The following is a 53,113-nucleotide window of genomic DNA, read 5'->3' as shown; positions in this document are numbered from 1 at the left end:
CCCGCGGCGGCGACGGCCGCTTCGGCGCACCCGAGGTGGCCGGACTGGCCCACGCCTGGGACACCGGGCCGGGCCACCCGGGCCCCCGCACTCCTTCCGCCACGGACACCCCGACCACACGGCCTACGGAGCAGCCATGAGCCTTCCCTTCATCGAGTCCCTGCTGTCGGCGCCGCAGCCCCTGGTGATGGAGGTCAAGCGGCGCGACGCGTTCGGCTTCGACCTCATCTCCGGCCACACCCCCGCAGAGATCGTCACCGCCTACGAGAAGGCCGGGGCGCCCTGCATCTCGGTCGTCACGGGACGCTGGTTCGGCGGCACCCGCGAACTGCTCCGTGATGTCGCCCGGCTGACGGAACTCCCCTTGCTCCAGAAAGACTTCATCACCCGCAAGGACCAGCTGGAGACCGCCCGGGAGCTCGGCGCCTCGGCCGTCCTGCTCACCGCGGGACTGCTGTCCGCGTCCGCGCTGCGCGGCCTCACCGTCGCGGCGCTCAGCGCGGGACTGACCCCGTTCGTGGAGACCACCACCGAGGCCGAGATCGAGTCCGTGCCGCACGCCGACGAGTGCGTCATCGCCGTCAACAACAAGGACATCAAGACCCAGGAGCGCGACCGGGGCGACCTGGCCCGCAGCTTCGAGCTGCTGCCCGCCCTGCGCGCGAGCGGCACCCCCTGCCCGGTGAGCGCCAGCGCCATCGACAGCCCGCTGACGGCGGCCCGGCTGCTCGACGCCGGCTACAAGGGCCTCCTCGTCGGCACCGCCCTGCTGCGCAGCGGTGACCCCGGCGAGTGGCTGCGTACGCTGGAGAGCAGCCGGCGGACCGGACAGCCGGCCCTCCATCCGTCGTGAGTGTCCACACCGCGCGAAGGGGGCTCCGCCACCACGGAGCCCCCTTCGCCGTGTCCGCCCTCAGGACACGACGCGGTTGACCAGCTGGTCGCGCACCCGCGCCGGGATGTCGGGGGCGAACCGGCGCAGATAGTGGTCGATGTGCCGGTCCGCGCCGACCAGGAACGGCAGGTCGAAGACCAGCAGCCGGCGCACCGCGAGCAGCGGCACCGGCGAGCGCAGCGGCGCGAAGTCCTCGTTCCACAGCCCCGGCTCGGCGCACAGCGGATGGAACTGGCCGATCATCAGCCCCTGGGCCACGAAGTCGTCCTTCGCGTCCGCCTGCAACAGGTCCAGGTCGGCCGGGTCCGCGTGGTCCAGGTCCGGAAGCACCATCAGTACGGTGAGGAGTTCCCGCTCGTCCTCCGCGAGCTCCGACGCCAGCCGTTCGTACCAGGTGCGCAGCGCCTCGACGGCGCCGGGCAGCTCGGCCGGGGTGCTCCGCGCGGGCACGGCGAGCAGAAACCGGCCGGCCCGCAGCGAGGGCTGGGTGTACGGGCACACCGGGCCGCTGCGGCCCAGCTCGGGATGGCTGGACACCAGGAAGGTCCGGCTCCACTCCAGCACCTCGCGCAGCGGCCCGAGCTGCCGGGCCGGCACGAGGCCCCGGTCCACCTGACCCGGCGTGTAGATCTGCAGACGGCCGTCGCCCCTCATCGCGGCTCCCGCCACAGCGGCCGGAGGCGTGGCCCGCCGTCCGGCAGCACGATGTCCTCGCCCAGCCGTACGAAGCCCTGGCCCCGCGCCGACGCCTCGCCGCCGGGCGAGCTCGCCTCCGCATAGGCCCCGCAGCCCGCCGCGTCGGCCTCCCGCAGCACCTCGGCGACGAGGACGCCGAGCAGCCCCCGGCCGCGCGCGCCGCCGCGCACCGCGCCGAACGACGCGTAGTAGTGCGGCCGGACGGGGTGCCGGGACGCCTGGAGCTCGGCGATCAGCGCCAGTGACGCCGCCTCGCGGACACCGAGGACGTCCTCGAAGCGTTCGGCGAACTCCTCGCTTCGCGCCTCCAGTTCGGCCTGGGCGCCCGGCGGCGTCCACAGCAGCACGGCATCCAGGTCCGGGGTGCACGTCACCGCGTCGTACGCGAAGGACATGTCGAGGAACACCTCGAACAGGGAGGGCAGCACCCGCGCCCTGCGCTCCGGGTCCGGGGTGATCCAGCGGGTGAGCGGGTCGTCGTGGAACGCGTCCGCCAGCAGCGCCGCGAGGGGGCCGGCTTCGTCACGTCGGGCGCGCCGCAGGGCCGGCCGGGGTGCCGTCGGCGAGGGCGGCGGGAACGTGGACAGGTCGGTCACGAAGTTCTCCTCCCGTTCGATGAGGGGTGGGCCGGGCGCGGTGGTCGGACGCGTCCGGTGGCAGCGAGCTCTTCCACCCGGGCGTGCAGCTGGTCCAGGTGGAGTTCGGCTTCCGGTTTGATCAGGACGCTGCGCATCACCCGGGCCGTGGCGGCGTCGGCCGCCACATCGGGTCTGCGCCGCGCGAAGTCCGCCGCGTCGGTTCGCAGCACGCTGAGGAACACGGGGTCCCGTTCCGCGTGCATGCCGTCCGTGAGCAGCCGGCCGGACGCGGCGTCGACGGCGGACAGCGTCAGCGGCCGTGTCGCGGGGAAGTAGCTGACGATGTCCAGCTGGGGTGCCTGGTACGTCTCCAGCTCCTCGGACGCCTCGATGCGCTCCGCCCATCCGACGGCTGCCCGACGGCTGCCGGCCAGGATCTCGCCGAAGCCGTCCCGGGTCAGCGGCAGCAGTTGCAGCGTGAGCCAGAGCGCGGCGGCCGCCGCCCCGGCACGCGAGCACTCCAGGCTGATCTCGCCCAGGTGCAGTGCGGCCTCGGTGAAGTAGGTGTACGGCGAGTCGTGCGCGAGATGGCTCCGGGCGGCGTCGTCGTTGAACAGCACCGCCCCGCACCCGTAGGGCTGGAGCCCGTGCTTGTGCGGGTCCACGACGACGGAGTCGCAGTCCGCGACGGCCCGCCACGGGCGTACGTCGATGCCCTCGGGCCGGTCCGAGCGCCCGAGGAGCGCGTAGAACCCGCCGTACGCGGCGTCCACGTGCACCCGTACGCCGTAACGCCTGGCCAGCGGCACCACCTCGTGGACCGGGTCGACCGCCCCCAGTCCCGTCGTCCCCGTGGTCACCACCACCGTGCCGACCCGGCCGGCCGCGAGCAGCCGTTCCAGGGCGTCCAGGTCGATGCGGCCGAGGCCGTCGGCGGGCACCCGGTGGCCCTCGACGCCGAGCACCCCGCACATGCGGGCGTGCGTGTAGTGGCACTCGGCGCTGTACGCGATGCCGCGTCCGGGGTGCGTCTGGCGCGCCACGTACAGCGCCTCCAGGTTGGCCATGGTCCCGCTCGTCGTCAGATGGCCCAGGTGGGTGCCCCGGAAGCCGAACATCCCGGCGAGCAGGTCCACGCACTCGCGTTCCATCTCGGTGGTGGCCGGACCGCCCTCGGCGGCGTGGTTGTTCGGGTTGAACAGCATCGCGGTGACGTAACCGACGACCGCCGCGGGATGGGGCGGCTTGACCATCTGCCCCGCGTAGCTCGGATGGAAGAACGGATAGTTGTCGTCCAGCCGCTTCGAGAACGCGGCGAACGCGGCACCGAACTCCTCGTCCCCGACCAGGTGCGACGGGTGCTCCAGGAACGGGCCGAAGCGCTCTCCCCATTGTTCGGCCACGTCTACGGCACGCGGCAGCCAGTTACGAAGATCCACGGTCGGCCTTCCGGTGGGGGCAGGTGGGCAGGGGCGTGGGGCATCGGACGGCTCAGGTATACGGAGCGGAGCGCAAGCCGACCGCAAGCGGATCTATGGCGGGTCCGGCTCCGGTCTGGACGCGTTCTCAAGCGCGAAATCGGGACATTCGTCGCGCACGGGCCCTCCGGGCGCCCGCCCTAGCAGCCCCCGAGACACCTGCGAGCCGTCCTTGCTGCACTCGGGCGCGTCCGCCGAATCGAGCAGCAGGAGTTCCGTGATGGTGACCAGACGCACTCTGATGACCGCCCTGAGCGTCACCGGCGCCGGGCTGTTCACCGGCGCGGCCTTCACGCCGCTCATGACGGCGGGCGCCGCCCCGCGCCCGGGCGCCGCCGCGACCGCCGGGGCCGTGCCCGTCGGACCCGCCGTCCAGCCGTTCCAGGTGCCGCTGCCCCTGCTGCCCGTGCTGACCCCCGCCGCGACGCGCGGCGGCGCCGACGTCTACGACATGACGATGCGCCGCACCCGGGCCGAGATCCTGCCGGGCCTGAGCACCGACCTCCTCACCTACGACGGGCACTTCCCCGGCGGCATCGTCCGGGCCCGCTCCGGGCGCCCCGTGGTGATGCGCCAGCACAACCAGCTGGGCGTGGACACCTCGGTGCACCTGCACGGCGCCTCGGTTCCCGTCGACAGCGACGGCGACCCGATGAGCACCTTCGCCTCCGGGACCAGCCGCACCTACACGTATCCCAACCAGCAGCCGCACGCCTCGCTCTGGTACCACGACCACGCCCACCACTCGGAGTCCGAGAACTGCTACCGGGGCCTGTCGGGCAGCTATCTGCTCACCGACGACGTGGAGGAGGCGCTGCCGCTGCCGGCCGGGCGCTACGACATCACCGTGGCGCTGCGCGACGCCCACTTCGACGACGACGGGCAGTTGCTGTACATCCTGGACGACGCGGCGGGCCGCTCCACGATCCTCGCGAACGGCAAGCCGTACCCGTATCTCCAGGTCGCCGCCCGCAAGTACCGCTTCCGGCTGCTGAACTCGTCCAACCTGCGGTTCTTCGCGCTGCGCCTGGCCGACGGCTCGTCCTTCACGCAGATCGGCTCCGACGGCGGCCTGCTCCCGCGCCCCTTCACCACCGACTCGCTGCTCCTGTCACCGGCCGAGCGCGCGGACGTCGTCATCGACTTCTCCCGCTACCCGGTCGGCACCCGGCTCGTCCTGGAGAACACCCTCGGCCCCGGCGATCCGGACCGGACGGGCCGGGTCATGCGCTTCGACGTGGTGCGCAACGCCTCCGACCCGAGCCAGGTGCCGTCCGTACTGCGTACACTGCCGCCGCTGCCCCCGGTGACCGGGCGGCGCTCCTTCGACCTGAACGTCGCCGTCGTCGGCGGCGAACCGCAGGGCACCATCAACGGCCGCGTCTACGACCCGGCGCGCATCGACACCGAGATCCCGTACGGCGCCAGCGAGGTCTGGACCGTCACCAACACCAACACCGACGTGCCGCACAACTTCCACATGCACCTGGTGCAGTTCCGCGTCCTGGAACGCAACGGCAAGTCGCCCACCGGGGCCGAGTCGGGGCTGAAGGACACCGTGTGCCTGCTGCCCGGCGAGACCGTCAGACTCCAGGCCACCTTCGACTCCTACCGGGGCTCCTACGTCTACCACTGCCACCTGCTCGACCACTCCGCGATGGGCATGATGGCCCGGATGCGCATCAGCTGACCCGTCCCACCCCGGCACGCCCGTTCGAGTTTCGCTCGACGTCCGCTGGAGGAACGCTCGTGATCCTGTCCAGGGCGGCCTCCGCGCCCGCGGCGGGAGCAAAAGCACCTCTATCCTCGTCAACAGCGCGCCTCGGCACCCTACTTACGAACCGGACAAGAGCGAGGACGTACCCGATGACACCCAATCCGTACCCGCAGCAGCAGGGCCCCACCGGCGCGCAGGCGCCGTACCAGCAGCCGTGGGGCCAGCCCGCAGCGCCCGTGCCGCCGCGGGAGGACCGCCCGAACAAGGCCGCGGGCTGGCTGCACATGATCTCGGTGATCACGCTCGGGCTCATGGCCGGCCTGTTCTTCGCCTACGACGTCTCGGTCATGCCCGGCCTCGCCAAGACCGACGACCGCACCTACGTGACCGCGATGCAGCAGTTCAACGCGGAGATCGACGGCAACGGCCTGTTCGCGCTCATCTTCATGGGGGCCATCGTCGCCGCGGGCCTCGCCGCGTTCCTGGAGTTCCGCCGTGGACGCAGGACCATCGCGCTGTGGGCCGGTCTCGCCGCCGTCCTCTACCTCGTCGTCCTGATGCTGACGATGGGCGTCGAGATCCCGCTCAACAACCAGCTCGCCGACCTCGGCAACCCGGCCAAGATCCACGACTTCTCCCTGGTCGACAAGTTCAAGGGAACCTGGGAGACCGTCAACATCTTCCGGACGCTCCTCAACACGGCGGCCCTGGGCTGCGCGGCGTACGCCGCCAAGCTGCACGGCCGCGCGGAGGCGCTGCTGTCCGTCGGCCGCTGAGCCGACGGCTCGGGGAGGGCGGGTACGGGCACGGGCCCCGTACCCGCCCTCCCGCGCGTTCAGCTGCCGCCGTTGAGGACGAGGGCCCAGCACAGCAGCCCGGTGGCGGCGGTGCACAGCAGCGTCCGCAGCACGTTCCCCCGCGCCCAGGCCCCTTCGAACGCCGCCCGCACCGCCTCGGGCCGCGCGATCCCGTCCACCGGGCCCGCCGCCTCCAGCGCGTTGTTCAGCGGGATGTTCAGCCGGCTGGTGACCCCCATCGACGCGATGTAGCAGACGAGCGCCGCGACGGTCGGCACCAGCGCGTCCCGGTCCCCGCCGCCGAACTGGAGCCCGACCGCGAGCCCGGTGAACACGAGGGCCCCGATGTAGCCGAGCACGAACCACCCGTTGAGGATGGCCACGTTGACCCGCTGCATCACATCGATGAACGTACGGTCCCCCGCACCGCGCAGCGCCGGCATCACGGAGATGGCGAAGCCGTAGAACAGCCCGCTGACCAGCCCCGTCGTCACGGTGGCCGCGATGAGCGCGAGCGTGAGTGCGATCTCCATTGCCTGACCCTTCAGCTTCTGCCGGTACGGCGGTGCTTGCGCAAGTCAACTCTCCTCTGCGCAAAGGGAATGCAACAGGAAGGTCAAGGACCAGAGTACGGGGGGCCCGCGAGGACGGGGTGCCATTTGTGACACCCTGCGCGGGTGGATGATCTCGTCGGCACACAGACCCCGGCCCGCCGCCTCACCGACCCCGCCGAGGCGGTCGCGGAACTCGAACGCGTGCTGCCCGCGCTCACGGCGCACCGCCTGCCGTCCCCGCCGGGCGTCGACTGGTCCCGCCTTGAAGCCGCCCTGGGGGCGGCCCTGCCCGCCGACTACAAGCTCCTGCGCGACCGCTACCCGACGTTCGTGCTGAGCGACTTCCTGCACGTGGGCGGCCCCGCCCCGGGCGGCGAAACGGCCTGGGCCGAGGACACCGACGACCTGGAGACCCTGGCCGAGTGGTGCGAGGACGCCGACCTGGACGTCCCCCTGCACCCGTATCCCGCCCCCGGCGGCCTGCTGCCCTGGGCGTCCTCCTACCAGGGCGACTACTTCCTGTGGACCACGGACCCGGCCGGCCCCTCGGCCTGGACGGTGACCGTCGCCTCACGCAACGGGGGCTGGTGGCACTACACCGGGGGAGCGGTGCAGTTCCTGGCCGATCTGGCGGGCGGCAACCTGGAGTTCTGGGGGCTGCCGAGGGTCCGGCCGGAGATCACCTGGATCCAGACCCAGGACCTCGCGGCCGGAAGCGGGGCCGGCTGAACGGGACGCGGCGTCCGGGCCGCCGCTCGGGTACCGCGTGCCGGAGTGCCCGTTCTTCGAGCAGGGCTTCGTCACCCTCCTGAGGGGCCCCGAGGCCCGGCGCCGGGGCGTGGGGCGCCGGCTGCTCGACGCCGCGGCGGCTTCGTGCACCACCCCGAAGCCGTTCACCTCGGCCAACCTCCAGCCAGCCGATGCCACGCCTGCTCCGACGCGCCGGCCGGACCCCGGCGGCCCTCCTCCACAGCCCGGACGAGGGTGACCGTGACCCCTACTCCACCTTCGCCGGCTCGCGTTCGTCCCGGGTGACCGCCGTCCTCCCCGCCCCCCGCAGCCGGGTGAGCGACAGCAGACCGGCCCCGGCCATGACAGCTGCCGCGCCGAAGGCCGCGACGTTCATCCCGTGCGTGAAGGCGTCGCGCGCGGCCGTCAGCACCGCGTCGGCCGACGCGCGCGGCAGCTGCGCCGCCACGGCCATGGCCCCGCCCAGCGTCTCGCGTACGGCATCGGCCTGCGGCACGCCGGTGGGCAGCGCGTCCGCCATGTCACCGGTGTAGGCCGCCGCCCCGACCGACCCCAGGATCGCCATGCCCAGGGATCCGCCCAGCTCCTGGCCCGACTCCAGCACCGCCGCCGCCGAGTCGGCGCGCTCCGGCGGGGCCGCCCCCAGGGCGAGTTCGTTGGCCAGCGTCATCGCGGCCACCAGGCCGCCCGCGTACAGGGAGGCACCGGTGAGGGTGAACCACAGCGCCGAGTCCGTCCGGACCTGCGACAGCCAGAGGAACCCGCACGCGGATACGAGGAATCCGCCGCCCATCACATACGCCCGGTCGACCCGTTGCGCGAGGACCGCCCCGGCCGGAGCGGCGACCGACACCCCGGCGGCCGGCACCAGGCTCCACAGCGCGGCGCGGAACGGGCTCAGACCGAGGACCGACTGCAGGTACTGGGTGAGGAAGACGGCCATCCCGACCGTGGCGAACATCGCGAGGAGGTTGGCGAGCACCGGCCCGCCGAAGGCCCGCCGGCCGAGCAGGCCGAGGTCCACCATCGGGTGCGGGATACGGCTCTGCCTGCGCACGAACACGGCACCGAGCACCAGCCCCGCGGCGACGGCGAGCGCGGGCAGCGGTTCGTAGCCGTGCCGGGTCCACTCCTTGATGCCGTGGATGACCAGGAGCACCGCCCCGAGGGACAGCGCCGCGCTCAGCACGTCGAAGCGCGCGCTCCTCGTCGGCCGGGACTCCGGCACCAGGAACGGCACCAGGACGAGCAGCAGCGCCATCGCGGGCACGTTGATCAGGAAGACCGAGCCCCACCAGAAGTGCTCCAGCAGCAGACCGCTGACGACGGGGCCGAGCGAGATGCCCGTCGTCATGACGGCGGTCCACAGGCCCACCGCCCGGCCGCGCTGCCGGTCGTCGTGGAAGAGGTTGCGGATCACGCCGAGGGTCGACGGCATCAGCGCGGCACCGCCGACACCGAGCAACGCCCGCACGGCGATGAGCAGTTCGGCGGTGTGCGCGTACGCGGCGGCGGCCGAGGCGAGAGCGAAGACGGCCGCTCCCACGAGCACCAGCCTGCGCCGTCCGAGCCGGTCACCGAGCGCGCCCATCGGGACGAGCAGCCCGGCGAGCACGAAACCGTACATGTCGAGGACCCACAACTGCTGCGTCGCGCTGGGCTCCAGATCCTGACTGATGTAGGGGATCGCGAAGTACAGGACCGAGACGTCCATCGAAACGAGGGCCAGGGGGAGCATCAGGACGGCGAGGGCGGTCCACTCCTTGCGCCCGGCACGGGGCGTGTTGTTCTCCATGCAGCGCAGAAAAGCGAGACCGGCGCGTACACCGCAAGCGGCTGCCTAGTGCACCCCCTCTCCTGCCTAGGTGCGGCGGCCTGTTCGGTGCACTACCGCACTAGTACAGTGCCGTGGTGCCCAAGGAACCGCCCTATCTCCGCATCGCCGCGGACATCCGACGCCGCATCACCTCCGGCGAGCTCGCGCCCGGAGACCTCGTCCCCTCCACCCGGCGCATCACCCAGGAGTGGGGGGTCGCCATGGCGACGGCGACGAAGGCGCTCACCGCCCTGAACCAGGAGGGCCTGGTGCGCGCGGTCCCCGGCGTCGGCACCGTGGTCGCCGAGACCGGACGCACCCGGACCGCGACCCCGGCGCACGGCCTCACCCGCGACGGCATCGTGCGCGCCGCGATCACCCTCGCCGACGTCGAAGGGCTCCCCGCCCTCTCCATGCGCCGGATCGCCACCGACTTCGGGGTGTCCACCATGGCGCTCTACCGCCACGTCCCGAGCAAGGGCGAACTCGTACGCCTGATGTCGGAGACGGTGATCGAGGGCGAACCACCGGGTCCGCGCCCGTCCGGCTGGAGGGCACGACTGGAGCAGGAGATGCGGTGGCTGTGGAGCCTGTACGTGCGCCACCCGTGGATGGCGCACGTCCTGTCCTCCCTGACCCGCCCGACGGCCTCGCCGCACGCGATGCGCTACACCGAACGGATCCTCAGCGCCCTGAAGGGCCTGGGCCTGACGCCGACCCAGACGATCCACGTCCACCTGGCTCTCCTCGGTTACGCCCAGGGCATCGCGGCGGCCGTTGAGCAGGAGTCCCGGGCGTTGCAGGAAACCGGGATGACACCCGAGGAGTGGCTGGCCACCCACGAGACCCGCATGGAGACGATCCAGATCACCGGCTCCTACCCGACCCTGTCCACGCTCTTCGGCGACGAGGGGTTCGACCTCGAACTCGACACGCTCTTCTCCTTCGGCCTCGAACGGCTGCTGGACGGGGTCGCGGCGCTCGTCGAAAAGCGGTCCCGGGATGCCTGAGCAGGGCCTACGCTCCTCCCCATGCCGAATTCCCTTCCGCTGACCGCCCCCCTGCTCACCGCCATGGGCGGCATCCCCGCACAGGCCGAGCCCCTGGACAGCAGCCCTCGGTCGCGGGTGTGGCGGGTGCGGGCGGCTGACGGGCGGCCCGTGATCGTCAAGCAGATCACCGACGACGGGGACACCACCGCCGACGCGGACGCGCGCTTCGCCCGGGAGACCGCCGGGCTGCGCCTCGCGGGACGGGGCACCGTGGCCCCCGCGCTGCTCGCCGCGGACCCGGCCGCCCGGGTCATGCTCCTGGAGTACGTGGACGACCTCGGCCGGACCGAGGACTGGATGCCGGGCTACGCCGAGGCGCTGGCCCGGCTGCACGCGCTGACCGGGCCCGCCGACGCGGGCGCGCTTCCCGCCTGGTCGGGCCCCACGGCCGCCGACGCGGAGTCCTTCCTGGCCCTCGCCCGGGCGCTCGACGTGCCCGTACCGGCCGCGGTCCCGGACGAACTCGCCGGGCTCCTGGCACGGCTCGACCCCACCGGGCACCACGCCCTGCTCCACGGCGACCCCTGCCCGGGCAACGACCTGCGCACCGCCGAAGGCGTCCGCTTCGTGGACTTCGAGGGGGCCGCCCTCGGCAACGGCCTCGTGGAGCTCGCGTACTTCCGCATCGGCTTCCCTACCTGCTGGTGCGCCCTGTCGGTCACGGCAGCCCCGCTCACCGAGGTGGAGGCCGTCTACCGGTCCACCTGGCGCGACCTCACGGGCCGGGACGTGCCGGGCGACCTCGCCGACGCGTGCGCGGGCTGGCTGATCCGGGGCGACGCGCTGGTCGAACGGGCGCGGCGGGGGACGGCCGACCAGCTCGCCCGGGTGCCCGCCGAGGACTTCGAGTGGGGGTACGTCTCCGCCCGCGAACGCCTCGTGCACCGCCTGGGCGTGGTCGCCGACCTGACCCGCGACCACGACCACCTGCACGCCCTGGGCCGCCTCGCCTCCGCCCTGGCCACCCGTCTGCTGGAACGCTGGCCGGCCCTGCGCCCGCTGCCCGCTCCGGACGCGCGGCCCTGGTACTGAACGGCCTGTCACCCGTACGGGTCGATTCCGCTCGCGCGGGGTCCGGGTAAGGAGGGCCCGTCCGTCCCCGACAGCCTCCCGGAGGCACCCGTGCCCGAAATGAACGACCCCTACCGGCCCGGCACCCCGTGCTGGATCGACCTGATGGTCCCCGACCAGCAGGCGGCCATCGACTTCTACTGCGACCTCTTCGGCTGGCAGGGCGAGGTGGGCCCGCCGGAGCAGGGCGGCTACTCCGTCTGCACCCTTAAGGGCAAGCCGGTCGCCGGGATCATGAAGGCGATGAACCCGGACGGCACGGTGCCGGACCCGATGCCGCCGACGGCGTGGACGACGTATCTGTCGATCGACGCCGTCGACGCCGCGATCACGTCCGTCACCGACGCGGGCGGCACGGTCGTCGTCCCTCCGATGGACGTCATGGACCTCGGCCGCATGGCCGTCGTCGCCGACCCGGCGGGCGCGGTCTTCGGCCTGTGGCAGCCCGGCACCTTTGGCGGCGCGGGCATCGTCAACGAACACGGCGCGCTGGTCTGGAGCGAGCTGACCACCCCCGACCCGGACGCGGCGTCCGCGTTCTACTCCGCCGCCCTGCCGGTGACGGCGACCCCCTCCGAGATGGAGGGCGCCGACGGCTACTTCGAGTTCCAGGTCGACGGGCGTTCGGTGGGCGGCATGATGGACATGAGCAAGGTGCCGCCGGGCGTGTCCCCGCACTGGCAGCCGTACTTCGCCGTGGACAGCGTGGACGACATCCAGGCGGCCGCGGTCCGCGCCGGCGGCGCGGTCCTGGCCCCCGCCTTCGACATGGTCGCCGGCCGCATGGCGGTCCTGGCCGATCCGCAGGGCGGGGCGTTCTCGGTCATCGCGCCGAAGATGCCGTAGCAGTCGGCCCGGCGGGGCGCGGGGAGACGATCCCCCGCGCCCGGTCAGCCCGTTCCGACCCCTCGCGTCCGATGGGGATCGAGGGCCGGCCGGGGCGCCCGCCCCCGCCGGGGGAGCAGGAACGGGGTGCCCAGGATGAGCACCCCGGCGACCCCGAGGGCCGTGCGCGGCCCGGTGACGTCGGCGAGCAGCCCGGCGAGCGCGGTGAGCACGGCGATGGTCGCCTGCTGCCCGATCGACCAGGCGGTGAGCGTGCGGGCGACGAGGTGCTTGGGCGTGTGCTCCAGCCGGTACGTGGAGAGCACCGGCCCGTACAGGCTCATGTTGACGATGATGGCCAGCTCGACGGTCATCACCGTGACGAGCCCGACGACACCCGGCCGTACGAACACCAGCCCGATCAGCCACACCGCGCGCAGGGTGCCCACGGTGCGGAAGACCCGGTCGCGGCCGTAGCGGGCGACGACCCGGCGGGCCAGCCGCGAGCCGATGAGCCCGCCGAGACACGGAGCGGCGAAGGCGAGACCGTACTGCCAGGGCGGAAACCCGAGCCGGCGCAGCAGCAGCACGGCCAGCAGGGGTTCGGTGGCCATGATGAGACCGCCGACGAGGAGCTGGTTGACGTAGAGCGCGCGCAGCACGGGGTGGCCGAGGATGTGCCGCCACCCGGCCAGCAGCGCGCCTGCCGTGAGCGAGCTCCCCTCCTTGGGGTGTGGCGCCTCCTCCTTGCCCCGGATCGCGGTGATGCCGAGCGCGGAGAGCAGATAGCTGAGCGCGTCGGCCACCACGGTGGTGACGGGCCCGAAGACCCCGATCGCCGCGCCGCCGAGCGGCGGGCCGACCGCGATGGAGCTCCAGTTCGTGGACTCGAACCGGGCGTTGGCGACGAGCAGGTCCTCCTGGCGGACGAGCGACTTCAGATACGCGCCGCTCGCCGCGCCGAACGCGATCTTCGCCGCGGCGATCACCGCCGACACCACCAGCAGCTGGACGAACCCGAGCAGCCCGAAGGCGTACGCGACCGGGATGGACGCCATCGCCGCGAACCGGACCAGGTCCATCCCGATCATGACGGGCCGCTTGCGCCGGAACTCCACCCACGGCGCGAGCGGCACCGCGATCAGCGCCCCCACGGCCGGCCCGACCGCCGACAGCGCGGACACCTGGGCGGGCCCGGCGTCCAGCACGAGCACGGCGAGCAGCGGCAGCGCCCCGAACCCGAGCCCCGACCCGTACGCGCTCACCGCGTAGGCGGCCCACAGCAGGCCGAACGGCCGACCCAGCGCTCTTCTGCCCACTACACCTCACCCGGACAACCGAAAAGGGACGGGCGAGAGCTAACCGCGTACGAGAATCCCAGGTCAAACAACCACATGCCGGTTGGTGCACAACCAAGAGTTGTGCGCCAACCGGATGGGGCGGGCTATCGACTCAGCACCGCCTGCAGCTCCGTGACCCACTGGGAGCGGTCGTCCGGCGGGCAGGACAGCGAGACCTCACGGGGGTAGCCCACCTGCCCGCGGTCGTTGTCCTCGAGCCAGCGGACCAGCAGCTGCTCGGTGGCCAGCACGTCGTCCATCGGTCCTCGGTGCACGATGGTGGCGGCCTCGTCCGCCCCCGGCAGAAGGACGAGGGCGAACTCGTGGCCCTCGGGCACCGCGTCCCGGTCGACGGGCAGGGCGGCGTGCACCGTGATCGCGCCGCCGCCCTCGGGGGCGTCCTCGTAGTAGGCCACGCCCGGTCCGACCGGCCGCACCCCAGCGGCGTCCGTCAGCCGGCACAGCCGCTCGAAGAGCGGACCGACCACGGGCCCGATGTGCTTCGGCTCCCAGCTCCCGGCGGTCGCCGACAGCTCCGCCACCCACTGGCCGGGCAGGCTCTTGATCACCACGTCGTTCGCGGACATCCGTCCCTCACTCTCGATCGTCCGGAGTCTCGCCTCCACCTGGCCCAGGCGTGCCTGCGCGGCCGCCCTCTCCGTCTCCAGCTCCGCCCGGCGCAGCCGGAGCATGCCGCGCAGCTCATCGGCGCTCACCTGCTCGTCGACGATGATGCCGACCTGTTCCAGGGTGAAGCCGAGTTCCTTGAGCGCGACGATGCGGTTGAGACGGGCGAGCTGACCGGCACCGTAATAGCGGTAGCCGCTTGCCGGGTCGGTGCGCTGCGGGTGCAGCAGGCCGAGGGCGTCGTAATGCCGCAGCATCCGGATCGACACCTGGCCGTATTTGGCGAATTCTCCGATGGTCAACATGACGACTCCAGTGCAGGGCCTCACACGGTGTCAGGGTCAACACCCCTGATCAGGATTCCACCGGCGACGCGTCCTGCTGATCGTTTCAGCACGCCGGTACGCGGCCCACAGTCGGCCCGGGCATGGTCCGGGCAGCGCGTGCCGCAACGATCAGTAGGCTCCCTCCTCGTGGACCTCCAAGCAGTGCGCACCTTCGTCGCCGTCGCGGAAGCGGGTGGCTTCCAGAAGGCCGCGGCCGACCTCTCGGTCACCCAGCAGGCCGTCTCGAAGCGGATCGCCGCGCTGGAGCAGGCCCTCGGCGTGCGGCTGTTCACGCGCGCCCCGCGCGGCGCCGAGCTCACCATCGACGGCCGGGCGTTCCTGCCCCACGCCCGCGAACTGCTGCGCGCGGCCGAGCGCGCGAGCGCGTCCGTACGCCCCGGCAGCCGGCCGCTCCGCGTCGACGTGATCGCGTCCCGCACCGCGCAGTCGAGCCTGATGCGCGCCTTCCACCGCGCGCATCCCGGGATCGCCCTCGACGTGATGATGCTGGTCAGCATGGACACGGCCGTCGCCGCGCTCCGCTCGGGCGAACTCGACGCGACCTTCCGCGCGGTGGCCGCCCCCGGCCACCCCCTCCCCGACGACATCGCGTCCGCCCGCGTCCTGGACGAACCCCTCCAGCTCCTCACCGGCCCCGCCCACACCCTGGCCGACGCCCCCTCGGTGACCCTCGCGGACCTGGTGGGCCACCGCATCTGGATGCCGGGCGTCGCCCCCGGCACGGAGTGGGGCGCCTACTACGACGACCTGGTCGCGGAATTCGCCCTCACGATCGAGGCGACGGGCCCGAACTTCGGCTCGGACGTCCTGCTCGACACCATCGCGGACACCCCGTCCCTGGCCACGTTCATGGGCGAACACTCCCGCCTCATCTGGCCCGCGGGCCACGACTTGCGCCGCATCCCGGTCACCGACCCGACCCCGGTCTACCCCCACTCCCTCCTCTGGCACCGCGACAACCCGCACCCGGGGCTGGGGGCGCTGCGGACGTACCTGGGGGCGGCGGGGGAGTGGGGGGCGGAGGGGAGCTGGGTGCCGGGGTGGGTGGAGGGGCGGTGAACGCGGGGGTTGTGCAACCTGTATCGGCGGCGTCGAGTGGCGCACCGCACCGTCGTATCGTGGTGGGACCGAGCCCATGGAAGGCGAATCCGCGGTGTGGACCGAAGTCGTCACAGCACTACCTCGTACGGCAGTCCTCCGGCCCTCCGCGTCCGAGCCGTCGTTGGCCCACTGCGCCACGGTTCTCGGGCATCCGCTGCCCGCAGACCTCGTCGCCCTCCTACGGGAGACCGACGGCATCGAGGACGAGTACGGCGACGGCCTCGTCTGGTCGGCCGAGAACGTGGCCTCCACGAATCGGAGCCTCCGCGAGGACTCCGAGTTCTCCGCTCTCTACATGCCGTTCGCCCCGCTCCTCTTCTTCGCGGACGCGGGCAACGGCGACCTGTTCGCGCTTCTCGCCACGATCGACCGCCCCGACGTCTTCGTCTGGGACCACGAGAACGACAGCCGCACCTGGGTGGCCCCCGACCTGGCCACGTACCTCGACTGGCGGCTGACCGGACGGATCGACCTGTAGCGCCACGCCCTGGCGCTACTGCAACACCGCCGTCCACCCGCCACGCCTCAATGTCGTCTCACCCTCCGGGGTGACGGTGACCTCCGCCCCGTACACCGGCAGCTCGCCCTCCTCGATCCACCGCCACCGCACCCCGTCGAGCAGGTCGTACAGGCGGCGCGGGCCGCCCTGGTGGACGGTGGCGGTGCGGTCGCCGGGGCGGGTGGTGGCGCGGGCCCAGGAGCCGTCCGGGTGGAGCATCCACGCCATGCGGCTGCCGCCGGGGCCCGTGCCGGTGCGGTGCTCGATGCCCGGGGCGAGCAGGGTCAGCATCGACCACACCTCCCATGCCCGCATGACGTCGAGCACCGGAAACGGCGACACGCTCGTCTCGCCTTCCTCCTCGGCGCTGCTGACGAAGAGTTCGTTCAGCGGGGGCGGATACGCGGCACCTGTACGCGTGGCCATGAACGCCGCTCGGTCCCACTCGACCCGGCCGCGCGCACCGCCGTCCTCCGTCTTGTCGGCCGTGATGATCAGGCCGGTGCCCGTGATGGTCGTGACGAGGCGGCCGCCGGGCGCGAGGGCCGCCAGCCAGGACGCGGGGATGCGGGGAACGGACACCATGGAGACGATCCGGTCGAAGGCGCCGGGCAGCTCGCCGGTCCCGTCGGCCGTCACGACCACCGGGTGCCGGCCGATCCGGTCGAGCCGTTCGGCCGCCGCCCGGGTCAGGTACGGATCGACGTCCAACGTCGTCACCAGCCGGTCGTCGCCCAGCCGGTGGCAGGCCAACGCCGCGCTGTACCCGGACCCGGTGGCCAGGTCCAGCAGCCGGTGACCGGGCATCAGGCGGCCGTGCCTCAGCATCGAGACGACGAGCCCGGGCGCGGTCGAGGACGACGTGGGGTGCCCGGTCACGACCTGCTCCGGGGCGGCCCGGTCCGCGTGCGCGGCCCCCACCTGGGTGACCAGCGTGCGGTTCGCGTACGCGGCGCCCGCCCAGCCCTCCTCGTCCCCTGGGCCGTCGACGGCCTGCCACCCGCCTCCGCCGGGCTCGAACCACCGCTCGACCAGCACATGCCGGGGCGTCCCCCGCACCGGCTCCCACCAGCCGGACCCCGGGTGCGCCACGTCGGCCGCCAGAGCTGCGGCGTACGGCTTCCAGTCCATCAGGTCGCTCCTTCGAGATCGTGTGCGATGGCCTCGGCGATGGGCAGGTCGGTCGCACCCTGGATCCAGTCCCATTGGCCGCACGGGTTGACCTCAAGGAACGTCCACCCGCCACCCGGTCCAACGACGAAGTCCGCCGCCCCGTACCGCAGTCCGAGCCGGCGCATGAGGAGCCGCATTCCGACGGCCACCGGGGTCGGCACCGAGGTGCGCGAGTAGGTCAGGGAGCCGTAGTCGCTGCGCCAGTCCTCGCGGGCCGCATCGCTCTCGGCGTGGATGGCCGCCGCGAACATCCGGTCGCCGACCACGGTGAGCCGAACCTCGTGCTTCTTGTCGACCCAGCCCTGGAACAGGTGCGCCGTGGTGTCGACGCCCCGCAGGTCGTGAAGATCGGCGCGCTTCAGGTGCTTGGTGTACACCGACTTGAGCAGCCCGTCCTCGATCAGTACCGGAGAGGCGATCGGCTTGCACACCACATCACCCACCGCGTCGGCGAAGTCGAGCACGTCCTGCGGCCGGTTCGTGATCAGCGTGGGGGGAACGAGTAACCCGCAGTTACGTGCCTCCGCGAGCTGAACGGGCTTGTACTCGGCGCGTGCCATGGAGGCCGGGTGGTTCATCCACCGGCACTTCAGCGAGGAGAGAATGCCGCCGAGCCCGGCCCGTGCCTGGGACGCGGCGAACCTCTCCTCGGGGCCGGAGAGCCCGCCGGGAAAGCGGAACGCTCCGGGGGCGCGGTAGTACACCGCGCCGACCCGCGCCAGGTCCACCGCTCGGTGCTCGGTGGACAGCCCGCCCGCCCAATCCGCCTCCTGGTCGATCGTCCCGGTCAGCGAGAGCCGCTGCGGGAAGTCCGCGGTGTCCATGCGGAAGACCTCGGCGCCGCGCCGCCGTAGCTCGGTGACGACCCGGTCCGTGGGCCAGTCGTCGTCGGCGGCGACGACGAGGACAGGTGCCGCCATCAGTCCTTCGGCCCCTCGTCCAGGGGCGGCGGGTTGGTGGTCGAGCCGTCGGGGACGGTCGGCGAGTGGGTGTTGGCCACGCACGTCAGCAGACCCCCGTCGTACGACAGGTTGACCTGATGCTCGTGGTCGTAGAAATGGGCCGGGACACGGACCGCCCCGGTCGCGTCGGGCACGCGGGCGAACCGCAACGCCCACGGCCGGGTCCGGGGGCCGGAAGGCACCTCCGCGCTGTAAGGGATACGGCCTCCGGGAGGGGTGAGGGGGAACGCTTCGCTCTGTCCAGCGGTTGCCACGGTCTTCTCCATTCACTCGGACGGGATCGGGTTGAGCAGGGCGCGTACGGTCTTGCCGTTCGCGTGGTGCGGGAGGAACCAGGAGACGCTGCCGCCCAGGCGGTGGACCTCCCACAGGCCGCGCCCCCGCAGTCCGCGTACGGCTGCGCCGAAGTCGGGGAACGCGGGGTGGGAGTCGCTGACGTCGATGATCAGTTGACGCTTCTCGGTGAGTGCGAGGCGCAGGCGGATGTCCATGACGTGCCCCGCGCGGAGGCACCCGTGGACGAGCGCGTTGCGGACGAGCCGGTCCGTGATCTCCGTAGCGGCGCCGATGCTGCCGTCCCAGCCGAGCACGGTCAGACAAGTACGCGTGTGGATGCGGGCCAGGCCACCGGCGCTGCTGGTCGGCGGCAGATCGATCAGCCACTCCTGCAGTACGGGCGACTCGCGGACCGGCTCCGGCACAACAGGCTTCATGCGCGGGCCTCTTCGGTGAGGGAGAGCGCACACCAGACGACCGCCCCGCCGTCGCCGACTCCCCAGTCGTCCGCGACCGCCTCGACGAGGAAGAGGCCCCGTCCGCACTCGTCGGAGGCGGAAGCCCGGCGCACGGTGGGGACCACGGCGGTTCCGTCCGCCACCTCGATGCGGACGGCTCGCTCGGTACGGAGCACCCGCACCCCGATCGAGTCCGCGCGGCCGTACCGCAGCGCGTTCGTCACCAACTCGGTGATCAGAAGTTCGACGCTGTCCGTCAGACGCTCCAGTGCCCACAGCCGGAGGTAGGACCGGGCGATGAGACGCAGCCGACCGGGCCACCGCCGGTCGCTCTCCGTGAGCGTCGCCCGGCCCGGAGGGGTGGAACGAGCGATGCTGACTTCCATGGCGCCGATGATCGCTTCGGTCGTTTCAGGGCGCCCGGACCGGGCCGGTGCCGGTGCGCGGTGCGCTTTCGCGAGAGCCATGGGCAGTCCTCCGTGGGGGCGCGAGGGTGGAGCGGGAGGAGGGAGCCTCTCGCACAGAAAAGCGAGTTTCCGCACTTCACAGTCACTGCAAGTGCCGATGCGACTACCGTGACGCACACGAGAGTTACTGTGCAAGCGCGTTGGCCTCATCCGGGGAATTGGCACATGCCCCACCCCCAACAGGGCCTTGTTCAAAGGGGGGTACGGGGTGGGACACTCGGTACACGCCCCCTGCCGAGGTCGGGCACAGTGCGCGACGAGTACCAACAGGGAGAGGGCACCAGTGGCAGCGAAGCGCGGAGCTACGTTCCGGCGGAGAGAGCTCGGCAAGGAGCTGAGGAAGCTCCGGGAGAAGAAGGGGCTCACCCTTCAGGACGTGGCGGGCGAGCTGAAGTTCTCGCACAGCAAGCTCGCACGAGTCGAAATCGGTGAGAACGACCTGCCACGGGTGGGTGATCTGGAGGCGCTCATCGACTTCCTGGAGCCGGACCTCCCCAAGGAGGACCTGGAGACGCTGCTCCAACTGCACCGGGAGTCGCTGAGCAAGGAGCCCTGGACCCCGTACAAGGCGTTCATGCCGTCAAAGATGCCGACGTACCGGGGCCTTGAGCAGGACGCCACGGTGATGCGGGCCTTCCAGCCCAGCTTCGTCTTCGGGCTGTTCCAGACGGAGGCGTACGCGAGGGCGCTCTACCAGACGGCGAAGCCGGTCGATGAGACCACCAGCGAGTACATCGATCAGAACGTGAGGCTCCGTCTCGAACGGAAGGAGCTGATCACCCGCTCCGAAGACCCTCTGGAGCTCCGCGTCATCATGGACGAGACGGCCGTCCGGCGGATGGTCGGCAGCCAGGAAGTCATGCTCGGTCAGTACAAGGAGATCGCGGATCTCGGCGGGCTGGACAACGTGACCATCCAGATCCTGACGCACGACGTGGTCACCTACCGCTCGGAGAGCAACTTCATCCTGCTCGACTTCGCGGGGGCACTCGACCCGGTGGTGCAGGTCGACATGTGGAACACGATCAGTGTCACCGATGAGCGGTTCGATGTGCAGCGCAACATCCGCCGCTTCGATGCGATGCGCGACAGCGCCCTGCCTCCGGCGCACACAGCCGGGTTTCTGCAACAACTAGCACGAGAGTGGAAATAGCCATCAATACACACGCCCTGAACCCCGACATGTCCGCCGAGCCCGCGTGGTTCAAGTCCTCGTACAGCAATGACTCCGGCGGGGCCTGCGTCGAGGTCGCCCTGCCCGGCGCCGATGCCATGGTCCGTATCCGGGACTCCAAGGACACCGCCATTCCCGGTCTGAAGGTCTCGGAGGCGGCGTGGGCCGCCTTCACCGCTGACGTCAGCGGCTGATCCGCCTCGGCGGAGAGCGGTGGCCCTTCTCCGCCGAGGAGAGGGGCCACCGTTGCTTCAGTCCCGCCTGTGCGGGTTCAGCGGTGGGCCCCGGCGATCCGGCGGGTGGTGACGTTGATGCGGTTCCACGCGTTGGCCGAGGCGATGGCCATCACCAAGGCTGCGAGGCTTGGTTCGTCGAAGTGCTCGGCGGCCTGGTCCCAAATCTCATCGGGCACGCCGTCGGGGTTGTCGGCGATGCGCGTGACGGCTTCGGTCAGTGCGAGGGCCGCTCGTTCCTGGTCGGTGAAGAACGGGGCCTCGCGCCAGGCCGCCACCGTCCAGAGCCGCTCGTTGTTTTCGCCTGCCTGCTGGGCCCGGTGCGCGTGCAGATCCACGCAGGTTGCGCATCCGTTGATCTGACCGGCGCGCAGTCGGACGAGTTCCAGAATGTGCTGGGGGACGCAGCTGTCCCGCAGGAACTGTTCCATCGCGGCCAGCGCCTGGTAGCCGCCGGCTGCGAGCCGGTAGACGTTCTCCATCCGCGCCTGCATCTGATCCTCCATATTTAAGACAATTGATAGGCAGGATTTGAGCGTGCTTCGCTCCCCGCCTCTCGCGGGGGCGGAGGCTAGAGGTTCGCGATCCGCTGCCGGGTCATCTCCGGGGTGCGGGGCTGCTTGCTCTCTACCTGCACCTTGAGGTCCGCGAGTGTCTGAGCGGCGAGCTCCCGGCGCCAGGCGATCTCGGCCCGGCGCATGGCCTGGGAGACGATGCACGCCTTGCGATAGTCGACGGTCGCACGGCCTCCCGGCCCCTTCTTGAGGATTTCCTGGCAGCGGAAGGCTTCCTGGGCCCCCTCGATCGCGGTCACCACGTCGAGCAGCGCGATGTCGCGCGGGTCGCGCGCGAGCCGGAAGCCGCCGCGCGGCCCGGTGGCCGAGGTGAGGATGCCGGCCCGGACCAGGGCCTGGAGCTGCTTGTTCAAGTAAGCGGTGGGCAGCTCGTAGAACGCGGCGAGCTGGGTCGCCTTGACCGCCGTCCCCTCCTCGGCCCAGGCCAGGTTGAGACAGCTGTGCAGCGCCCATTCGACGCCTTCGCTCATCTGCATGTTCTGGATAATACACATCCGAAATCATTGCTGATCTTGCCGGCGGACAGGTGATCACCGTGCTGCCCCGGCTCCGGGCGTTCCTGCCCCGCGCGCGCGAACTGTCGCGTGCGGTCGAGCGTGCGAGCGCGTCCGTACGCCCCGACGGCGGCCCGCTGCGCGTGGCCCTACCCGGCGCTGGTTATTTGACCGATCGTTCCAGATACGCATATGGTTTTCGACGTGGCCAGGACCAAGGAATTCGACCCGGACGCCGCGCTGCAGTCAGCCCTTGAGTTGTTCTGGCGGCGCGGCTACGAAGCGACGTCGGTGGCGGACCTCGTCGAGCACCTCGGCATCGGCCGCGCCAGCCTCTATGCGACCTTCGGTGGCAAGCGTGAGCTGTATCTGAAGGCCATGGACAGGTACGCCGAGATGCGTGACCCGCTCCTCCTGGCCGAGCTTTCCCGGTCGGGCCCCGCGCTGCCCGCGGTGCGGGCGGTGGTGCGCCGATTCGCCGAGGAGGCCGCCTCCCCCGAAGGGCGGCTGAACGGTTGTTTCGTCACCAATACCGCGGCCGAGCTGGCCCCGCACGACCCTGCCGCGGCCCGCCGGGTCGAGAGCAGCTGGGAGTGCCTTGAGTCCCCGTTGCACTCCGCGCTCGTGCGGGCCCAAGTCCAGGGCGAGCTGCCCGAGGACCGCGATCCACGCGCACTGGCCCGCATGCTGCTCGTCCTGCTCCAGGGCGTAAGGGTCGTGGGCAAGGCGTCGAACGATCCCGCCCGGGTGCGGGACGCGGCCGAGCAGGCGCTGACTCTGCTGGACTGAATCACGCCCGCCGGAGCCATCGGGCTCTCTTTCGTGCGCCCAAATAATGGACCGATCGGTCAAATATCAGGGGGAGACATGACCGCTGCCGCCGCACCCCGCGTCGCCACCTCGCAGCACCGCTACGCCTTCGCTCTCCTCGGCAGCGTCCAGATCACGCTGATCTTCACCCTCGCCGCGATCGCCGTACCGCTGCTCGCCATTGGGCGCGAATTCGGCCTGGAACGCGCCGACCTGATCCTGCTCAGCGCCGCCTGCGGCCTGACATTCGCCGGGCTGCTGCTTTCCGGCGTCATCTCCGCTCTCTTTTCCTGGCGTTGGGCCTTCGCTGTACCTCTGGTAGAGGCGGTCGTCGCACTCGCCCTCACGCCGAGGATGCTGCTTCGCCGTCCTGCTCACGCTCGGCAGCGACGCCTGGTCCCGTACCGCAGCGGGAGCTGTTCTTGCTCTCACCGCCCTTCTGAACCACTGCATCAAGTGATCCATTACTCAGGGGAGTCACCGAAATGAACCGCTTCACCGGCAAGACCGTCCTCGTCACCGGTGCGGGCTCCGGCCTCGGCCGGGCCATTGCGCTCGCCTTCGCTGCCGAGGGCGCGTCCGTGGTCGCCGCAGGACGCACCGCGACCACCTTGGACGAGACTGTTGGCCTCATCGAGGCAACCGGCAGCACCGCCACAGCCGTCACCGTCGATGTCACCGACTCCGGCCGCCTCCAGAACCTGGTGCGCGAGAGCGTCACCCGCTTCGGCCGACTGGACATCGCCGTCAACAACGCGGGGATACTCCGTGGCGCCGGACCAGTCGGTGAGGTCAGTGAGGAGGACTGGGACGCGGTCCTTCGCACCAACGTCACCGGCGTCTGGCTGGCCATGAAGCACGAAATCGCGCACATGAAGGAGAACGGCGGCGGTGCCATCGTCAACATCTCCTCCAATCTCGGCGCGCACCGGCGGATTCCCAACGTCGCTGCCTACATCACTTCGAAGGCAGCGGTCTCCGCGCTGACCCGTGCCGCCGCTCTCGACCACATCCACCAGGGCATCCGCATCAACGCCGTCAGCCCGGGTCCCGCTGCCACGTCCATGTCGCTGTTGCCCGGTGAGACGGAGGCCGGGCGTACCGAGCGGATGAAGTCGGCGACTCCGCTCGGCCGGGTGGCAGAGGCCGAAGAGGTGGCGGCCGCGGTGCTCTACCTTGCCTCGCCCGCGGCCGGCGCGGTGGTCGGCACCGACCTGGTCATCGACAGCGGAGCGTCCGCCTGACGGTTCGTAGTGCGGGACGCCGGCCCCTTCGGGTGTGCCGGCCGAGGGCGAGTGCGGCGATCACCCCTCCGATCAGGGCGGCGGGCATCGCCCACGGCGGCAGTCCCGTGCTCGTCCCGGCGGCGGCCGGGTCCGGGTTCGCCGCTGTGCGGCGAGGAGACGGAACGCCGCGGTGGTCATGAGTGCGGTACGTACGCGCATGTCAGGCTCTCCTGCGGCGCAAAACACTCCGCGCCCCCGTTGATCACCCGGCTAAGGTGCCCGGCATGAACGCCATGGAGCTGCGCGGTGCCACCTTCCACTACGACGACGTCGGGCCTTCGACGGGGCTGCCGGTCCTGTTGATCCACGGTCACCCGTTCAACCGCACCCTGTGGGCACCGCAGGCCAAGGCGCTGGCCGAGACCGGATACCGGGCCGTTACTCCTGATCTGCGTGGGTACGGCCACAGCAGCGTCACCCGGGGCAAGGTGTTTCTCTCCGACTTCGCCGACGACCTGGCCGCGCTCCTCGACCACCTGGGTATCGAACGGGCCGTGGTCGGTGGCGTCTCGATGGGCGGTCAGATAGCCATGGAGCTCCAACGCAGTCATCCGCACCGGGTGCGGGCGCTGGTCCTGTCCGACACCTCCGCTCCCGCCGAGACCGACGAGGGCAAAGCGTTCCGCAACCGCCTGGCCGACCGGCTCCTCGCCGAGGGGATGGACGGGTACGCGAGCGAGGTGATCGACAAGATGCTCGCCGCGTACAACGTCACCGCGATGCCCGCGGTCGCCGACCGCGTCCTGGGCATGATGCGCGCCACGGACCCCCACGGCGCGGCCGCAGCCCTGCGCGGACGGGCCGAACGCCCCGACTACCGGGACACGCTGGAGGCGGTCCGCGTGCCGGTGCTGATCGTCGTCGGCGCGGACGACGTCTACACCCCCGTTGCGGACGCCGAGGCGATCCGCGCCCTCGTCCCACACGCGACGACGGCCGTCATCGACAACGCCGGCCACCTGCCGGGCGCCGAACAGCCCGAATCCTTCAACGCCGTTCTGCTGGACTTCCTCACCTCCCGGGTGGCCGGCCATGCCTGAGCCCCACCCGCTCCTGGCCCACTTCACCGACGCCGCCCACGGTCGCTTCCTGCCCTGTGACGGCGGCGTGACGGTGCTGCCGCCGCTGCCCGGCGGCCTGGAGGCATCGGTCGCCTTCACGGGGCACGCGGTGATCGCCACCGCCCTGGACCCCGCGGGCGTGCTCGCCCTGGGGCCCGACGGCTTCGGTGCCTCGCTGGCGCCCGACTTCCTGCGCCACCTCGCGGGCCCCGACGGGACGGTCGGCGTCACCGACGCCACCCTGACGACCCGCGGCACCGGCGGAACGCCGCGACTGGCCGAACTCGGGGATGAGGCACACGATCACCCGCGCGTCCGGCACGCCCGCGAACTGAGGACCGGCATCAAGGTCTACGGCGACGAGCGAGGGCTGATCACGCTGGCGGACGGCCTTGCCGGACGGCGCGAACTGAGCATCGAACTGCACGCCCCCGAGCACGGCAGCCACGGCCACGGACGCGGCCTGCTCGCGGACGCCCTCACGCTCGTCCCGGCGGGCGCACCGCTCTTCGCCGCCGTGTCCCCGGGCAACGCCCGCTCGCTCCGCGCCTTCCTGGCCTGCGGATTCACTCCGATCGGCAGCGAAGTGATCCTCCGGCCCCGGCGCTCGCGGTCCCGGGAATGAGGACGATCGGAGGTGCCCATGGCTCAGTCGGAGGACGAGTGGCCCTGGCTTGAGGACCGGCCGGTGTTCACCACCCGCGGTGAGCGGGGCGGGAACGTCACCGTGGTGCCGGCCGGTGTGGTGCTCAAGCCCCTCACGTGGCGTTTCCGGCTCTACGTGCTGGGGCTCGTCGTGAGCGTCGCGCTCGTGGCGGTGGGCGTCTGGCTGGTGGTCTCCGGTTCGCGAGGAGCGTCACCCGGTGCATCCTGGTGGTGGCTGGCTCTCGTACTACCGGCGGCGGGATTCGCGCTGCTCTGGGCCTCCGGCATCTACGTCGAGGGCATGTACCGGATCATGCGTGAGCGACCGCGCAACCTCCTGCTGCTGGCCGGTCTGCTCGGCGGGTGCGCACTGGGCCTCACGGTGCCTTCCGCGCTGGGCAGGGCGGACGGCGTCCGGCCGGTGGCTGCGCTCTCCGCGTTCTTTTGCGCTGTCACAGGGTTCTTTGCCGCGCGCGGCGTACGTCGCGCGCGGAAGGACGTCCTGCGCATCCTGCGTCTCCGCTCTGCCGGCCCAGCACACCCGGGAGTGATCGCGGCGCTCCCCGATCCCCAGGCATGGAGCGGCGGTGGCGACGTCCCGGTCCGCTACCGGGACAACAGCACCGGAGGCGAGCGCACCGTCACTGTGCGGGTGAACACGTGGGCGCACATGATCCCCGTTCCCGGGACGCGGGTGATCGTGCACACCGACGAGGACGGCGACCTGCTCGTCGAGCTCGATCCGGCCCATCCGGTCGAGTACTTCCCCGACAGCCGGCGGTACGACCAGGACACCAGTGGCGGCGGCAGCATGTGACCTCCTTTCCGGAGGGTGCGTAGGGTCGTGCCATGGGCGTCGACATCACCGCACTCATCGCCGACTGGTCCTGGCTGGCCGAGGTCCCGCCCGCCGAGCGGCTTGAGCGGCTGCGGGAGGCCTGGTACGACGAGGCGACCGGGTTGTGGGACGCCACGTCGGTGACGTACGGGTGGGAGTGGCCGCGCGGGCCGCACAGCGCGTTGTTCGGCGTGTACGAGTTCCCGGGCACCCTCGGCTCGTACAAGCCGCACTTCTGGGCGGGGCAGGCGTGGGAGAAGGCCCGCGACCACATCGACGCGGGCCTGCAGGCGGAGCTGGACGCGCTGCTCGGCGGGCTGATCTGGGACGGACCGGACTTCGACGACGAGAAGCCGGACGAAGGCCACGACTTCTTTTCCGGGGGCTCCGGTCTGTTGGTCGCGAAGTCCCCGGAGGGCGTACGGGAATCGCTCGCGACCTGGGAGCGCGTCCGGCCCCGGCTCGATGAGCTCCGCGAGCCCTTCGGGGAGCCCGAAGTGGCGTCCCAATTCAGGGACTTCGACGCCTTCGTGCGGCTCCTGACCAACTGGGGCGAGGTCCTGGCCGAGGCCGCCCGCCGGGGCTGGGGCATCGCGGGCGTGAACGGCTAGCTGTCACCGCCTGCGTGAGACGCCCAGCTCGATCAGGTAGCGCTTCGTCACCCGGCCCCCGTACCGGCCGTCGATCAGCTCCGCGATGGCGTCCAGCAGCCCGCGCCTGGCGGCCTCCGGGAGCGCCCGGTGCCCGGAGTACGTGCGCAGCACGTCCACGTACTGTGCCGTGGTGTACGTGACGTCGTGCTCGTAGCGGCGGAAGACCGTCGGGCCGAAGCGGCCACTGCGCGCCACCTCCTCCGCATGGTCCGCGTTGCCGACCTCGGCGGCGGTGGGAGGCCGCGTCCCGGGTTTCGTCTCCGGGTCGAAGCGTTCGTAGCAGCGCTGGACCTCCACGAAGAACTCCTCGGTGCCGCCTTGCACATGCTGGGTGCGCACCACGGCGAGCGCCCCGCCCGGCCGCAGCGCGTCGGCCGCCTTGGGCACGCGCACCGCCGGGTCGATCCAGTGGAACGCGGTGACGACGAGCACCGTGTCGTACGGCTCAGCGGGCAGCGGCCAGTCCTCGAACGCGGCCGTCACCACCTCCACGTCCGCCGCCCCGGCCAGATTGCGCCGGGCGACCGCGGCCATGCTCGGACCCGCCTCGACGGCCGTGATCCGGCAGCCCCGTCGGGCCAGCGGAACCGTGGCCTGCCCGGTCCCGCAGCCCACCTCCAGGACACGGCTGCCGTGCCGCGCCCCGGCGAGGTCCGCGAGGTCGTCGTAGAGCGCCCCCGGATAGCCGGGCCGGGCTCGGTCGTACAGCTCCGCGTCCTCGTCGAACGTCCGCCGCAGCAGCTCCCGCCGGGAGTCCTCGGGGGTGTCGTCGCGGGGCGCGGGTGAGGTGATTCCGGGCATACGGAGCAGGCTACGGGGTCCGCCCGCCGGGCGCCCTCACTTCCGCGCCGCGCACAGCCCCGCCTCCACGGCGTTCTGGATGTCGTCGTCCTGGGCGTCCGTGCCGCCCGGGTCGAGGTTCGCCATGACCGAGGTCTGCCGGCCGTCCACGGTGGCGCCGCCGGCGGTCTGGAAGCCGAAGATGTCGCCGCCGTGGCCCCAGTAGGAGCCGCCGCAGGGCAGCCACCGGCGCTCCAGGCCCAGCCCGTACGCCCGGCCGTCGCCCACCGGGCGGGCCTTCATCATCTCCCTGAGCTGCGCCGGTTCCAGCAGCCGGCCGCCCACGAGCGCGTCCAGGAACCGGTTGAGGTCGGAGGCGCTGGAGATCATCTCGCCGGAGGCGCCCGCGACCGACGGATTGACCGCGGTGGCGTCCATCAGCGGTGCGTCCTTGCCCGGGCGTACGTACCCGCGCGGATGCGCGCCGGGTATCGCCGGGTCGTCGCCGGGCACGATGGTCGCCGTCAGGCCGAGCGGCTGGATGATGCGGCGGCGGATCTCCTCCCCGTACGGACGGCCCGTCACCTTCTCGATGACCATCCCGGCCAGCAGGTAGTTCGTGTTGGAGTAGTCCCACCCGTGCCCGGGCCGGAACGTGCGGGGCCGGTCGAGCGCCAGGTCCACCAGGTCGCGGGCTTCGCGATGGGCGAGCGGGTCCGTCAGGATGTCCTGCGGGCTGAGGAAGTCGAGGTAGTCGGGCAGGCCGCTGGTGTGCTGGAGCAGCCGTCGTACGGTGACGCCCCGCCAGTCGCCGGGGTGGTCGCGGACGACGTCCGGAAGGTACCGCTCCACCGGTGCGTCGAGGGCGATGCGGTGCTCGCCGACCAGTTGGAGCACCACCGTGGCCACGAAGGGCTTGGTCATGCTGCCGATCCGGAAGCGGCTGTCTCCGCGGACCGGCTCCCCGCTGACGACGTCCGCGACGCCGCTGGTCAGCACCGTGGCACCGTTCCGGCCGCGCGCTTCGACCAGCGCCCCGGGGGCGCCGTCGACGGTGGTCAGCCGGTGCAGGATGCCGGGGAGCGGTTCGGCCGGGCGTTCCGAGGCTGCGGCCGTACCAGCCGACTGCATGCCCGCCGCCACGCCGAACGCCACGGCCAGGGCGAGCGCGCCGGACAGCGTCCGTTTGTGCTTGTTCATGGGTCTCCTCCGTCGCGCGGCACCACCGCCGCGAGGTCGTCCTCCGTGTGACCTCACGATGTCCGACGGGCCCGGGCGGACGCGATGAGGTGATCATCCGTATCGGGGGTGGGGGCAGCCCCATGCCGGAAGATTTGCTGGAATGGCCCCATGGCCGACACCCCGTACGACACCGACCTGCTCGTCATCGGCGGCGGCCCCGCCGGCTGCGCCGCCGTCCGGATGGCCGCCGGGGTCGGCCTGCGTACGGTGCTGGTCGAGCCGGACCGGCTGTGCCGGAACCTCTACCGCGTCCCCGCCCTCGACAACGTGCTCGGCGGCCACACCAGCGGCCCGGCACTCGCCGACGCCATCACGGCGGAGGTCCTGGGCACGGAGCTGTGCCGCGTCGAACTCGGTTGCCACGTCACCGAGTTGCGCGCCGCGGGCGACCATGTGACCGCCACACTCGACACGGGAGCCCGCCTCATCGCCCCGTACGCCGTCGTCGCCACCGGCGTCGGGCCGCTCCAGCCGCGCGACGTCCCCTGGATCACCGCACCGGACGGGCTCACCCTCCCGCCGCTGTGGCAGGCCGGAGCGGAGGAGGGCCGGACCCTCCTCGTGCTCGGCGGCGACCGCCCGATCGGGACCTTCCTGCGCGCCCACCCGGACACGAACACCCGCCTGCTCGTGGCGTACCCGGCGGCCGACGCGTACAAGACGGAAGAGATCCGCGACGACCCCCGGGTCACGCTCGTCCCCGTCGACCACCTGACGCTCTCGGGGGCGGCGGAGGTGACCGCCCCCGACAACCTGCGGCGCACACTCGCCGCGGACGCCGTCTTCCTCAGCCTCGGCAGCGCCCCCGCCGCCCCGCCGGGCGACCTGGTCCGGGGCGCGGACGGCTACTGCGCGCCCTCCGACCAGCACCCCCGCGTCCTCGTCGCCGGCGACCTCCGCTCGGCGCGCTACCAGCGCATCATGACCGCCCTGGGCTCCGGCAGCGAGGCTGCGCTGCGTGCGTATTACGCGGGGCGGGTCAGCCCGTAGTACGACACGCGCCCCGACCATGCGACCGGGGAGGTACCAAATCGCGGACCCCGGGCGGACGTTGGGGCATCGGGCCCCGGCTTAGCGTTCGGGACATGAGAACTCGTCACCGTGCCCTGGCCGCCTCGCTCCTCGTCCTCGCCCTGGGGGCGACGGCCGCGCTCCCGGCCGTCGCCGCCACCCCGACGCACGCCGGTATCGGCCCCGCGCTCACCGCCCCCGCCCAGCAGTTGCGGCTGCCCGCGCCGTCCGGGCCGTACGCCGTGGGCGAGGACACCGTGCACCTGCGGGACACCGGGCGCGCCGACCCGTACGTGCCGGAGGCGGGGGCGCGTGAGCTGCTGGTGTCCGTGTTCTATCCGGCGCGGGCCGGGACCGGGGCGCGTGCCCCGTACATGAGCGTGAAGGAGGCGGAACTGCTCCTGGAGGACGCGGGGTTGGGTGGAGTCGTCGCGCCCGAGGTGATCGGGGCCACCGAGACGTACGCGCGGACCGGTGCAGCCCCCGCGCGCGGGCGGTTCCCGCTCGTCGTGCTCTCGCCCGGGTTCGGGCAGAGCCGCTTCACGCTGACGTCCCTCGCGGCGGACCTGGCCTCCCGGGGGTACGTCGTCGCGGCCGTGGATCACGCCCACGAGTCCCTCGCCACCGTCTTCCCGGGCGGGCGCGTCCTGCCCTGCGCCGCCTGCGACTACGTGGAGCGGGCCGGTTACGAGGGGTATGCGGAGGTCGCGCGGGGCCGGGCGAAGGACATCCCGTTCCTGCTGGACCGGCTGACGGGCGGTCACCCCGCCTGGCGGTACGCCTCGATGATCGACAAGCGGCGCATCGGCATGGCCGGGCACTCCATCGGCGGAGACTCCGCCGCCTCCACGATGGCCGCCGACCGGCGCGTGCGCGCGGGCGTGAACATGGACGGGACCTTCTTCGACCCGGTCCCGGCCGCAGGGCTCGGAGGCCGGCCGTTCATGATGCTCGGCACCGATGCCGACCACGCGTCCGGCGGCACCTTCGACACCACGTGGGACCGCGACTGGGCGCGGCTCGACGGCTGGAAGAGGTGGCTCACGGTCGCCGGGGCCGGTCACTTCACCTTCACCGACCTGCCGCTGCTCGGAGCCGAGTTGGGCATCACCGACCCCTCGGCCCCGCTGCCCGCCGACCGCTCCGGCGACATCACCCGCGACTACGTCGCCGCCTTCTTCGACCTCCACCTCAAGGGCGTGCCGCAGCGTCTGCTGGCCGGTCCGACGCCGGGGAATCCGGAGGTGACGTTCCAGGCGCCTGGGCGGTAGCGCGCGGTTGCGCGTTCTGGGGGCCTCGGCTATTACGCCGTAATAATCGAGGCCCGAAGCGCGGTCAGGCGGCGCCCGTGGTGTCCGCGGTCGGCTTGACGTGCTCGTTGACGCGCCGGCCGAGCCGGATGAAGAGCAGCACCAGCCCCACGGTCAGCAGGATGTGGCCGAGCCCGGCGGTCAGCGGCACGACCTCCGCTATGTGGTCCTCGTCGCGGCCGAGCACCGTCAGGATGCCGTGGACGCCCATCATCGCCGTCGAGATGGCGATGCCGGTGTTGTAGAACCAGAAGAACGCGGTGAACAGCTTCGATCCGGACAGCCCGAAGACCTTGTCCAGGACGAGGACGATCAGGAAGACGAGCATGCCCAGAGCCAGGAGGTGGGTGTGCATGAGCGCCAGCTGCGTATCGCCGTGGAAGTCCTTGATCTTCGTGAACTCCCGGTAGAAGAGCCCCGAGATCACTCCGACGATCATGTAGACGTGTGCTGCGTAATACGACTTCCGCATGGCGGACTTCGCCCCCCTGGGCCGCGATACCTTATTGATCGCGGCCATTCAAGCACCCGGCTGGCGCGCACGGGCGTCTCGCCCGTGCGCAGGGGGATTGCGCGAGCGGGACTCAAGCTGTCTTCGAGCGCTTTCCGTACGCGGTCGGAATGCCGTCGAGCCTGACCGCGGGTCAGGAGTGCGTGTCGATCCCGAACGCCTCGCGCAGCCGGGCCATGTCGTGGAGATCCCGGTCCCTGGGCTCGTAACCCTGGTGGAAGCGGACCTGCTGCGCGGCGGACAGGCAGGGCACGGTGCGGTCCCCGACGGTGCCCGTGACGAAGCAGTCCGCCGGATAGACGAACGGCTTCCCGGGCTCCAGCGACTCCTGGAGGGCGCTGCCGTCCGGGCCGAACGAAAGTGGGTGCAGATCGATCTGACGCCCCGTCCGGTCCGACACGACGAACCGAGCGGGCCGCCAGTCGAGCGTTTCGGCGAACCCGGCCACGGCAAGTGCGGCGACGACGGCCGGCTCCTGCTCCAGGCGGTGCATCAGGTCAAGATCCTGGTGCTCCCGGGTCTGCCGCCCCACCAGCGCGTCGATGCCCCAGCCCCCGCCGACCCAGACCTGCGCCCCGGCCTCCCGCAGCACATCCAGGATCTCCAGCACATCGTCGCCCGTCATGCGGTCGCGTCCCCTTCCCAGGGACTGGCGGTGACGAGCCCGGACTCATAGGCGCTGATCACCAGTTGGGCCCGGTCCCGGGCGCGCAGTTTGCTCAGCAGCCGGCCGATGTAGGTCTTCACGGTGCCGTTGCTGAGATGGAGGTACGTGGCGATGTCGGCGTTGGAGAGGCCCCGGGCCACCAGCACGAGGACTTCGCGCTCGCGGTCCGTGAGCTCCCCGAGCGAGGGCGCCGGTCCGGGGGCGGCCCCGGGGAGTCGGGCGAACTCGGCGATCAGCCGCCGGGTCACCGACGGCGCGAGCAGGGCCTCACCGGCGGCGACCGTGCGGATGCCCGCGAGCAGCACCTCCGGAGAGGTGTCCTTGAGCAGGAACCCCGCCGCGCCGGCGCGCAACGCGCCGTACACGTACTCATCGAGGTCGAAGGTGGTGAGGATCAGCACGCGTGCCGAGGCCGTCTCGGGGGAACCGGCGATGTGCCGGGTCGCCTCGATGCCGTCCATCCCGGGCATCCGGATGTCCATCAGCACCACGTCCGGACGCAGCCGCCGTGCGCCCTCGACGGCCTCGGCGCCGGTGGCGGCCTCGCCCACCGCCGTCAGCCCGGGGGCGGTGTCGACGAGCACCCGGAAGCTGCCCCGGAGCAGGGACTGGTCGTCGGCGACGAGTACCCGGACGGGGTCGGTCACGTCGTTGACTCCTCGCGGCTCGGGCGGGAGCCGCGCGGTCACCGCGAATCCGCCTCCGGGCCGTGGGCCGGCGTTCAGCGTTCCGTTGTACATCATCACTCTTTCGCGCATGCCCACGAGCCCGTGACCGCCGTCGAACACGGGCCGGCCGGGCGCGCCCGGGCTCCCCTTCCCGTCGTCCACGACCTCGACGCGGACCTCCCTTCCGGAGTCGACGCCGACCGTGACCCGGCAGTGGGCGCCGTCCCCGGCGTGCTTGACCACGTTGGTCAGGGCCTCCTGGACGATCCGGTAGACGGTCAGCGCCGTCCCCGCCGGAAGGCCGTCGGCCGCATGGGTGCGCAGCTCGGTGCGCACCCCTGCCCGTTCCGCACGCCGCGCCAGGGCCGGGAGGTCGTCCAGGCCGGGCGGGGGAGCCGTCTCCGCCCGACCGCTGTCGCCCCGCAGCATCCCGAGGGCCCGCCGCATCTCCGCGAGCGCTTCCCGGCCGGTCTGCTCGATGGCCCGGACGGCGTCCCGGGTCTCCTGGGGACGTGTCTCGGCGACATGGTTGGCCACGGCCGCCTTGACGACGATCACGCTCAGGCTGTGGGAGACGATGTCGTGCAACTCCCTTGCGATGCGCAGACGTTCCTCGGTCAACGCCTCCTCCGCGAGGCGGCGCTCCCTCCGCGCCGACCGCGACCGCCGCTCCCGGACGATGCGGCCCGCCGACCACGCGGCCCCGAGGACCAGCCAGACGAGGGCGGCGGTGCCGACGGCCTCCGTCCACGGGCCGGAGGGCGTCACGGCCGCTTCCCCCGTGATGACGGTGGCAGCCGCGACCAGCAGGGCCAGGGCGCCCGCCGGAGCTGCCCGGCGCGCCGGTGCGGTGAGCGCGACCGCGTAGAGCGCCAGGGCGGGCGAGACGTACGGGTCCCGGGTGATGTCGAGCAGCGTGGCGGCCGCCGAAGCGCCCACGACCGTGGCCAGAACGGGCAGCGGCCACAGACGCCGGACCGCCAGGGGCAACCCGACACCGCCGGCCACCAGGAGCCCCAGCCACCACGGACCAGTGAACCGGGGGAGCCCGTCCGTGTCGCCCTGCCCGGGCAGGGCCACGTATGCGGCCGTCACCACGGCCGCCGCGCAGGCGTCGAGCACCAGCAGGTGCGCCCCGGCCTTCGCGCCCCGGTCCATGAAGTGCATCGGCCGACGATATCCGAGGCCGTTCATCCGGCCCGCCCGAAGAAGAACATGCCGGTCGCCACCGCGCCCACCAGGAGAATCCTTCCGGCGGCGGTGGCAGCGAGCGGGGCCGGGCCCTCGCGCCCCACGGCCACACCCAGGGGGACGAGCGCCACGCACAGCCCCACGGCGGCGGTCACCGACAGAGGGGTCGTCCCCTTGAGCACCCCCAGCGGCATCGCCGAGGCGAGCGCCAGGGCCAGGGCGCGGAACGGCCCGAGCACCCGGGCCCGGTACGCGCCGACGGCCACCAGGAGCCAGCCGCCCATGATCGCCGCGTTGAGCGTGCTGAAGACGTGGAACGAGCCGTACGCCCCGCCCACCGTGCGCGTCGCCTCCGTGACCCCCTGGGCGGCGACCAGCTGAAACGCCAGGTGGTCGACGCCGGCGTGGAACGTGCGGGCGAAGAGGCCGAGGACGGTCAGCACGCCCCCCCACAGGGCGAGTTCCCGGTGCGTACTGCCGATTCTGGTGGCCAACAGCACGACCCCGGGCCACAGCAGCACCCACCCGGCGGACACCAGGCTGTACGCGGCTGTCATCAGCCCCGGATGTCGTTCGTACGCGCTCAGCTGTGCAGGGAAGAAGAAGTCGAAGCGCAGGCGCAGCAGCACGCCGGCGAGCAGCAGCGACGGGCCCAGGACGAGGGAGGCGCCGCCTACCCAACGCCCCGGAAAAGCAGGGCGGGAGACGGGGTTCGGCGCAGGCGTGACGGTCATGGGGCCACGATGTCGCCGTGGGAGGGGCCGCGTCGTCGGAGCACGGGCCACACTTCCGCGTCGGCCCGTGGTCGTATCAGAGGTGCGCCGTCCCGCCCCAGAGCCGCAGGCTCAAGCGGTCGCCGTCGCCCTGCCAGTGGGACAGCGAGGCGTTGGGCACCGGCGGAACGTCCTCGGGGGCGGCGGTCCCGAGGCCCGCCAGGGCGAAGCGGATGGCGACGACCGTCGCGTCATGCGCGACGAGCAGCACGCGCCGCCCGGGCGCGGCCCGCTCCAGATCGGCCACGCAGCCGCGCACCCGCAGGGCGACATCGGCGAGCGACTCCCCGCCCGGCGGGCGGTAGAACCACTCGCCCAGGCGGTCGCGGCGCGCGGCCTCCTCCGGGTCCCGCGCCGCCAGGGCGGCCGGCGGGTACAGCTCGAAGACGCCCATTTCCCGGTCCCGCAGCCGCTCGTCCACCAGAAGCGGAAGCGGGGCGACGCCCTCACCTGCCGCGTACCCGGCCATGGCCTGCCAGGTCTGCCGGGCCCGTACGTACGGCGAGCAGACGACGAGGTCCAGCTCGCCGGCGTACTCCACGAGCCAGCGTCCGAGCGCCCGCGCCTGGGCCTGCCCGAGGGCGGACAGCGGCACGTCGCGGTCGCGGCCTGCCAGGCGCACCGCGCCCGCTTCGGCGAAGGCGACGTTGGCGGTGCTCTGTCCGTGCCGGACCGCCCACAGCGCGCCGAGGGCGTTCGGCACGGCGAGGGGCGCCCCGCCCGGACCCCCTTCGGGACGCCAGGGCGCCGCCCCGCCGCTTCCCCGTACCGCTTCTGTCATGCCGCCAGGGTAGGGCCCGCGAGGTCAGGCCGTGGTCGACGGCTTCTCGCGGAGGGCGTCGACCACCGCGCGTTCCAGGACCGCCGAGGTGTTGGTGACGGTGCCCTTCCTGCCCATGGAGGTGTCCCGCACGAGGTAGGTCCGCTCGCCCAGGTACGCCAGGGTCTTCGCGTCGAAGATCCAGGCGGTCCGCCAGCCGGCGCGCTCGTTGTCGCGGGCCACGCCTATGCCGTGCCGTCCGGCCGCGTCCACCGCGTCGGCGTCCACGCTCACGCCCGGAATCCTCGCCGCGGCCTTGTACAGGGCGGCCGCGGTCCGCGGCGGCATCAGGGTCTCCCGCAGCAGCTCGCCGATGGCCTCGAAGGCGTCCTGGTCCGGGTCCCGCTCGTCGGCGGGGGTGTTCCGCGCGTCCTGGTCCGCGGTGATCTCGCGGGCGAGGCGGCGGAGCAGGGCGTCGGGGTCGGTGGGCAGGGAGGCGAGCCAGGTGTACGTCGGGCGGTTGAGGCCCGCCGGGTAGCCGACGGGCTTCTCGCCGTCCGGGACGCCGACCGTGATCGGGTAGTACGCGCCGTCCTGGTGGATCAGCCCCTCGTCGATCACCGGTCCGGACTTCTGCGTCATCCAGACCTCGCGCTCACCGGGCCTGCCCAGCTTCACCGGACCGCCGAACGCGCCCGTGTTCTCGGCCTGCAACGTCCTGACGTACACGTACTGGTCATCGGCGACCTCGACCGCGTCGCTCTTCGAAGCGACCGTGGCGATCCGGTCCAGCAGCACGGTCGCGCGGTGCGGGACCGGGGCCGTGGCGGCGGCGCGGGGAGTCTCGTCCCCGCCCGTCACGGCGAGCGTCGTGAACAGGATGCCGCCCAGGGCCAGCCCGGCGGCGGGCAGCAGGACGGCGGGGCGCAGGATGCGGGGCCGGGGGCGGGCGGTGGCGCGGTTGCCGTCCTGGTCGATCAGCTGCATCAGGGTTTCCTTGTGGTGGAGATGGCGGCCCGGGGGCAGGTCCCGTTCGGCCGGGGCCGGCAGCAGCCGGGCCAGTTCCTCGCGTTCGGCCCGGGTGGGGCCGGAGGTGCGGTCGGTCATCGGGCTTCCTCCTGGATGGGCAGGGCCACGAACGCGGCCCTGCCCTGTACCTCTCCGCGACGGGGGCGGGGTTCCGTGCCGTTGTCGTTCCGTTCCCGGGCCAGCTTCTCGTCCGTGAGCCGCCTCAGCCGTTCGCGCGCGCGGGACAGCCGCGACCGCACCGTGCCCACCGGGACGCCGAGCGCCTCGGCGGCCTCCGCGTAGTCGAGGCCCGACCAGACGCAGAGGGCCAGCACCTCGCGGTCCTGGCGGCGCAGCCCGTCCAGCGCCTGCCGGACCGCGGCGAGCCTCCGGGCGTCGTCGACCTGGCCGGCCGCGGCGTCCGCGATGTCCGCGACGGGCTCGGGGGCGGGGCGGCGGGCCAGGAAGGCGAGGCGTCGGCCGGTGCCCCGGTTGGCGTTGCGCGCCTTGTTGGTGGCGATGCCGAGCAGCCACGGGAGCAGCGATTCGCCCTCCGGCTCGACGGCGTGCCGGGTGCGCCAGGCGGCGAGGAAGGTCTCGGACATGACCTCCTCGGCCGTCGACCAGTCGCCCGTCAGCCGGTAGGCATGGTTGTAGACCGGTCGCGCGTACTCCTCGTAGAGCGCGGCGAACGCCTGGCGGTCGCCCGCCCTGATGCGTGTGCGCATGCTCTCCCGGTCTTCCTGATCATCACATCTCACACCCTTACCTCTCCGCCCGGTGCGGCGGGTTCCCGTGACCCCCGCCACACCGGGCGCGCGTCAGGCGGTGGCGGCCGGAGCGAACTCCTCCGGCAGGCGCGGCGGAGTCCCCCAGGTCCATGCGATCCGCAGCGCGGTGGCGGAGATCCGCCAGCCGTCGGCCGTCCTGACCAGGTCGGCTTCCGTGTGCCCGGCGGAGACGAAGAGGTCGTCCCGGCCGCCCGCGAGCACATGGGTGCTCAGCTGGACGCCACGCGCCGTGGCCCTGTCGCCGTCGACCTCGATGATGTTGTTCGTGCCGAAATGCGCGGTCCGGTCGAACAGTGCCATGCCCTGCCGTACACGGTCCAGCACGGCATCGCGGCCATGGACGGTGCCCACGGGCATCTCGGCGGTGACGTCCTCGGTGTGGAACGCGCGAGCCCACTCGTCGTCGAGGACTCCGTGGTCCAGGGAACGGAGGTAGCGGTTCAGGAGGTCGGTGATCTCGGCACGGTCGGTCAGGTCTCGCAGCTGCCGCCGCATCTCTTCGGTATCCATGGCCACAGACTCGTCCCTCAAGTGGACTTGAGGTCAAGTGTGGTTCTCCGGCACTGTCGGTTCCCGCCGCTGTCAGACCCGTCTGCGATGCTCCGGTCATGGAGACGGAGACCGAGATGACGGTGCAGCTGACGATCGACTGCGCCGATCCGCGGCGGATGGTGGCCTTCTGGACCGAGGCCCTGGGGTACGTCCCCGAGCCGCCGCCGGAGGGGCATGCGAGCTGGCGCGCCTACTGGGAGGACATGGGGGTGCCTGCCGAGGAACTGCCGCCGGGAGCGGGGGACGTACCGGAGTCGATCATGGATCCCGCCGGGCGGGGGCCGCGGGTGTGGTTCCAGAAGGTCCCGGAGCCGAAGACGCTCAAGAACCGGTGGCACTTCGACCTCAAGGTCGGCGGGGGGCGTGCCGTGCCGCTGGAGGTCCGCAAGCAGCGGGTCGACGCCACGGTGGCGCGGCTGGTCGGGGCCGGTGCCACGGTGGCGGAGGTCCGGGACCTGCCCGACATGGAGTTCTACGCCACCGCCATGCTGGACCCGGAGGGCAACGAGTTCGACGTGGTCTGACGGCCACGGTCACCGCCGTGCGCCGGCGGCGGTGACCGGTGGTTCACTGCCGGGCGCTCAGAGGATCTGGATGCTCTTGATCCGGGGCGGGTTGTTCGGGAACGTGATGTCCGTCCAGCGGTTGATGCGGACCGAGTCGCCGTTGACGTCGTAGTAGATGAGGTCGTTGTTGCCGGTGACGATTCGGTCGGCCCACCAGCCGCCGAAGTCGGTCCTGCCCGCGTTGGCGTAGCAGTCGACGCTCTGACGGCCGTCGAGGTGGGAGTAGATCTTCAGGAAGTCCGCGCCGCCGACGCACTCCACGTGGTCGATGGCGTAGGCGGACCCTACGGGGACGGCGACGGTCAGCGAGGCCGCGGCGGCGAACGCCATGGCCAGGGAGCCGAGAATCCGCTTGCCCTGTGCGATCACGGGATCTCCTTCGTACGAGCCCGGCGTCGCGCGGCCGGGCGGGAGTTCGGGGGACGCGGGCGGGGCCCGGCCGCGTCAGTGACGGGGCGCCACGACGTGACCGGGCGCGTTCCGCCGAGCCGCTGGCGACTCGTTGACGATCTTGTAGCCGCCGCACCGGCAGGCGTGGCAGGCGGAGCGGCGCCGCCCGTTTTCGACCCGATCGGGCGAGGGCGACGGCTACCGCGCTCCGGGGTCGTAAGTGATCCCCTCGGAGACCGCCCGCAGCTTGTCCGGGTTGGCCACGTTGTGGATCGCGGCGATGCGCCCCTGCGCGTCGAAGTCGAAGGTCACGGTGGCGATGACGCGGTCCGGGCCGCTGAACACCATGCCCGGACCACCGTTGATCTCCGTGAGCTCGGCCTTCATGTCGCCGGGCTCGACGCCCTGGTAGGCGACCGTGCCGATCGCCGAGAACCAGCCCGCCACCGTGGCAGCGCCGGTCACCGGGCGCAGGGCCTGACGGACCTTGCCGCCGCCGTCGGTCCACAGGGTGACGTCGGGGGAGAGGAGTTCGAGGAGGGCGTTGACGTCACCGCCCGTCGCGGCGGCGTGGAAACGTTCCGCCGCCTCGCGCTGCCGCGCCCGGTCCGCCTCGAAGCGCGGGCGCCGGGCCCGCACGTGCTCACGCGCGCGGTGCGCGGCCTGCCGTACCGCCGCCTCGGAACGCTCCACCGCCTCGGCGATCTCGGCGTGGCTGAAGGCGAACACCTCCTTCAGCACGAACACCGCGCGCTCTAGCGGACTGAGCGTTTCGAGCACCACCAGCATGGCCATCGACACCGACTCGGCGTCCAGCGCGGCCGATTCGGCGTCCGGGACGGGCTCGGAGGGACCCTCGGTCAGGATGGGCTCCGGCAGCCACGGCCCGACGTACGTCTCCCGCGCGTACCGGGCGGACCGCAGCCGTTCGAGCGCCAGGTTCGTCACGATCCGGGTCAGGTACACCTTGGGGTCGGCCACGTGCGAACGGTCCGCGGCGGACCACTTGAGCCAGGCGTCCTGGACGCAGTCCTCGGCGTCGGCGGCGGTGCCGAGGACGCGGTACGCCACGGAGAACAGCAGCCGCCGGTATTCCAGGAACACCTGCTGACCGGGATGGGCGAAACGGTCGGCGTCGCTGGTCACTTGTCTCCTCGGACACGGGTGAAGCGGCCGCCGCGCGGCCAGAACGCGCCCGACGCGGGCATCTTCTTCATACGGCCGTACGTCGGCCAGGGCGAGGCGGTCACGGTCTCCTTGTACCGGACGGCCACCGCGCCCACCAGGCAGATCCGGCGCGGGCTGTCGTCGGGCCGGGTGAACTGGACGACCGCGTCGCCCCGGCCCAGGCTCACCGGTGTGTGGTAGTAACCGAACCGGAAGGGCTTCGGCTGCTTGCCCCTGAGGGCCCGGTCGATCGACAGGGCCGCGTGCACCCCGGTCGGCATCCCGCCCTGGCAGGTCCCGTGCATGACCCCGTAACCCTGGCGGATCGCGGCCGCGTCGCCGACCGCGTACACCTCGGGGTGCGAAACGGAGCGCAGCGCACGGTCGGTGACGATGCGTCCGCGCTCGTCAACCGCCAGGCCGGCGGCGGCCGCCAACGGCGCGACCCGGGTGCCGCCCGTCCACAGGACCGCGTCGGCCGCGATGCTCTCGCCGCCCTCCAGCTCCACCGAACCGGCGAGCACCTTCGCCACGCGGACGCCGCCGCGCACCCGCACGCCGAGCCGGTCGAGCGCGGCCCGCACGTGCGCCGCCGCCTTGTCGTTCATGGTCGCGCCGGGCTCCGTGCCGCCGAGCAGGACCACGTCGAGGCGCGGGTACCGCTCGGCGATCTCCGCCGCCGACTCGATGCCGGTGAGACCGGTGCCGATGACGGCCACGGTGCCGCGCCCGTCGTCGCGGCCGAGGGCTTCCAGCCGTTCGGCGAGCAACTGCGCGTCCTCGGCGCCGTCCAGCGTGTACGCGTGGTCGTCGGCGCCCGGCACCGCCGAGGTGTCGGCGACCCCGCCCAGCGCGTACACCAGCGTGTCGTAGGACAGGACGCGCTCGTCGTCGACGCGTACGGTCCTGGCCCCGGCGTCCACCGCCGTCACCCAGCCCCGCGTGAACCCCGCGCCCGTGCCCTCCAGCATCTCCGGGACGCTCATCGTGTCGAGGGGGCGGCCGGTGGCGGTCATGTGCAGCCGCATCCGCTCGGTGAACCGTTCCCGCGCGTTCACCACGGTCACCCGCACGGCATCCCGCCGCTTTCCGGTCCGGGCCGCCAGTTGCACGGCCGCCGCCATTCCCGCGTATCCGGCTCCCAGTACCACCACGTGGTGCGCGTCCTGCGTACGGGTCCTCCGCTGTGTGTTCATGACCGGCCCTTCCCTCATCGGTTGCTGACGACCAGGGGATGGGGGCAGGGGCCCCGGATGTGACATGGCGCGATTGTGGCGCCCGTCATAGGTAACCCCTTATAGTGGTTACATGAATGCTGCGCCCTTGGGGCTGACCCTGCGGTCCGTCACCGGTGTCACCTACCGGTTCGACCCGGGCGCCCTGTGCCTGGAGCTGCTGACGACCGGCGGCCCCGGGCCCTACCAGCGGTACGAGGTGCTGCACGGACCCGCCGACGTCACCGCCTGGGCGGAACGCTCCCGGCTGACCCCGACCCCCGAGCTGGCCGTCACCGCGGTGGAGGTCGAGGCGGTACGGATGCTGCGCGACGCGCTGTTCCGCGTGGTCATCGCCCATACGCGCGGCGAACCGCACCCGCCCGGCGACCTGGCGGTCATCAACGAGGCCGCCGCCCGCCCCGCCCTGGCTCCCGCCATCGCCCCGGACGGCAGCCGTCGGTGGTCCGGGACCCCCGGCGGCACGGCGCTGGCCGCCACCGTCGCGCGCGACGCCGTCGAGCTGCTGACCGGCGCCCACGCGCACCGCATCCGCACCTGCGCCGCCGAGGACTGCCACCTGATCTACGTGGACACCTCGCGCCCCGGCCGCCGCCGCTGGTGCTCGATGGAGCACTGCGGCAACCGTCACAAGGTCAGGGCGCTGCGCGCCCGCCACTCCGAGGAAGGATGACCGATGCCCACCGGACTCACCAGGGACACGGGCTGGCAGATCGGCGTGTCCCGCACCCTGCCCCACCCCCCGCCCGTCGTCTGGGACTTCATCAGCGGCCCCGGAGGGCTCGCCCTCTGGCTCGGCTCGGACACGGAGCTGGTCCCGGAGCGCGGCGCGCCCTACCGCACGGCCGACGGAGTGACCGGTGAGGTGCGCGGGTACCGTCCGGCGGACCGCATCCGCGTCACCCACGGCACCACCACGCTCCAGGTGGCCATGGCCCCGGCGGCCGACGGCGCCCGCACCATGCTCCGCTTCCACCAGGAACACCTGGCGAGCGCGGAGGAACGCGAGCGGCAGCGCACCCACTGGCAGCGGGTGATGGATCAGGTGGAGGTTGCGCTGGACCGGCTGTAGGAGCCCTTCGCTTCCGTGCGACCGTCAGCGGGCGCCGGCCGGTGCGTAGTCCTCCACCGTCATCGCGTCGTAGAGCCGCGCGCTGCGCGTCGTGAGGCGGAGCAGCGCGCGGCCCGGCCCGGCGGGCAGGGCGGAGACCAGCCGGGCACCCTGCGCCAGGCCCCAGCCGCCCGTCCGCGACGTGGGTATCAGCGTCCGCGCAGCGCTCGACGCCACCGCGCGGCTGCCGCGTACGTGCTCCGCCATCACCCCCTCGTACGCCGGGAACGCCCGCTCGTGGTCGCCCCCGGCGCGGGCCAGCTCACCGGCCAGGACGTACGCGCCGACCACGGCCAGCGTGGTGCTGCCGCCGACCGTGGGACCGGGGCAGTAGCCCGCGTCCCCCACGAGCGTCACCCGCCCCCGCGACCAGCTGTCCATCCGGAGCTGGCTGATCGAGTCGAAGTAGAACGCCGGGGTGCGGTCCAGTTCCTCCAGCCACCCGTCCACCTGGGCGTGCAGCCCGGCGAAGGCCCCGCGCACCAGCTCCTTCTGCCGGGGCACGTCCCGGTGGTCCCAGTCGAGTTCGCGCGCGCTCCGGAACAGGAACAGGACCCGCGCGTCGTCCAGATGGCACGCCCCGTACGCCCCGGCGGTGCGCCCCACCCCGACGTGCATCAGCAACTCCCCGTCCGGGCCGGAGACGTTGGGCAGGCTCAGCACCGCGAAGTACGCCCCGAGGAAGGAGCCGCGGCCCGCGTCCGCGCCGAAGACGAGGCGGCGCACGGTGGAGTGCAGCCCGTCCGCGCCGACGACGAGATCGAAGCGGCGGGGAGCGGCGTGCTCGAACGTCACCTCGCCGCCCGCTCCTTCGGCGACCGAGGTGACCGAGTCGCCGAAGACGTACTCGACGTCGTCGCGGGTGGCGTCGTAGTAGATCGTGGTGAGGTCGTCGCGCATGACCTCGACGTGTCGCTCGGAGGCACCGCCGAAGATTTTGGTGAGGTCCGCCCGGACGGGCCGCCGGGCGCCCTCTCGGAAGACGCTCAACCGGTCCGTGCCGGTGGCCCGCTCCTCGATGCGCGGCAGCACCCCCATGCGCTCCGAGATGTCCACCGCGGGCCGGAACAGGTCGACCGCGTGGCCGCCGGTCCTGCGCAGCGCCGGGGCGCGCTCCACGACGGTGACCTCGAAGCCGTACCGGATGAGCCAGTGGGCGAGCACCGGACCGGCGATCCCGGCCCCGGAGACGAGAATCCGCACGACGCCCTCCCCTCAGGCGTGCAGCGCGGCGAAGTCCAGCAGGGGCCCCGCGACCCGGGGCGGGTCCTCCAGGATGGGCGAGTGCCCGAGCCCCGGCAGCAGTTCCACCCGGGCACCCGGGACGGCGTGGTAGTCGGCGGCGGACGCGGAGCGCCAACGGCGATCGTCCTCGCCGAAGAGCACCAGCAGCGGCTTCCCGGGCACCGCAAGCCGCTCCGGCAGCGCCCGCTCCTCCAGATAGGCGCGGGTGGCCCGCATGGTGGCCGTGAACGAGTGCCACGTCATGGCCCGCACCTCGTCCAGCAGCACGTCCGGCACCCGGTAGCCGGGGCGGCTGAAGCCCGTGCTCGCGAACTGCCGGATCTGCTCGTCGCTCGGCGGCCACTGCGCCGGACCGGCGGCGCCGGAGCCGGTGGCGATGAACGCGCCCAGACTCGGCCCGGTGTTGACGAGCACCACCGCGGCCACCAGCCCGGGGCGCTCCTCGACGAGGGCCGTCGCGGTCACCCCGCCGCTGGAATGGCCCACCACCACGGCCCGCCCGACACCGAGCCGGTCCAGCACCTCGCCGGTCCGCCGGGCCTGGTCCGGGATCGCGTAACGGTCGTCGTCCGGCTTGTCCGACCCGCCGTGCCCGAGCAGATCGACCCGTACGACGCGGTGCGTCCCGGGCGCCGTCAGCAGGGGCACCAGCGCGTCCCACGAGCGGGCCGAGGATGCCGAACCGTGGATCAGCAGGAGCACGGGGGCCTCGCGCGGCCCGTCCTGGCACACATGGATGGTGTCGCCGTCGTCCAGCGTGAGGAGGGACGACTCGGTGGTCCTGGAAGCAGTCATGCCCCCACTGTCGCGACCTGCCCCGTCCGCGTATTGAACGAATGTTCCGGGTGGCGGGGACGGTCCCCTCGTAGCACGGTCCCCCTCGTAGCATGGAGGGGTGAACACGTTCACGCACGGTACGGCTGTGTGGGACGTCGCCCGTCCGCAGCGGCCGAGCCGGGTGGCCGGAGTCACCATGGCCGGGTTCGGCGTGCTCGCCCTGGACGAGTTGCGCATGGTCCCGCACCCCGCGGTCACGCTGCTCCTCGAATTCGGCGCCGGCACGCCCGTGCTCGACCACTCCACCGGTGATCAGCAGCGCGGGTGCCTGGTCGCAGGACCGGGGCTCGGTTCCGGGGGAGCGGTGCGGGTGCGCGGGGAGAACGTGGAGTGCGTGCAGGTGCGGCTGTCCCCGGTGATCGCCCGCGCCGTCCTCGGCGTGGAGCCCTCCGGGCTCGACGGTGCCGTCGTCCCGCTGGACGCCCTGTGGGGCCGTGAGGCGTCCCGGATTCGCGAACAGCTCGGCGAAGCCCCGTCCTGGCAGGCCCGCTTCGCGCTCGTGGACGCCCTGATCACCCGCCGGTACGGGGCCGGGGCTCCGGTGGACCCGGAGGTGGCGTGGGCCTGGCGGCGGCTCACGGCGGAGCACGGCCTGCCGAGGGTGGAGGAACTCGCCGCCGAGGTCGGCTGGAGCCGCAAGCGGTTGTGGTCCCGCTTCCGTTCCCAGCTCGGCCTGCCGCCCAAGCGCGCGGCGACCCTGGTCCGCTTCGACCACGCCGCCCACCGCCTGGTCGCGGGCGAGGGCCCGGCCCGGGTGGCCGCCGACGCGGGGTACGCCGACCAGTCCCACCTGCACCGCGACGTCATGGCGTTCACGGGAGCCACCCCGGCGACGCTGGCCGCCGAACCGTTCCTCGCGGTGGACGACCTCGCCTGGCCGGGGCGCTGACGGGGGCGTTGGAGCGGCCCGAGAGCGCGGTGGGCGGCCGTCAGAGCACGAGGTCCCGGTGGACCTTCGGGTCGGGGGAGGGCCCGGCGGCGTAACCGGCCAGCGGCTCCTCCAGCATCCCGAACGCGTAGTCGGCGGACGCCGCCAGCTCGTCGGAGATCCGGGCGTCGGTCCACCCGGCCAGGGTCAGTTCCTGGATGCGGTCGAAGAGCATGCGGTGGACGCTGCCGAGCAGGGCGGCGGCGGTGCGCACGGCGATGTCGTCGGGGGCGGCGCCGGTGGTCTCGGCCAGGGCCTCGGCGAGCCGGGCCTCCCGCAGGTCGTGCAGATCGCGCAGCCGGGCCGTCAGCGTGGGGCTGTCGGCGACCATCCGGGCGAACTCGGGACCGGAGAAGCCCGCGACCGGGTCGGCGGCCGCGACCGCCTCGGTGAATGCCTGGCGCAGGGCCGTCAGCGCGGACTCGCCCGGCGCGCGGTCCGCGACCGTGGCGGCCAGCGACCCGGTGAAGGCGTCCTGGTGGTCGAGGGCCAGATCCTCCTTGTGCGCGAAGTAGTTGGTCACCGTCTTCTTCGCCACGCGGGCGGCGGCGGCGATCTCCGCGATGGTGGTCTGCTCGAACCCCTGGTCGAGAAAGAGCCTGGTGGCGGCGTCGGAGATGAGCTGCCGGGTCTCCTGCTTCTTGCTCTCGCGGAGCCCGACGGGGGCGCCCGCGGCGGCAGTGGTCTCAGTAGTCATGGGGCAATCTTACCCTCGTAGCATTTTTATGTTGACACCCCTGAAGTCTCGGGCTAAGTTTACCTCCGTCGTAAAGTTCACCTCGAGCGACGAACGGATGGAACCCGTATGCCGAAGGCCCCTCGCCCCACCCCTCGCTTCCCTCTGCCGTCCCGCGTCTTCCGCGGCAGCCCCCAGCCGCGCCGGATGCCCCCGCCGGTGCGCAACCTCCCCCGGCGTGGCTCGTACTGACAGGGCCTCACCGCCCGGGACCACCCGCCCGCAGCCCCGCCCTCGCAACCGCACAGGAGACCTTCATGCAGTCGACCGTTCCGACCACCCCGACCGCCGCGATCACGACCACGACCCTCTCCTTGACCGTTGACGACGTCGCCGCGTCCCAGGAGTTCTTCACCACGCACCTCGGCTACACGGAGCAGGCCGCCGCGGAGGGCTTCGCCTCCCTCGGCCGCCCGGACGGGGCTGCCGACATCGTGCTGCTCGCCCGGGGGACGGAGATCCTGCCGCCCGAGCAGCGCGACCAGCGCGCGGCGGGCCTGATCCTGGCCCTCACCCTCGCCGACGGCATCAAGGAGGAGGAACGGCGGCTGCGCGAGGAGGGCGTGCGGATCACGCTGCCCCTGCGCGAGGAGCCCTGGGGCGAACGCCTCTTCCAGGTCACCGACCCCAACGGCGTGATCGTCCAGTTCGTGGAGTGGGCCGCCCCGCAGGAGGCGTGAGACCTCAACGCCCCTGGCGGGGAGGGGATTAGGGTGTGGGCGGCCCGCAGCGCGCGGGGCCGCCGCTCCAGTCGTCGTGGGCGGCGCGCACCTCGCCGACACCACACCCCCTAGCGTGGGGCCATGCATCCCTTCTCGCGTTCCTGGACGGCGCTGCTCGACGCCGTGGCCGGTCTTCCCGACGAGGACTTCGGGAAACCCTCGGGCTGTACGGGGTGGCTCGTCCGGGACCTGGTGTGCCACCTGGTCATCGACGCGCAGGACGTCCTGATCACGCTGGTCACCCCCACCGACGAGCCCGCCACGACCGACGCGCCCGGCTACTGGAACCTCCTGCCCGCGCCCCCGACGGGCGACGACCCGCTCGACGCGCTGATCCCCCGGCTGGCGGCCGCGTACGGCGAACCGCGCTGGCTGCGGCATCACATCGACGACGTCGGCACGGCGGCCGTCCGCGCCGCCGGTCTCGCGGACCCGGCCGCCCGGGTCCGTACGCAGGACATGGTCCTCACGGTTGCCGACTACCTCTCGGCATACGTCCTCGAAGGCACCCTGCACCACCTGGACCTCGTGGCCCACCTGCCCGCCGCCCCCGGGCCGCCCGCCGAGACCCTGTCCGTGGCGCGCGCCGCGCTGGAGGCCGTCGCGGATGCCGCGTTCCCCGCCTCGCTCACGGACACCGACGTGCTGCGGATCGGCACGGGCCGCAGCGCGCCGACCGCCGCGCAGGAGGCGGCCCTGGGCGGCCTGGCGGCGCGGCTGCCGTACATCCTCGGTTGAAGCAGCCGGCGCGTCAGTGACGCCCGGTCAGGTACACCGAGCGCAGCTTGAGCCGTTCCGTCGTGGGGTTTCCGTGCGGGCGCAGGGTCCACGAGTCGCCGGTGCAGTCGGCCCCGGTGAACACCATGACCCACTCGTCGGTCTCGTTCTGCGGGGCGAAGGCGGGCTCGGAGGCGCGGGTGTCGGCGACCTCGGGAAGCGTGACGCAGCCGGGGCTCGGGGGCTCGTGCAGGGTGACCGTGCGCGGCATGCCGTCGAGCCCGGCGAACGTGTAGGAGAAGTCCCCCTCGGCGGCGCTCGCCGACCCCGGCTGCGCGGCGAGGAGAGCGAGCGCGCCGAACGCGGCGGCCGCACCATGACGAAGCCTCATGAAACCCATGTCGACTGCACCCGTACCGATCCGGGGCACGCGCGGCCGCCCCGACGCCGGGTCCCGGCGGGCTGCCGGACCCGCAGGTCCTTTCCCTGAGCCCGGGCCCCGGATGCGCGAGGTCACCCGCGCGGGGGCGACGTAACGATTCTTCGTACTCCATGCGGAGCCCGGGGGTTCCCCCTTCAGTCGGCACCGCCGCCGCGCAGCTGCTCGGCGGCGGATTCACCCGCACAAGTACCGCTTAACCACCCATCGTTACCGTGCCCTCCGCGCACTCGACGAGTACCCGGCAACGAGCAGGGAGCAGGAACGGAAATGAGCACCATCGACACCGACACGGAGCTGTGGGTCCGCCGCTTCCACCCGGCCCCCGAGCAGCCGTACCGTCTCGTCTGCCTCCCGCACGCGGGGGGCACGGCCTCCGCCTTCTTCTCCTTCTCCCAGGCCCTCGCCCCCCACGCCGACGTCCTGGCCGTCCAGTACCCGGGCCGCCAGGACCGCCGCCACGAGCCTCCGATCACCGTCACCGAGGATCTTGTCGACGGCATCCACCAGGCGCTGCGGCCCTGGGCCGACCGCCCGCTGGTCCTCTTCGGGCACAGCATGGGCGCCGTACTGGGCTTCGAACTCGCCCGCCGCATGGAGGCGGAGAACGAACCGCCGCTCGGCCTGATCGTCTCCGGCCGCCGCGCCCCCCACATGCCGCGCCCCGACAGCGTGCACACCAAGGGCGACGACGCCCTCATCGCGGAGATCCAGCAACTGGCCGGTACCGACCCGGGGGTGCTCGCCGACGAGGAGATCGTCCGCATGGTGCTGCCCGCCATCCGCGCCGACTTCAAGGCCATCGAGACGTACCACTACCGCCCCGACCCGGGCCGGGAGAGGGCACTGAGCTGCCCGCTCAGCGTGCTCACCGGGGAGTCCGACCCCCGGGTGAGCCTGCACGAGGCGATGGAGTGGCGGGAGCACACCTCCGGAAACTTCACCTTCCGCAGCTTCCCGGGCGGCCACTTCTACCTCACTCCGCAGCAGGACGCGGTGACCCGCGCCATCGCCGACGACTTGGCGGCTCTGGGCCGGGAGCGGCTCGGCACCGCCGTCGGCTGACCCGGCGCGCGGAGTTGTGGCCAGGCAAGTACTGGCCACTGCCGAGCGGGGGTGAGCTCCGCGGCCGGTCCCTACGCTGGGCGGACAAGTGACGCCGCGCAACGGGGGAAATGGCTGATGACGCTCTTGTCCCGGGACACCGAACTCGCCCGGCTGCACGCCGCCTTCGCCGCGGCGGAGGCCGGTGCCACAGCCATCGTGCTCATCGAAGGGGCCCCCGGTTGCGGCAAGTCCGAAACGCTCAGGACCGTCGCCGGCACCGCCCGCGAACGCGGCGCGACCGTCCTGTGGGCCGCTGCCACCCCCGAAGGCCCCGGCACAGGCCACCGCGCGCTGGACGAATGGGCCGAGGCACTGCGCACACACTCCGCCCGGACTCCCGGGGCCGTCCCCGCCCCTGCCACGGCCACCGCCTTCACCGCGGCCGTCCGGGGGCTGGACGGTCCCGCACCGCTCGTCATCTGCCTCGACGACCTGCAGTACGCCGACGCGGCCTCCCTCGCCTGCCTCACCGGCGCGACCCGGGCTCCGCGCGGCACCGGCCTGTTCATCGCGCTCACCGGCCCGCTCGGCGGCCCGGGCGCGGACGCCCGTGACGCCGTCACCGAACTGCTGCGCCACCCGGGCTTCGACCGGATCCGCCTCGGCCGCCTCGATCGCGCCGCCACCGCCGCCCTCCTGCGCGACCGCCACCGGGGCGTGGCACGCGGCGAATCGGCCGACCGCCTGTACGGGCGCACCGGAGGTAATCCGCTGCTGCTCAGGGCCCTGCTCTCCGAGTACGACACCGCCCGCCCCGAACCGACGGGGCCGTTCGCCGACGCGGTGCGGGCCTGCCTCCAGCGCTGCGGGCGCCCCGCCCACGACCTCGCCCGCGCCCTGGCCGTCCTCGGGACCCACGCCACCGTCGAGCGCGCCGCCGCCATCGCCGGGGCAGCGCCGGCGGAAGCCGCCCGGGCCCTCGCCGCGCTGGACGAGACCGGACTCACAGACGGGCCCGCACTGCGTCATCCCGACATCGCCGCCGCCGCGCTCGAAACCCTCGGCGCGGCCGAGCGCACCCGGCTGTACGGCCGCACCGCCGAGGTCCTGTACGCCGACCGGGCCGAAGCCGAGACCGTCGCCTCGTACCTGCGCGTCCACGGCAGCGCCCCCGGTGACTGGGCCGTGCGTACGCTCTGCGAGGCCGGACAGCAGGCCCTTGCCGCCGACGAGGCCGAACGCGCCGCCGCCTGCCTGCAACTCGCCCACGCCGGCACCGACGACGAACCGACCCGGTGGCGGATCGGCCTCCAACTCGCCGCTCTCACCTGGCGCCTCACCCCCGCCGCCGCCGAACAGCACCTCGACGCCCCGCTCGCCGCACTGCGTGCCGGACGCCCGGGCGCCCCCACGGGCTCGCTGGCCCGTCTGCTCGTCGCCCAGGGGCGGGCGGCGGAGGCGGCGGAGGTACTGCGGCTCGCACCCTCCGGCGCCGCCGCCCTGCGCGACCTCTTCGCGGTCCCACCCGCCTCCGACAGCGACGACACCCTCCTCTGCGCCGCGCTGTGGACCCACCCCGGCGACCCCCGGGAAGCGTCCACCGCCGAACGGCTGCTCGACGGAACCCCGCTGGCCCACGACACCTTCGAACCGCTGGTCCAGGCCGTCCGGATCCTGCTGCACACCGGGCACCCGCGCCGGGCCGCCGCCCGGTGCGGCGAACTGCAGGCCGATGCCGAGCACCGCCGGGCCCGCGGCTGGCAGGCCATGTTCGCCTCGCTGCTCGGCGAGGCACTCGTCCACCTCGGTGACCTCGCCGGTGCCGAGCGCGCGGCGAGCGCTGCCGTGGCGGCGGTCGCGGGACGCGGCGGAACGTTCATGTACCGCCCCGTCGCGGTACTCGTGACCGCGCTCACCGCCATGGGCCGCTACGACGACGCCGCCCGGCACCTTCCGCTGCCCCTGCCCGACCGACTTCCCGACCAACTGCCCGGCACCGTGCACGCCCTGCCGTACCTGCAGGCACGGGGCAGGTACTACCTGGCCACGCACCGTGCCCAGGCCGCCCTGAGCGAGTTCCTCGACGTGGGCCGCCTGGCCGAACGGTGGGGCCTGGACCACCGCGGCGGTCTGCCCTGGCGCGTCGACGCGGCCGACGCCCTGCTGCGCCTGCGCCGCCCCGGTGAGGCACGCGTGCTGACCACGGCGCAGCTCGCCGTACCGGATATCGGCGCGCGGACCCGCGGCATGGCGCTGCGCCTGCACGCCGCGACCGAGGAGGCCCACGGCCGGCCCGCCCTCCTCACCCGGGCGATCGCCGACCTGCGAGGCTGCGGCGACCGCCTGGAACTCGCCAAGGCCGTGGCCGACTTCGGCCGGAGCCTCCAGACCATGGGCGAGGGGCCGCGCGCGGGCTCCGTCATCCGGCGTGCGTGGCGACTGGCCGACGAGTGCGACGCGACACCGCTCTGCGGGGAGATCCTGCCGGACCGGCGGCGCGGGGACGCCGGCGCCGAGGTACGTCGCTGCGCCCCGGCCACCGCCGAGCCCGACGTGGCCCTCCTCAGCCAGTCCGAACGGCGCGTCGCCGCGCTGGCTTCCGCCGGATACACGAACCGGGAGATAGGGGGCAAGCTGTTCGTCACGACGAGCACGGTCGAGCAGCACCTCACGCGGATCTACCGCAAACTCAACATTTCCCGTCGGCAGGACCTGCCGATCGACTTGCAGCTCGACATTCTCGAGCACGTCGGAGTCCAGTGAGCACGCAAGACGGGCTTTAGCCGGCGTTGTGACGATCGGCTTGGACCCCTGCGGTGCGACCTGGTGACGAAGTGGAGACAGGCATCATGAATCCGGACTTTGGCATGCCGAAAAACGGCCCTGTCGGCGCCATTGCTGTTGTCGGTATGTCGTGCCGTTTCCCGGGTGCTGAGGGTGGTGCGGGGGAGTTCTGGGAGGGGTTGGTCCGGGGTTTTGACGCGGTGGGTGAGGTGCCTGCGGATCGTTGGGACGGTGAGGGTTTCTACGATCCCGATCCGTCGGCGGCGGGGAAGTCGGTGGCTCGGCGCGCGGGGTTTTTGAGTCGGGTTGATGGTTTTGATGCGCGGTTCTTCGGTATTTCGCCGCGTGAGGCTGTGGCGATGGATCCGCAGCAGCGGTTGGTGTTGGAGTTGGCGTGGGAGGCGTTCGAGGACGCTGGTGTGGTGGCGGGTTCGGTGCGGGGGTCCGCTGCGGGTGTGTTCGTGGGGGCGATGGCGGATGATTATGCGGTTCTGGCGCGTCGGGGTGGTGTGGAGGGGATTGGTGCGTTCACGTCGACGGGTCTTGCGCGGAGTGTGATCGCGAATCGGGTGTCGTTTCTTTTGGGTTTGACGGGTCCGTCGTTGGTGGTGGATTCGGGTCAGTCGTCGGCGTTGGTGGCGGTTCATCAGGCGTGTGAGGCGTTGCGTCGTGGTGAG

Annotated in this window: 61 protein-coding genes and 1 pseudogene (1 of these 62 cut by a window edge); 30 read left to right on the top strand and 32 right to left on the bottom strand. The window is 72.4% G+C overall.

Annotation, left to right across the window (positions count from 1 at the left end):
* Positions 1–140, top strand: partial view of an N-(5'-phosphoribosyl)anthranilate isomerase gene (locus tag AB0L33_RS32415; protein WP_365687103.1) — the final stretch only. Its footprint begins 616 nt before the window's first position; only the last 140 of its 756 coding nucleotides appear in the window; the start codon falls outside the window, past its left edge; its stop codon occupies positions 138–140.
* The gene (locus AB0L33_RS32410; protein ID WP_365687102.1) at positions 137–853 is read left to right on the top strand and encodes an indole-3-glycerol-phosphate synthase; all 717 of its coding nucleotides are present in this window, start codon (positions 137–139) and stop codon (positions 851–853) included. Before AB0L33_RS32415 ends, AB0L33_RS32410 begins: the two co-directional genes overlap by 4 nt.
* 60 nt (positions 854–913) lie before the next feature.
* Here the strand turns inward: AB0L33_RS32410 and AB0L33_RS32405 are convergent, their stop codons facing one another.
* From AB0L33_RS32405 to AB0L33_RS32395, 3 genes are read right to left on the bottom strand one after another with little or no spacing between them, the layout of a single operon-like run.
* On the bottom strand, positions 914–1,549 hold the full coding sequence (locus tag AB0L33_RS32405; RefSeq protein WP_365687101.1) for a DUF6875 domain-containing protein: 636 nt from the start codon (positions 1,547–1,549) through the stop codon (positions 914–916).
* Positions 1,546–2,187 carry a hypothetical protein gene (locus tag AB0L33_RS32400; protein ID WP_365687099.1) on the bottom strand — a complete coding sequence of 214 codons (642 nt, stop codon included), beginning with the start codon at positions 2,185–2,187 and terminating at the stop codon, positions 1,546–1,548. The genes AB0L33_RS32405 and AB0L33_RS32400 overlap by 4 nt, the downstream gene beginning before the upstream one ends.
* Positions 2,184–3,608 (bottom strand): aminotransferase class V-fold PLP-dependent enzyme, encoded by a 1,425-nt coding sequence (locus AB0L33_RS32395; RefSeq protein WP_365687097.1) that lies wholly within the window; start codon positions 3,606–3,608, stop codon positions 2,184–2,186. Before AB0L33_RS32395 ends, AB0L33_RS32400 begins: the two co-directional genes overlap by 4 nt.
* 259 nt (positions 3,609–3,867) lie before the next feature.
* Here AB0L33_RS32395 and AB0L33_RS32390 point away from each other — a divergent pair, with 259 nt between their 5' ends.
* Positions 3,868–5,337 (top strand): multicopper oxidase family protein, encoded by a 1,470-nt coding sequence (locus AB0L33_RS32390; protein WP_365687095.1) that lies wholly within the window; start codon positions 3,868–3,870, stop codon positions 5,335–5,337.
* A gap of 176 nt (positions 5,338–5,513) precedes the next feature.
* Positions 5,514–6,140, top strand: coding sequence for a DUF1772 domain-containing protein (locus AB0L33_RS32385; RefSeq protein WP_365687093.1), 627 nt, complete (start codon positions 5,514–5,516; stop codon positions 6,138–6,140).
* Between the two features lie 59 nt (positions 6,141–6,199).
* Here the strand turns inward: AB0L33_RS32385 and AB0L33_RS32380 are convergent, their stop codons facing one another.
* Entirely contained in the window at positions 6,200–6,694 is a 495-nt protein-coding gene (locus tag AB0L33_RS32380; RefSeq protein ID WP_365687092.1) for a DUF1772 domain-containing protein, read from the bottom strand.
* 144 nt (positions 6,695–6,838) lie between these two features.
* On the opposite strand from AB0L33_RS32380, the gene AB0L33_RS32375 reads away from it, so the two are divergent.
* Positions 6,839–7,444, top strand: a complete 606-nt coding sequence (locus tag AB0L33_RS32375; protein ID WP_365687091.1) for an SMI1/KNR4 family protein — start codon at positions 6,839–6,841, stop codon at positions 7,442–7,444.
* 268 nt (positions 7,445–7,712) lie between these two features.
* Here AB0L33_RS32375 and AB0L33_RS32370 read toward each other — a convergent pair whose 3' ends face one another.
* Positions 7,713–9,260: an MFS transporter gene (locus AB0L33_RS32370; RefSeq protein ID WP_365687090.1), complete on the bottom strand. Its 1,548-nt coding sequence runs from the start codon at positions 9,258–9,260 to the stop codon at positions 7,713–7,715.
* Positions 9,261–9,376: 116 nt separating this feature from the next.
* On the opposite strand from AB0L33_RS32370, the gene AB0L33_RS32365 reads away from it, so the two are divergent.
* The 3 genes from AB0L33_RS32365 (at position 9,377) to AB0L33_RS32355 (ending at position 12,250) form a co-directional block, all read left to right on the top strand.
* Positions 9,377–10,291 carry a GntR family transcriptional regulator gene (locus tag AB0L33_RS32365; RefSeq protein ID WP_365687088.1) on the top strand — a complete coding sequence of 305 codons (915 nt, stop codon included), beginning with the start codon at positions 9,377–9,379 and terminating at the stop codon, positions 10,289–10,291.
* Positions 10,292–10,312: 21 nt separating this feature from the next.
* A complete protein-coding gene (locus AB0L33_RS32360; RefSeq protein WP_365687087.1) occupies positions 10,313–11,365 on the top strand; it encodes a phosphotransferase in 1,053 nt (350 codons plus the stop codon).
* A gap of 99 nt (positions 11,366–11,464) precedes the next feature.
* Positions 11,465–12,250, top strand: a complete 786-nt coding sequence (locus tag AB0L33_RS32355; RefSeq protein ID WP_365687137.1) for a VOC family protein — start codon at positions 11,465–11,467, stop codon at positions 12,248–12,250.
* 44 nt (positions 12,251–12,294) lie between these two features.
* Here AB0L33_RS32355 and AB0L33_RS32350 read toward each other — a convergent pair whose 3' ends face one another.
* On the bottom strand, positions 12,295–13,548 hold the full coding sequence (locus AB0L33_RS32350; protein ID WP_365687085.1) for an MFS transporter: 1,254 nt from the start codon (positions 13,546–13,548) through the stop codon (positions 12,295–12,297).
* Positions 13,549–13,673: 125 nt separating this feature from the next.
* Positions 13,674–14,501 carry a MerR family transcriptional regulator gene (locus AB0L33_RS32345; protein WP_365687083.1) on the bottom strand — a complete coding sequence of 276 codons (828 nt, stop codon included), beginning with the start codon at positions 14,499–14,501 and terminating at the stop codon, positions 13,674–13,676.
* A gap of 168 nt (positions 14,502–14,669) precedes the next feature.
* Between AB0L33_RS32345 and AB0L33_RS32340 the strand changes: the two genes are divergently transcribed.
* Positions 14,670–15,602, top strand: coding sequence for a LysR family transcriptional regulator (locus AB0L33_RS32340; protein WP_365687082.1), 933 nt, complete (start codon positions 14,670–14,672; stop codon positions 15,600–15,602).
* Positions 15,603–15,678: 76 nt separating this feature from the next.
* A complete protein-coding gene (locus AB0L33_RS32335) occupies positions 15,679–16,122 on the top strand; it encodes an SMI1/KNR4 family protein (RefSeq protein ID WP_365687081.1) in 444 nt (147 codons plus the stop codon).
* Positions 16,123–16,137: 15 nt separating this feature from the next.
* Here the strand turns inward: AB0L33_RS32335 and AB0L33_RS32330 are convergent, their stop codons facing one another.
* The 5 genes from AB0L33_RS32330 to AB0L33_RS32310 all read right to left on the bottom strand — a co-directional run bounded on the left by AB0L33_RS32330 (position 16,138) and on the right by AB0L33_RS32310 (position 19,398).
* A complete protein-coding gene (locus AB0L33_RS32330) occupies positions 16,138–17,274 on the bottom strand; it encodes a protein-L-isoaspartate(D-aspartate) O-methyltransferase (RefSeq protein ID WP_365687080.1) in 1,137 nt (378 codons plus the stop codon).
* Complete coding sequence (gene tgmB, locus AB0L33_RS32325) at positions 17,274–18,236, bottom strand: ATP-grasp ribosomal peptide maturase (protein WP_365687079.1); 963 nt, start codon at positions 18,234–18,236, stop codon at positions 17,274–17,276. The genes AB0L33_RS32330 and tgmB overlap by 1 nt, the downstream gene beginning before the upstream one ends.
* Entirely contained in the window at positions 18,236–18,460 is a 225-nt protein-coding gene (tgmA, locus tag AB0L33_RS32320) for a putative ATP-grasp-modified RiPP (protein ID WP_365687077.1), read from the bottom strand. The genes tgmB and tgmA overlap by 1 nt, the downstream gene beginning before the upstream one ends.
* An 84-nt stretch (positions 18,461–18,544) precedes the next feature.
* The gene (locus tag AB0L33_RS32315) at positions 18,545–18,991 is read right to left on the bottom strand and encodes an ATP-binding protein (protein ID WP_365687076.1); all 447 of its coding nucleotides are present in this window, start codon (positions 18,989–18,991) and stop codon (positions 18,545–18,547) included.
* Positions 18,988–19,398, bottom strand: coding sequence for an ATP-binding protein (locus AB0L33_RS32310; RefSeq protein ID WP_365687075.1), 411 nt, complete (start codon positions 19,396–19,398; stop codon positions 18,988–18,990). The genes AB0L33_RS32315 and AB0L33_RS32310 overlap by 4 nt, the downstream gene beginning before the upstream one ends.
* A 364-nt stretch (positions 19,399–19,762) precedes the next feature.
* Between AB0L33_RS32310 and AB0L33_RS32305 the strand changes: the two genes are divergently transcribed.
* Together AB0L33_RS32305 and AB0L33_RS32300 are read left to right on the top strand one after the other, a co-directional pair.
* A complete protein-coding gene (locus AB0L33_RS32305) occupies positions 19,763–20,632 on the top strand; it encodes a helix-turn-helix transcriptional regulator (protein ID WP_365687074.1) in 870 nt (289 codons plus the stop codon).
* A 29-nt stretch (positions 20,633–20,661) separates the two neighbouring features.
* Complete coding sequence (locus AB0L33_RS32300) at positions 20,662–20,847, top strand: DUF397 domain-containing protein (RefSeq protein WP_365687073.1); 186 nt, start codon at positions 20,662–20,664, stop codon at positions 20,845–20,847.
* A gap of 77 nt (positions 20,848–20,924) precedes the next feature.
* Here the strand turns inward: AB0L33_RS32300 and AB0L33_RS32295 are convergent, their stop codons facing one another.
* Together AB0L33_RS32295 and AB0L33_RS32290 are read right to left on the bottom strand one after the other, a co-directional pair.
* Positions 20,925–21,392 carry a carboxymuconolactone decarboxylase family protein gene (locus AB0L33_RS32295; RefSeq protein WP_365687072.1) on the bottom strand — a complete coding sequence of 156 codons (468 nt, stop codon included), beginning with the start codon at positions 21,390–21,392 and terminating at the stop codon, positions 20,925–20,927.
* A 65-nt stretch (positions 21,393–21,457) separates the two neighbouring features.
* Positions 21,458–21,937: an Rrf2 family transcriptional regulator gene (locus AB0L33_RS32290; RefSeq protein ID WP_365687071.1), complete on the bottom strand. Its 480-nt coding sequence runs from the start codon at positions 21,935–21,937 to the stop codon at positions 21,458–21,460.
* Positions 21,938–22,159: 222 nt separating this feature from the next.
* Here AB0L33_RS32290 and AB0L33_RS32285 point away from each other — a divergent pair, with 222 nt between their 5' ends.
* The 7 genes from AB0L33_RS32285 (at position 22,160) to AB0L33_RS32255 (ending at position 27,206) form a co-directional block, all read left to right on the top strand.
* Positions 22,160–22,744, top strand: a complete 585-nt coding sequence (locus AB0L33_RS32285; protein ID WP_365687070.1) for a helix-turn-helix domain-containing protein — start codon at positions 22,160–22,162, stop codon at positions 22,742–22,744.
* A gap of 78 nt (positions 22,745–22,822) precedes the next feature.
* On the top strand, positions 22,823–23,254 hold the full coding sequence (locus tag AB0L33_RS32280; RefSeq protein ID WP_365687069.1) for a hypothetical protein: 432 nt from the start codon (positions 22,823–22,825) through the stop codon (positions 23,252–23,254).
* Positions 23,251–24,009, top strand: a complete 759-nt coding sequence (locus AB0L33_RS32275) for a glucose 1-dehydrogenase (protein ID WP_365687068.1) — start codon at positions 23,251–23,253, stop codon at positions 24,007–24,009. Before AB0L33_RS32280 ends, AB0L33_RS32275 begins: the two co-directional genes overlap by 4 nt.
* A 266-nt stretch (positions 24,010–24,275) precedes the next feature.
* Positions 24,276–25,091 (top strand): alpha/beta fold hydrolase, encoded by an 816-nt coding sequence (locus tag AB0L33_RS32270; RefSeq protein ID WP_365687066.1) that lies wholly within the window; start codon positions 24,276–24,278, stop codon positions 25,089–25,091.
* On the top strand, positions 25,084–25,737 hold the full coding sequence (locus AB0L33_RS32265) for a hypothetical protein (protein ID WP_365687065.1): 654 nt from the start codon (positions 25,084–25,086) through the stop codon (positions 25,735–25,737). The genes AB0L33_RS32270 and AB0L33_RS32265 overlap by 8 nt, the downstream gene beginning before the upstream one ends.
* Before the next feature lie 18 nt (positions 25,738–25,755).
* The gene (locus tag AB0L33_RS32260; protein ID WP_365687063.1) at positions 25,756–26,574 is read left to right on the top strand and encodes a hypothetical protein; all 819 of its coding nucleotides are present in this window, start codon (positions 25,756–25,758) and stop codon (positions 26,572–26,574) included.
* A gap of 32 nt (positions 26,575–26,606) precedes the next feature.
* Positions 26,607–27,206, top strand: a complete 600-nt coding sequence (locus AB0L33_RS32255) for a hypothetical protein (protein WP_365687061.1) — start codon at positions 26,607–26,609, stop codon at positions 27,204–27,206.
* 3 nt (positions 27,207–27,209) lie between these two features.
* Here AB0L33_RS32255 and AB0L33_RS32250 read toward each other — a convergent pair whose 3' ends face one another.
* Both AB0L33_RS32250 and AB0L33_RS32245 read right to left on the bottom strand, forming a co-directional pair.
* On the bottom strand, positions 27,210–28,049 hold the full coding sequence (locus AB0L33_RS32250) for a class I SAM-dependent methyltransferase (protein WP_365687060.1): 840 nt from the start codon (positions 28,047–28,049) through the stop codon (positions 27,210–27,212).
* Between the two features lie 36 nt (positions 28,050–28,085).
* Positions 28,086–29,228, bottom strand: a complete 1,143-nt coding sequence (locus tag AB0L33_RS32245; RefSeq protein WP_365687058.1) for a serine hydrolase domain-containing protein — start codon at positions 29,226–29,228, stop codon at positions 28,086–28,088.
* Between the two features lie 150 nt (positions 29,229–29,378).
* Between AB0L33_RS32245 and AB0L33_RS32240 the strand changes: the two genes are divergently transcribed.
* Positions 29,379–30,260: an FAD-dependent oxidoreductase gene (locus AB0L33_RS32240; RefSeq protein WP_365687056.1), complete on the top strand. Its 882-nt coding sequence runs from the start codon at positions 29,379–29,381 to the stop codon at positions 30,258–30,260.
* 95 nt (positions 30,261–30,355) lie between these two features.
* Positions 30,356–31,552, top strand: coding sequence for an alpha/beta hydrolase (locus tag AB0L33_RS32235; RefSeq protein ID WP_365687054.1), 1,197 nt, complete (start codon positions 30,356–30,358; stop codon positions 31,550–31,552).
* 64 nt (positions 31,553–31,616) lie between these two features.
* Here AB0L33_RS32235 and AB0L33_RS32230 read toward each other — a convergent pair whose 3' ends face one another.
* The 9 genes and pseudogenes from AB0L33_RS32230 to AB0L33_RS32190 form a co-directional block, all read right to left on the bottom strand.
* Positions 31,617–32,063: a DUF2871 domain-containing protein gene (locus tag AB0L33_RS32230; RefSeq protein ID WP_365687052.1), complete on the bottom strand. Its 447-nt coding sequence runs from the start codon at positions 32,061–32,063 to the stop codon at positions 31,617–31,619.
* Positions 32,064–32,235: 172 nt separating this feature from the next.
* The gene (locus tag AB0L33_RS32225; protein WP_365687050.1) at positions 32,236–32,727 is read right to left on the bottom strand and encodes an amino acid transporter; all 492 of its coding nucleotides are present in this window, start codon (positions 32,725–32,727) and stop codon (positions 32,236–32,238) included.
* Positions 32,724–33,866 (bottom strand): response regulator, encoded by a 1,143-nt coding sequence (locus AB0L33_RS32220; protein ID WP_365687136.1) that lies wholly within the window; start codon positions 33,864–33,866, stop codon positions 32,724–32,726. Before AB0L33_RS32220 ends, AB0L33_RS32225 begins: the two co-directional genes overlap by 4 nt.
* Positions 33,867–34,595: pseudogene (locus tag AB0L33_RS32215) on the bottom strand (histidine kinase); the annotation flags it as partial.
* 32 nt (positions 34,596–34,627) lie between these two features.
* A complete protein-coding gene (locus tag AB0L33_RS32210; RefSeq protein WP_365687049.1) occupies positions 34,628–35,362 on the bottom strand; it encodes a hypothetical protein in 735 nt (244 codons plus the stop codon).
* A gap of 76 nt (positions 35,363–35,438) precedes the next feature.
* Positions 35,439–36,182, bottom strand: coding sequence for a histidine phosphatase family protein (locus tag AB0L33_RS32205; RefSeq protein ID WP_365687048.1), 744 nt, complete (start codon positions 36,180–36,182; stop codon positions 35,439–35,441).
* A gap of 24 nt (positions 36,183–36,206) precedes the next feature.
* A complete protein-coding gene (locus AB0L33_RS32200) occupies positions 36,207–37,268 on the bottom strand; it encodes a CU044_5270 family protein (RefSeq protein ID WP_365687047.1) in 1,062 nt (353 codons plus the stop codon).
* On the bottom strand, positions 37,265–37,897 hold the full coding sequence (locus AB0L33_RS32195; protein WP_365687046.1) for an RNA polymerase sigma factor: 633 nt from the start codon (positions 37,895–37,897) through the stop codon (positions 37,265–37,267). The genes AB0L33_RS32200 and AB0L33_RS32195 overlap by 4 nt, the downstream gene beginning before the upstream one ends.
* A 93-nt stretch (positions 37,898–37,990) precedes the next feature.
* Complete coding sequence (locus tag AB0L33_RS32190) at positions 37,991–38,470, bottom strand: nuclear transport factor 2 family protein (protein ID WP_365687045.1); 480 nt, start codon at positions 38,468–38,470, stop codon at positions 37,991–37,993.
* A gap of 98 nt (positions 38,471–38,568) precedes the next feature.
* Here AB0L33_RS32190 and AB0L33_RS32185 point away from each other — a divergent pair, with 98 nt between their 5' ends.
* The gene (locus AB0L33_RS32185) at positions 38,569–39,036 is read left to right on the top strand and encodes a VOC family protein (protein WP_365687044.1); all 468 of its coding nucleotides are present in this window, start codon (positions 38,569–38,571) and stop codon (positions 39,034–39,036) included.
* 57 nt (positions 39,037–39,093) lie between these two features.
* On the opposite strand, the gene AB0L33_RS32180 is transcribed toward AB0L33_RS32185, so the two are convergent.
* The 3 genes from AB0L33_RS32180 to AB0L33_RS32170 all read right to left on the bottom strand — a co-directional run bounded on the left by AB0L33_RS32180 (position 39,094) and on the right by AB0L33_RS32170 (position 41,831).
* Positions 39,094–39,447: a beta/gamma crystallin domain-containing protein gene (locus AB0L33_RS32180; protein WP_161211803.1), complete on the bottom strand. Its 354-nt coding sequence runs from the start codon at positions 39,445–39,447 to the stop codon at positions 39,094–39,096.
* Positions 39,448–39,666: 219 nt separating this feature from the next.
* Positions 39,667–40,614, bottom strand: coding sequence for an RNA polymerase sigma-70 factor (locus tag AB0L33_RS32175; RefSeq protein ID WP_365687043.1), 948 nt, complete (start codon positions 40,612–40,614; stop codon positions 39,667–39,669).
* Positions 40,611–41,831: an FAD-dependent oxidoreductase gene (locus tag AB0L33_RS32170; RefSeq protein WP_365687042.1), complete on the bottom strand. Its 1,221-nt coding sequence runs from the start codon at positions 41,829–41,831 to the stop codon at positions 40,611–40,613. The genes AB0L33_RS32175 and AB0L33_RS32170 overlap by 4 nt, the downstream gene beginning before the upstream one ends.
* A gap of 112 nt (positions 41,832–41,943) precedes the next feature.
* Here AB0L33_RS32170 and AB0L33_RS32165 point away from each other — a divergent pair, with 112 nt between their 5' ends.
* Both AB0L33_RS32165 and AB0L33_RS32160 read left to right on the top strand, forming a co-directional pair.
* Positions 41,944–42,543 (top strand): CGNR zinc finger domain-containing protein, encoded by a 600-nt coding sequence (locus tag AB0L33_RS32165; protein WP_365687040.1) that lies wholly within the window; start codon positions 41,944–41,946, stop codon positions 42,541–42,543.
* 3 nt (positions 42,544–42,546) lie between these two features.
* A complete protein-coding gene (locus tag AB0L33_RS32160) occupies positions 42,547–42,942 on the top strand; it encodes an SRPBCC domain-containing protein (protein WP_365687039.1) in 396 nt (131 codons plus the stop codon).
* Positions 42,943–42,966: 24 nt separating this feature from the next.
* Here the strand turns inward: AB0L33_RS32160 and AB0L33_RS32155 are convergent, their stop codons facing one another.
* Together AB0L33_RS32155 and AB0L33_RS32150 are read right to left on the bottom strand one after the other, a co-directional pair.
* Positions 42,967–44,184, bottom strand: a complete 1,218-nt coding sequence (locus AB0L33_RS32155; protein WP_365687038.1) for an FAD-dependent monooxygenase — start codon at positions 44,182–44,184, stop codon at positions 42,967–42,969.
* A gap of 12 nt (positions 44,185–44,196) precedes the next feature.
* Positions 44,197–45,021 carry an alpha/beta hydrolase gene (locus tag AB0L33_RS32150; RefSeq protein WP_365687037.1) on the bottom strand — a complete coding sequence of 275 codons (825 nt, stop codon included), beginning with the start codon at positions 45,019–45,021 and terminating at the stop codon, positions 44,197–44,199.
* 100 nt (positions 45,022–45,121) lie between these two features.
* Between AB0L33_RS32150 and AB0L33_RS32145 the strand changes: the two genes are divergently transcribed.
* Positions 45,122–45,952: a helix-turn-helix domain-containing protein gene (locus AB0L33_RS32145; protein ID WP_365687035.1), complete on the top strand. Its 831-nt coding sequence runs from the start codon at positions 45,122–45,124 to the stop codon at positions 45,950–45,952.
* Between the two features lie 40 nt (positions 45,953–45,992).
* On the opposite strand, the gene AB0L33_RS32140 is transcribed toward AB0L33_RS32145, so the two are convergent.
* A complete protein-coding gene (locus tag AB0L33_RS32140) occupies positions 45,993–46,688 on the bottom strand; it encodes a TetR/AcrR family transcriptional regulator (protein ID WP_365687034.1) in 696 nt (231 codons plus the stop codon).
* Positions 46,689–46,984: 296 nt separating this feature from the next.
* Between AB0L33_RS32140 and AB0L33_RS32135 the strand changes: the two genes are divergently transcribed.
* Entirely contained in the window at positions 46,985–47,407 is a 423-nt protein-coding gene (locus tag AB0L33_RS32135; RefSeq protein ID WP_365687033.1) for a VOC family protein, read from the top strand.
* Positions 47,408–47,530: 123 nt separating this feature from the next.
* The gene (locus AB0L33_RS32130) at positions 47,531–48,187 is read left to right on the top strand and encodes a maleylpyruvate isomerase N-terminal domain-containing protein (protein WP_365687032.1); all 657 of its coding nucleotides are present in this window, start codon (positions 47,531–47,533) and stop codon (positions 48,185–48,187) included.
* 13 nt (positions 48,188–48,200) lie between these two features.
* Here the strand turns inward: AB0L33_RS32130 and AB0L33_RS32125 are convergent, their stop codons facing one another.
* Positions 48,201–48,557, bottom strand: a complete 357-nt coding sequence (locus AB0L33_RS32125) for a hypothetical protein (protein ID WP_365687031.1) — start codon at positions 48,555–48,557, stop codon at positions 48,201–48,203.
* Positions 48,558–48,875: 318 nt separating this feature from the next.
* Between AB0L33_RS32125 and AB0L33_RS32120 the strand changes: the two genes are divergently transcribed.
* The 3 genes from AB0L33_RS32120 to AB0L33_RS32110 all read left to right on the top strand — a co-directional run.
* Positions 48,876–49,670, top strand: coding sequence for an alpha/beta fold hydrolase (locus tag AB0L33_RS32120; RefSeq protein WP_365687030.1), 795 nt, complete (start codon positions 48,876–48,878; stop codon positions 49,668–49,670).
* A 117-nt stretch (positions 49,671–49,787) separates the two neighbouring features.
* The gene (locus AB0L33_RS32115; RefSeq protein ID WP_365687028.1) at positions 49,788–52,415 is read left to right on the top strand and encodes an AAA family ATPase; all 2,628 of its coding nucleotides are present in this window, start codon (positions 49,788–49,790) and stop codon (positions 52,413–52,415) included.
* A 71-nt stretch (positions 52,416–52,486) separates the two neighbouring features.
* The coding region (locus tag AB0L33_RS32110) for a polyketide synthase (protein ID WP_365687026.1) at positions 52,487–53,113 on the top strand (627 nt) is incomplete at its 3' end.

The organism is Streptomyces sp. NPDC052299, from assembly GCF_040679335.1.
In the GTDB taxonomy this organism is placed as follows: domain Bacteria; phylum Actinomycetota; class Actinomycetes; order Streptomycetales; family Streptomycetaceae; genus Streptomyces.
The sequence above is the reverse complement of the archived record's forward strand: the minus strand, read 5'-3'. Positions and strand labels throughout refer to the sequence as shown.

Coding starts and splice junctions, on each gene's coding strand:
- AB0L33_RS32165 (WP_365687040.1), top strand. CDS start 41,944: ATGAATGCTGCGCCCTTGGGGCTGACCCTGCGGTCCGTCACCGGTGTC.
- AB0L33_RS32290 (WP_365687071.1), bottom strand. CDS start 21,937: ATGCAGATGAGCGAAGGCGTCGAATGGGCGCTGCACAGCTGTCTCAAC.
- AB0L33_RS32310 (WP_365687075.1), bottom strand. CDS start 19,398: ATGGAAGTCAGCATCGCTCGTTCCACCCCTCCGGGCCGGGCGACGCTC.
- AB0L33_RS32335 (WP_365687081.1), top strand. CDS start 15,679: ATGGAAGGCGAATCCGCGGTGTGGACCGAAGTCGTCACAGCACTACCT.
- AB0L33_RS32265 (WP_365687065.1), top strand. CDS start 25,084: ATGCCTGAGCCCCACCCGCTCCTGGCCCACTTCACCGACGCCGCCCAC.
- AB0L33_RS32235 (WP_365687054.1), top strand. CDS start 30,356: ATGAGAACTCGTCACCGTGCCCTGGCCGCCTCGCTCCTCGTCCTCGCC.
- AB0L33_RS32120 (WP_365687030.1), top strand. CDS start 48,876: ATGAGCACCATCGACACCGACACGGAGCTGTGGGTCCGCCGCTTCCAC.
- AB0L33_RS32250 (WP_365687060.1), bottom strand. CDS start 28,049: ATGCCCGGAATCACCTCACCCGCGCCCCGCGACGACACCCCCGAGGAC.
- AB0L33_RS32190 (WP_365687045.1), bottom strand. CDS start 38,470: ATGGATACCGAAGAGATGCGGCGGCAGCTGCGAGACCTGACCGACCGT.
- AB0L33_RS32345 (WP_365687083.1), bottom strand. CDS start 14,501: ATGTTGACCATCGGAGAATTCGCCAAATACGGCCAGGTGTCGATCCGG.
- AB0L33_RS32255 (WP_365687061.1), top strand. CDS start 26,607: ATGGGCGTCGACATCACCGCACTCATCGCCGACTGGTCCTGGCTGGCC.
- AB0L33_RS32370 (WP_365687090.1), bottom strand. CDS start 9,260: ATGGAGAACAACACGCCCCGTGCCGGGCGCAAGGAGTGGACCGCCCTC.
- AB0L33_RS32220 (WP_365687136.1), bottom strand. CDS start 33,866: ATGCTGCGGGGCGACAGCGGTCGGGCGGAGACGGCTCCCCCGCCCGGC.
- AB0L33_RS32125 (WP_365687031.1), bottom strand. CDS start 48,557: ATGAGGCTTCGTCATGGTGCGGCCGCCGCGTTCGGCGCGCTCGCTCTC.
- AB0L33_RS32240 (WP_365687056.1), top strand. CDS start 29,379: ATGGCCGACACCCCGTACGACACCGACCTGCTCGTCATCGGCGGCGGC.
- AB0L33_RS32140 (WP_365687034.1), bottom strand. CDS start 46,688: ATGACTACTGAGACCACTGCCGCCGCGGGCGCCCCCGTCGGGCTCCGC.
- AB0L33_RS32135 (WP_365687033.1), top strand. CDS start 46,985: ATGCAGTCGACCGTTCCGACCACCCCGACCGCCGCGATCACGACCACG.
- AB0L33_RS32380 (WP_365687092.1), bottom strand. CDS start 6,694: ATGGAGATCGCACTCACGCTCGCGCTCATCGCGGCCACCGTGACGACG.
- AB0L33_RS32360 (WP_365687087.1), top strand. CDS start 10,313: ATGCCGAATTCCCTTCCGCTGACCGCCCCCCTGCTCACCGCCATGGGC.
- AB0L33_RS32300 (WP_365687073.1), top strand. CDS start 20,662: ATGTCCGCCGAGCCCGCGTGGTTCAAGTCCTCGTACAGCAATGACTCC.
- AB0L33_RS32270 (WP_365687066.1), top strand. CDS start 24,276: ATGAACGCCATGGAGCTGCGCGGTGCCACCTTCCACTACGACGACGTC.
- AB0L33_RS32210 (WP_365687049.1), bottom strand. CDS start 35,362: ATGACCGTCACGCCTGCGCCGAACCCCGTCTCCCGCCCTGCTTTTCCG.
- AB0L33_RS32410 (WP_365687102.1), top strand. CDS start 137: ATGAGCCTTCCCTTCATCGAGTCCCTGCTGTCGGCGCCGCAGCCCCTG.
- AB0L33_RS32205 (WP_365687048.1), bottom strand. CDS start 36,182: ATGACAGAAGCGGTACGGGGAAGCGGCGGGGCGGCGCCCTGGCGTCCC.
- AB0L33_RS32225 (WP_365687050.1), bottom strand. CDS start 32,727: ATGACGGGCGACGATGTGCTGGAGATCCTGGATGTGCTGCGGGAGGCC.
- AB0L33_RS32185 (WP_365687044.1), top strand. CDS start 38,569: ATGGAGACGGAGACCGAGATGACGGTGCAGCTGACGATCGACTGCGCC.
- AB0L33_RS32200 (WP_365687047.1), bottom strand. CDS start 37,268: ATGACCGACCGCACCTCCGGCCCCACCCGGGCCGAACGCGAGGAACTG.
- AB0L33_RS32280 (WP_365687069.1), top strand. CDS start 22,823: ATGACCGCTGCCGCCGCACCCCGCGTCGCCACCTCGCAGCACCGCTAC.
- AB0L33_RS32115 (WP_365687028.1), top strand. CDS start 49,788: ATGACGCTCTTGTCCCGGGACACCGAACTCGCCCGGCTGCACGCCGCC.
- AB0L33_RS32385 (WP_365687093.1), top strand. CDS start 5,514: ATGACACCCAATCCGTACCCGCAGCAGCAGGGCCCCACCGGCGCGCAG.
- AB0L33_RS32170 (WP_365687042.1), bottom strand. CDS start 41,831: ATGAACACACAGCGGAGGACCCGTACGCAGGACGCGCACCACGTGGTG.
- AB0L33_RS32405 (WP_365687101.1), bottom strand. CDS start 1,549: ATGAGGGGCGACGGCCGTCTGCAGATCTACACGCCGGGTCAGGTGGAC.
- AB0L33_RS32315 (WP_365687076.1), bottom strand. CDS start 18,991: ATGAAGCCTGTTGTGCCGGAGCCGGTCCGCGAGTCGCCCGTACTGCAG.
- AB0L33_RS32390 (WP_365687095.1), top strand. CDS start 3,868: ATGGTGACCAGACGCACTCTGATGACCGCCCTGAGCGTCACCGGCGCC.
- AB0L33_RS32275 (WP_365687068.1), top strand. CDS start 23,251: ATGAACCGCTTCACCGGCAAGACCGTCCTCGTCACCGGTGCGGGCTCC.
- tgmB (WP_365687079.1), bottom strand. CDS start 18,236: ATGGCGGCACCTGTCCTCGTCGTCGCCGCCGACGACGACTGGCCCACG.
- AB0L33_RS32295 (WP_365687072.1), bottom strand. CDS start 21,392: ATGGAGGATCAGATGCAGGCGCGGATGGAGAACGTCTACCGGCTCGCA.
- AB0L33_RS32330 (WP_365687080.1), bottom strand. CDS start 17,274: ATGGACTGGAAGCCGTACGCCGCAGCTCTGGCGGCCGACGTGGCGCAC.
- AB0L33_RS32150 (WP_365687037.1), bottom strand. CDS start 45,021: ATGACTGCTTCCAGGACCACCGAGTCGTCCCTCCTCACGCTGGACGAC.
- AB0L33_RS32245 (WP_365687058.1), bottom strand. CDS start 29,228: ATGAACAAGCACAAACGGACGCTGTCCGGCGCGCTCGCCCTGGCCGTG.
- AB0L33_RS32230 (WP_365687052.1), bottom strand. CDS start 32,063: ATGCGGAAGTCGTATTACGCAGCACACGTCTACATGATCGTCGGAGTG.
- AB0L33_RS32130 (WP_365687032.1), top strand. CDS start 47,531: ATGCATCCCTTCTCGCGTTCCTGGACGGCGCTGCTCGACGCCGTGGCC.
- AB0L33_RS32355 (WP_365687137.1), top strand. CDS start 11,465: ATGAACGACCCCTACCGGCCCGGCACCCCGTGCTGGATCGACCTGATG.
- AB0L33_RS32195 (WP_365687046.1), bottom strand. CDS start 37,897: ATGCGCACACGCATCAGGGCGGGCGACCGCCAGGCGTTCGCCGCGCTC.
- AB0L33_RS32160 (WP_365687039.1), top strand. CDS start 42,547: ATGCCCACCGGACTCACCAGGGACACGGGCTGGCAGATCGGCGTGTCC.
- AB0L33_RS32260 (WP_365687063.1), top strand. CDS start 25,756: ATGGCTCAGTCGGAGGACGAGTGGCCCTGGCTTGAGGACCGGCCGGTG.